60 protein-coding genes (2 of these 60 only partly in view) are annotated in these 54,992 nt (G+C 72.1%); 24 read left to right on the forward strand and 36 right to left on the reverse strand.

Translation table 11 applies throughout. The features are described 5' to 3' along the window. Positions 1–215, reverse strand: the beginning of a protein-coding gene (gene acnA, locus ACWAT2_RS01705; RefSeq protein ID WP_402371610.1) for an aconitate hydratase AcnA. Its footprint begins 2,542 nt before the window's first position; only the first 215 of its 2,757 coding nucleotides appear in the window; it begins with the start codon at positions 213–215; its stop codon lies beyond the left edge, outside the window. Positions 216–455: 240 nt separating this feature from the next. Here acnA and ACWAT2_RS01710 point away from each other — a divergent pair, with 240 nt between their 5' ends. Continuing rightward, positions 456–1,118, forward strand: a complete 663-nt coding sequence (locus ACWAT2_RS01710; RefSeq protein WP_402371609.1) for a DUF5701 family protein — start codon at positions 456–458, stop codon at positions 1,116–1,118. A gap of 9 nt (positions 1,119–1,127) precedes the next feature. Here ACWAT2_RS01710 and ACWAT2_RS01715 read toward each other — a convergent pair whose 3' ends face one another. Genes ACWAT2_RS01715 through ACWAT2_RS01725 form a run of 3 tightly spaced genes read right to left on the reverse strand, consistent with a single transcriptional unit; the run spans position 1,128 to position 4,864 of the window. Continuing rightward, a complete protein-coding gene (locus tag ACWAT2_RS01715) occupies positions 1,128–1,535 on the reverse strand; it encodes a hypothetical protein (RefSeq protein WP_402371607.1) in 408 nt (135 codons plus the stop codon). Between the two features lie 23 nt (positions 1,536–1,558). Beyond that, positions 1,559–2,848 (reverse strand): class I SAM-dependent RNA methyltransferase, encoded by a 1,290-nt coding sequence (locus tag ACWAT2_RS01720; RefSeq protein WP_402371606.1) that lies wholly within the window; start codon positions 2,846–2,848, stop codon positions 1,559–1,561. A gap of 18 nt (positions 2,849–2,866) precedes the next feature. Further along, positions 2,867–4,864, reverse strand: coding sequence for an APC family permease (locus ACWAT2_RS01725; protein WP_402371605.1), 1,998 nt, complete (start codon positions 4,862–4,864; stop codon positions 2,867–2,869). 93 nt (positions 4,865–4,957) lie between these two features. On the opposite strand from ACWAT2_RS01725, the gene ACWAT2_RS01730 reads away from it, so the two are divergent. Both ACWAT2_RS01730 and ACWAT2_RS01735 read left to right on the forward strand, forming a co-directional pair. Next, positions 4,958–5,617 (forward strand): potassium channel family protein, encoded by a 660-nt coding sequence (locus ACWAT2_RS01730; protein WP_402372080.1) that lies wholly within the window; start codon positions 4,958–4,960, stop codon positions 5,615–5,617. After that, complete coding sequence (locus ACWAT2_RS01735) at positions 5,617–6,291, forward strand: potassium channel family protein (protein WP_402371603.1); 675 nt, start codon at positions 5,617–5,619, stop codon at positions 6,289–6,291. Before ACWAT2_RS01730 ends, ACWAT2_RS01735 begins: the two co-directional genes overlap by 1 nt. Positions 6,292–6,323: 32 nt before the next feature. Here ACWAT2_RS01735 and ACWAT2_RS01740 read toward each other — a convergent pair whose 3' ends face one another. The 4 genes from ACWAT2_RS01740 to dut all read right to left on the reverse strand — a co-directional run bounded on the left by ACWAT2_RS01740 (position 6,324) and on the right by dut (position 8,801). After that, the gene (locus ACWAT2_RS01740; RefSeq protein WP_402371602.1) at positions 6,324–7,097 is read right to left on the reverse strand and encodes a DUF3159 domain-containing protein; all 774 of its coding nucleotides are present in this window, start codon (positions 7,095–7,097) and stop codon (positions 6,324–6,326) included. Continuing rightward, positions 7,094–7,462, reverse strand: coding sequence for an OB-fold nucleic acid binding domain-containing protein (locus ACWAT2_RS01745; RefSeq protein ID WP_402371601.1), 369 nt, complete (start codon positions 7,460–7,462; stop codon positions 7,094–7,096). Before ACWAT2_RS01745 ends, ACWAT2_RS01740 begins: the two co-directional genes overlap by 4 nt. A gap of 8 nt (positions 7,463–7,470) precedes the next feature. Beyond that, positions 7,471–8,223 (reverse strand): DUF3710 domain-containing protein, encoded by a 753-nt coding sequence (locus ACWAT2_RS01750; RefSeq protein ID WP_402371600.1) that lies wholly within the window; start codon positions 8,221–8,223, stop codon positions 7,471–7,473. Positions 8,224–8,315: 92 nt separating this feature from the next. Continuing rightward, positions 8,316–8,801 (reverse strand): dUTP diphosphatase, encoded by a 486-nt coding sequence (gene dut, locus ACWAT2_RS01755; RefSeq protein ID WP_402371598.1) that lies wholly within the window; start codon positions 8,799–8,801, stop codon positions 8,316–8,318. 43 nt (positions 8,802–8,844) lie between these two features. On the opposite strand from dut, the gene ACWAT2_RS01760 reads away from it, so the two are divergent. Then, positions 8,845–9,342: a DUF3093 domain-containing protein gene (locus ACWAT2_RS01760; protein WP_402371596.1), complete on the forward strand. Its 498-nt coding sequence runs from the start codon at positions 8,845–8,847 to the stop codon at positions 9,340–9,342. Between the two features lie 79 nt (positions 9,343–9,421). Here ACWAT2_RS01760 and ACWAT2_RS01765 read toward each other — a convergent pair whose 3' ends face one another. The 3 genes from ACWAT2_RS01765 to ACWAT2_RS01775 form a co-directional block, all read right to left on the reverse strand. Further along, positions 9,422–9,721 carry a DUF4193 domain-containing protein gene (locus ACWAT2_RS01765; protein ID WP_171784121.1) on the reverse strand — a complete coding sequence of 100 codons (300 nt, stop codon included), beginning with the start codon at positions 9,719–9,721 and terminating at the stop codon, positions 9,422–9,424. A gap of 379 nt (positions 9,722–10,100) precedes the next feature. Beyond that, entirely contained in the window at positions 10,101–10,946 is an 846-nt protein-coding gene (locus ACWAT2_RS01770; protein WP_402371595.1) for an inositol monophosphatase family protein, read from the reverse strand. Next, on the reverse strand, positions 10,943–11,617 hold the full coding sequence (locus ACWAT2_RS01775; protein WP_402371593.1) for a trimeric intracellular cation channel family protein: 675 nt from the start codon (positions 11,615–11,617) through the stop codon (positions 10,943–10,945). The genes ACWAT2_RS01770 and ACWAT2_RS01775 overlap by 4 nt, the downstream gene beginning before the upstream one ends. Before the next feature lie 130 nt (positions 11,618–11,747). Here ACWAT2_RS01775 and sepH point away from each other — a divergent pair, with 130 nt between their 5' ends. Beyond that, complete coding sequence (gene sepH, locus ACWAT2_RS01780) at positions 11,748–12,890, forward strand: septation protein SepH (RefSeq protein WP_402371591.1); 1,143 nt, start codon at positions 11,748–11,750, stop codon at positions 12,888–12,890. Between the two features lie 12 nt (positions 12,891–12,902). On the opposite strand, the gene ACWAT2_RS01785 is transcribed toward sepH, so the two are convergent. From ACWAT2_RS01785 to ACWAT2_RS01800, 4 genes are all read right to left on the reverse strand, one after another. Beyond that, the gene (locus ACWAT2_RS01785; protein WP_402371590.1) at positions 12,903–13,547 is read right to left on the reverse strand and encodes a thymidine kinase; all 645 of its coding nucleotides are present in this window, start codon (positions 13,545–13,547) and stop codon (positions 12,903–12,905) included. Positions 13,548–13,573: 26 nt separating this feature from the next. After that, the gene (locus tag ACWAT2_RS01790; protein WP_402371589.1) at positions 13,574–14,782 is read right to left on the reverse strand and encodes an alkaline phosphatase family protein; all 1,209 of its coding nucleotides are present in this window, start codon (positions 14,780–14,782) and stop codon (positions 13,574–13,576) included. Further along, positions 14,779–15,378: a DUF5998 family protein gene (locus ACWAT2_RS01795; RefSeq protein ID WP_402371588.1), complete on the reverse strand. Its 600-nt coding sequence runs from the start codon at positions 15,376–15,378 to the stop codon at positions 14,779–14,781. The genes ACWAT2_RS01790 and ACWAT2_RS01795 overlap by 4 nt, the downstream gene beginning before the upstream one ends. Before the next feature lie 77 nt (positions 15,379–15,455). Then, positions 15,456–18,176: a GNAT family N-acetyltransferase gene (locus tag ACWAT2_RS01800; protein ID WP_402371586.1), complete on the reverse strand. Its 2,721-nt coding sequence runs from the start codon at positions 18,174–18,176 to the stop codon at positions 15,456–15,458. Between the two features lie 59 nt (positions 18,177–18,235). Between ACWAT2_RS01800 and ACWAT2_RS01805 the strand changes: the two genes are divergently transcribed. The 3 genes from ACWAT2_RS01805 to ACWAT2_RS01815 all read left to right on the forward strand — a co-directional run bounded on the left by ACWAT2_RS01805 (position 18,236) and on the right by ACWAT2_RS01815 (position 21,811). Next, positions 18,236–18,457 carry an antitoxin gene (locus tag ACWAT2_RS01805; RefSeq protein WP_402371585.1) on the forward strand — a complete coding sequence of 74 codons (222 nt, stop codon included), beginning with the start codon at positions 18,236–18,238 and terminating at the stop codon, positions 18,455–18,457. After that, a complete protein-coding gene (locus ACWAT2_RS01810; RefSeq protein WP_402371584.1) occupies positions 18,444–18,794 on the forward strand; it encodes a type II toxin-antitoxin system PemK/MazF family toxin in 351 nt (116 codons plus the stop codon). The genes ACWAT2_RS01805 and ACWAT2_RS01810 overlap by 14 nt, the downstream gene beginning before the upstream one ends. Before the next feature lie 527 nt (positions 18,795–19,321). Beyond that, positions 19,322–21,811 carry a DNA gyrase/topoisomerase IV subunit A gene (locus ACWAT2_RS01815; RefSeq protein WP_402371582.1) on the forward strand — a complete coding sequence of 830 codons (2,490 nt, stop codon included), beginning with the start codon at positions 19,322–19,324 and terminating at the stop codon, positions 21,809–21,811. 28 nt (positions 21,812–21,839) lie between these two features. Here ACWAT2_RS01815 and ACWAT2_RS01820 read toward each other — a convergent pair whose 3' ends face one another. The 4 genes from ACWAT2_RS01820 to ACWAT2_RS01835 are packed head-to-tail and all read right to left on the reverse strand — an operon-like array spanning position 21,840 to position 24,037. After that, positions 21,840–22,244, reverse strand: a complete 405-nt coding sequence (locus tag ACWAT2_RS01820) for a type II toxin-antitoxin system VapC family toxin (protein WP_402371580.1) — start codon at positions 22,242–22,244, stop codon at positions 21,840–21,842. Beyond that, positions 22,244–22,504, reverse strand: coding sequence for a type II toxin-antitoxin system Phd/YefM family antitoxin (locus ACWAT2_RS01825; RefSeq protein WP_402371578.1), 261 nt, complete (start codon positions 22,502–22,504; stop codon positions 22,244–22,246). The genes ACWAT2_RS01820 and ACWAT2_RS01825 overlap by 1 nt, the downstream gene beginning before the upstream one ends. 51 nt (positions 22,505–22,555) lie before the next feature. Next, complete coding sequence (locus ACWAT2_RS01830; protein ID WP_402371576.1) at positions 22,556–23,260, reverse strand: alpha/beta fold hydrolase; 705 nt, start codon at positions 23,258–23,260, stop codon at positions 22,556–22,558. Between the two features lie 54 nt (positions 23,261–23,314). Beyond that, the gene (locus ACWAT2_RS01835) at positions 23,315–24,037 is read right to left on the reverse strand and encodes an alpha/beta fold hydrolase (RefSeq protein ID WP_402371574.1); all 723 of its coding nucleotides are present in this window, start codon (positions 24,035–24,037) and stop codon (positions 23,315–23,317) included. 123 nt (positions 24,038–24,160) lie between these two features. Here ACWAT2_RS01835 and ACWAT2_RS01840 point away from each other — a divergent pair, with 123 nt between their 5' ends. The 4 genes from ACWAT2_RS01840 to ACWAT2_RS01855 all read left to right on the forward strand — a co-directional run bounded on the left by ACWAT2_RS01840 (position 24,161) and on the right by ACWAT2_RS01855 (position 25,855). After that, positions 24,161–24,583 (forward strand): GNAT family N-acetyltransferase, encoded by a 423-nt coding sequence (locus ACWAT2_RS01840; protein WP_402371572.1) that lies wholly within the window; start codon positions 24,161–24,163, stop codon positions 24,581–24,583. Between the two features lie 54 nt (positions 24,584–24,637). Then, positions 24,638–25,096 (forward strand): hypothetical protein, encoded by a 459-nt coding sequence (locus ACWAT2_RS01845; RefSeq protein ID WP_402371571.1) that lies wholly within the window; start codon positions 24,638–24,640, stop codon positions 25,094–25,096. Between the two features lie 61 nt (positions 25,097–25,157). After that, positions 25,158–25,550, forward strand: coding sequence for a hypothetical protein (locus tag ACWAT2_RS01850; protein ID WP_402371569.1), 393 nt, complete (start codon positions 25,158–25,160; stop codon positions 25,548–25,550). Beyond that, positions 25,547–25,855 carry a winged helix-turn-helix domain-containing protein gene (locus ACWAT2_RS01855; RefSeq protein ID WP_402371567.1) on the forward strand — a complete coding sequence of 103 codons (309 nt, stop codon included), beginning with the start codon at positions 25,547–25,549 and terminating at the stop codon, positions 25,853–25,855. Before ACWAT2_RS01850 ends, ACWAT2_RS01855 begins: the two co-directional genes overlap by 4 nt. A gap of 13 nt (positions 25,856–25,868) precedes the next feature. Here ACWAT2_RS01855 and ACWAT2_RS01860 read toward each other — a convergent pair whose 3' ends face one another. Genes ACWAT2_RS01860 through ACWAT2_RS01870 form a run of 3 tightly spaced genes read right to left on the reverse strand, consistent with a single transcriptional unit; the run spans position 25,869 to position 28,489 of the window. Further along, positions 25,869–26,636: a formylglycine-generating enzyme family protein gene (locus ACWAT2_RS01860; RefSeq protein ID WP_402371566.1), complete on the reverse strand. Its 768-nt coding sequence runs from the start codon at positions 26,634–26,636 to the stop codon at positions 25,869–25,871. A gap of 9 nt (positions 26,637–26,645) precedes the next feature. Next, a complete protein-coding gene (locus ACWAT2_RS01865) occupies positions 26,646–27,347 on the reverse strand; it encodes a lysoplasmalogenase family protein (RefSeq protein WP_402371564.1) in 702 nt (233 codons plus the stop codon). Positions 27,348–27,364: 17 nt separating this feature from the next. Beyond that, a complete protein-coding gene (locus ACWAT2_RS01870; RefSeq protein WP_402371563.1) occupies positions 27,365–28,489 on the reverse strand; it encodes a GNAT family N-acetyltransferase in 1,125 nt (374 codons plus the stop codon). 69 nt (positions 28,490–28,558) lie between these two features. Between ACWAT2_RS01870 and metH the strand changes: the two genes are divergently transcribed. Next, positions 28,559–32,185 carry a methionine synthase gene (gene metH / locus ACWAT2_RS01875; protein ID WP_402371561.1) on the forward strand — a complete coding sequence of 1,209 codons (3,627 nt, stop codon included), beginning with the start codon at positions 28,559–28,561 and terminating at the stop codon, positions 32,183–32,185. Positions 32,186–32,224: 39 nt separating this feature from the next. On the opposite strand, the gene ACWAT2_RS01880 is transcribed toward metH, so the two are convergent. Together ACWAT2_RS01880 and ACWAT2_RS01885 are read right to left on the reverse strand one after the other, a co-directional pair. Next, complete coding sequence (locus ACWAT2_RS01880; RefSeq protein WP_402371559.1) at positions 32,225–32,608, reverse strand: hypothetical protein; 384 nt, start codon at positions 32,606–32,608, stop codon at positions 32,225–32,227. A 202-nt stretch (positions 32,609–32,810) separates the two neighbouring features. After that, complete coding sequence (locus ACWAT2_RS01885; RefSeq protein ID WP_402371558.1) at positions 32,811–33,194, reverse strand: helix-turn-helix domain-containing protein; 384 nt, start codon at positions 33,192–33,194, stop codon at positions 32,811–32,813. Positions 33,195–33,433: 239 nt separating this feature from the next. On the opposite strand from ACWAT2_RS01885, the gene phnD reads away from it, so the two are divergent. From phnD to ACWAT2_RS01910, 5 genes are read left to right on the forward strand one after another with little or no spacing between them, the layout of a single operon-like run. After that, entirely contained in the window at positions 33,434–35,017 is a 1,584-nt protein-coding gene (gene phnD / locus ACWAT2_RS01890; protein WP_402371556.1) for a phosphate/phosphite/phosphonate ABC transporter substrate-binding protein, read from the forward strand. Between the two features lie 18 nt (positions 35,018–35,035). Next, entirely contained in the window at positions 35,036–35,860 is an 825-nt protein-coding gene (phnC, locus tag ACWAT2_RS01895; protein WP_402371555.1) for a phosphonate ABC transporter ATP-binding protein, read from the forward strand. After that, entirely contained in the window at positions 35,857–36,681 is an 825-nt protein-coding gene (gene phnE / locus ACWAT2_RS01900) for a phosphonate ABC transporter, permease protein PhnE (protein ID WP_402371553.1), read from the forward strand. Before phnC ends, phnE (ACWAT2_RS01900) begins: the two co-directional genes overlap by 4 nt. Next, positions 36,678–37,505 (forward strand): phosphonate ABC transporter, permease protein PhnE, encoded by an 828-nt coding sequence (gene phnE / locus ACWAT2_RS01905; RefSeq protein WP_402371552.1) that lies wholly within the window; start codon positions 36,678–36,680, stop codon positions 37,503–37,505. Before phnE (ACWAT2_RS01900) ends, phnE (ACWAT2_RS01905) begins: the two co-directional genes overlap by 4 nt. A 1-nt stretch (position 37,506) precedes the next feature. After that, on the forward strand, positions 37,507–38,367 hold the full coding sequence (locus ACWAT2_RS01910; protein WP_402371550.1) for a MurR/RpiR family transcriptional regulator: 861 nt from the start codon (positions 37,507–37,509) through the stop codon (positions 38,365–38,367). A 57-nt stretch (positions 38,368–38,424) separates the two neighbouring features. Here ACWAT2_RS01910 and ACWAT2_RS01915 read toward each other — a convergent pair whose 3' ends face one another. Then, positions 38,425–38,826: a type II toxin-antitoxin system VapC family toxin gene (locus ACWAT2_RS01915; RefSeq protein WP_402371549.1), complete on the reverse strand. Its 402-nt coding sequence runs from the start codon at positions 38,824–38,826 to the stop codon at positions 38,425–38,427. Positions 38,827–38,830: 4 nt separating this feature from the next. Further along, positions 38,831–39,103 carry a type II toxin-antitoxin system Phd/YefM family antitoxin gene (locus tag ACWAT2_RS01920; protein WP_402371548.1) on the reverse strand — a complete coding sequence of 91 codons (273 nt, stop codon included), beginning with the start codon at positions 39,101–39,103 and terminating at the stop codon, positions 38,831–38,833. Positions 39,104–39,468: 365 nt separating this feature from the next. Here ACWAT2_RS01920 and ACWAT2_RS01925 point away from each other — a divergent pair, with 365 nt between their 5' ends. Together ACWAT2_RS01925 and arfB are read left to right on the forward strand one after the other, a co-directional pair. Further along, the gene (locus ACWAT2_RS01925) at positions 39,469–39,792 is read left to right on the forward strand and encodes an alpha/beta fold hydrolase (protein WP_402371546.1); all 324 of its coding nucleotides are present in this window, start codon (positions 39,469–39,471) and stop codon (positions 39,790–39,792) included. A 61-nt stretch (positions 39,793–39,853) separates the two neighbouring features. Beyond that, complete coding sequence (gene arfB, locus ACWAT2_RS01930) at positions 39,854–40,300, forward strand: alternative ribosome rescue aminoacyl-tRNA hydrolase ArfB (protein ID WP_402371545.1); 447 nt, start codon at positions 39,854–39,856, stop codon at positions 40,298–40,300. Between the two features lie 12 nt (positions 40,301–40,312). Here the strand turns inward: arfB and ACWAT2_RS01935 are convergent, their stop codons facing one another. Genes ACWAT2_RS01935 through ACWAT2_RS01945 form a run of 3 tightly spaced genes read right to left on the reverse strand, consistent with a single transcriptional unit; the run spans position 40,313 to position 41,438 of the window. Continuing rightward, positions 40,313–40,648, reverse strand: coding sequence for a type II toxin-antitoxin system PemK/MazF family toxin (locus ACWAT2_RS01935; RefSeq protein WP_402371543.1), 336 nt, complete (start codon positions 40,646–40,648; stop codon positions 40,313–40,315). A 6-nt stretch (positions 40,649–40,654) separates the two neighbouring features. Further along, positions 40,655–40,789 (reverse strand): hypothetical protein, encoded by a 135-nt coding sequence (locus tag ACWAT2_RS01940; protein WP_402371541.1) that lies wholly within the window; start codon positions 40,787–40,789, stop codon positions 40,655–40,657. Then, positions 40,782–41,438 (reverse strand): DsbA family oxidoreductase, encoded by a 657-nt coding sequence (locus ACWAT2_RS01945; RefSeq protein WP_402371540.1) that lies wholly within the window; start codon positions 41,436–41,438, stop codon positions 40,782–40,784. Before ACWAT2_RS01945 ends, ACWAT2_RS01940 begins: the two co-directional genes overlap by 8 nt. 84 nt (positions 41,439–41,522) lie before the next feature. On the opposite strand from ACWAT2_RS01945, the gene ACWAT2_RS01950 reads away from it, so the two are divergent. Further along, positions 41,523–42,560 carry a LacI family DNA-binding transcriptional regulator gene (locus ACWAT2_RS01950; protein WP_402371538.1) on the forward strand — a complete coding sequence of 346 codons (1,038 nt, stop codon included), beginning with the start codon at positions 41,523–41,525 and terminating at the stop codon, positions 42,558–42,560. Positions 42,561–42,633: 73 nt separating this feature from the next. Here ACWAT2_RS01950 and ACWAT2_RS01955 read toward each other — a convergent pair whose 3' ends face one another. After that, the gene (locus tag ACWAT2_RS01955; RefSeq protein ID WP_402371536.1) at positions 42,634–44,802 is read right to left on the reverse strand and encodes an alpha/beta hydrolase; all 2,169 of its coding nucleotides are present in this window, start codon (positions 44,800–44,802) and stop codon (positions 42,634–42,636) included. 292 nt (positions 44,803–45,094) lie between these two features. Beyond that, the gene (locus ACWAT2_RS01960; RefSeq protein WP_402371534.1) at positions 45,095–47,059 is read right to left on the reverse strand and encodes a right-handed parallel beta-helix repeat-containing protein; all 1,965 of its coding nucleotides are present in this window, start codon (positions 47,057–47,059) and stop codon (positions 45,095–45,097) included. Between the two features lie 202 nt (positions 47,060–47,261). On the opposite strand from ACWAT2_RS01960, the gene ACWAT2_RS01965 reads away from it, so the two are divergent. From ACWAT2_RS01965 to ACWAT2_RS01975, 3 genes are read left to right on the forward strand one after another with little or no spacing between them, the layout of a single operon-like run. After that, positions 47,262–48,977 (forward strand): IlvD/Edd family dehydratase, encoded by a 1,716-nt coding sequence (locus ACWAT2_RS01965; protein ID WP_402371533.1) that lies wholly within the window; start codon positions 47,262–47,264, stop codon positions 48,975–48,977. Then, positions 48,964–49,875: a fumarylacetoacetate hydrolase family protein gene (locus ACWAT2_RS01970; protein ID WP_402371532.1), complete on the forward strand. Its 912-nt coding sequence runs from the start codon at positions 48,964–48,966 to the stop codon at positions 49,873–49,875. Before ACWAT2_RS01965 ends, ACWAT2_RS01970 begins: the two co-directional genes overlap by 14 nt. Next, entirely contained in the window at positions 49,872–51,347 is a 1,476-nt protein-coding gene (locus ACWAT2_RS01975; protein ID WP_402371531.1) for an aldehyde dehydrogenase (NADP(+)), read from the forward strand. The genes ACWAT2_RS01970 and ACWAT2_RS01975 overlap by 4 nt, the downstream gene beginning before the upstream one ends. A gap of 14 nt (positions 51,348–51,361) precedes the next feature. Here ACWAT2_RS01975 and ACWAT2_RS01980 read toward each other — a convergent pair whose 3' ends face one another. The 5 genes from ACWAT2_RS01980 to ACWAT2_RS02000 all read right to left on the reverse strand — a co-directional run. Next, a complete protein-coding gene (locus tag ACWAT2_RS01980; protein WP_402371530.1) occupies positions 51,362–52,213 on the reverse strand; it encodes an SMP-30/gluconolactonase/LRE family protein in 852 nt (283 codons plus the stop codon). 86 nt (positions 52,214–52,299) lie between these two features. After that, positions 52,300–53,334 (reverse strand): LacI family DNA-binding transcriptional regulator, encoded by a 1,035-nt coding sequence (locus tag ACWAT2_RS01985; RefSeq protein ID WP_402371529.1) that lies wholly within the window; start codon positions 53,332–53,334, stop codon positions 52,300–52,302. A gap of 87 nt (positions 53,335–53,421) precedes the next feature. Then, complete coding sequence (locus ACWAT2_RS01990; RefSeq protein WP_402371527.1) at positions 53,422–54,030, reverse strand: DUF6580 family putative transport protein; 609 nt, start codon at positions 54,028–54,030, stop codon at positions 53,422–53,424. Beyond that, positions 54,027–54,416 carry a DUF4430 domain-containing protein gene (locus ACWAT2_RS01995; protein WP_402371526.1) on the reverse strand — a complete coding sequence of 130 codons (390 nt, stop codon included), beginning with the start codon at positions 54,414–54,416 and terminating at the stop codon, positions 54,027–54,029. The genes ACWAT2_RS01990 and ACWAT2_RS01995 overlap by 4 nt, the downstream gene beginning before the upstream one ends. 98 nt (positions 54,417–54,514) lie before the next feature. Then, positions 54,515–54,992 carry the 3' end of a DNA gyrase/topoisomerase IV subunit B gene (locus ACWAT2_RS02000; protein ID WP_402371525.1) on the reverse strand. 1,649 nt of this gene lie beyond the right edge of the window, so the window shows 478 of its 2,127 coding nt (coding positions 1,650–2,127); its start codon lies beyond the right edge, outside the window; its stop codon occupies positions 54,515–54,517.

The raw sequence follows: 54,992 nt of genomic DNA on the forward strand, positions 1-54,992 counted from the left end.
CTGGGCTGCGCGTCCGGGTCCCACCCGGCGAGCGCACGCACGTGATCGGCGGTGATGTTGGCGCCGTCCTCGGTCCGCAGGAGGTTCTCCGCGAGGATCTTCAGCGCGTACGGGAGGCGCTCGAGCCCCTCGACGGCCGACAGCCGGAAGATCTCGTACGAGTTCCCGGCGACGTCCAGGGTTCCCTTCGATCCGAATGTGTCCACGCTGCTCACTGCGGCTCCTTCTAGGGGGCTGTCCGGCGCGGGCACCGATCTGGCACGTGGCAGCGGTTCCGACGCCGATGTTTCCGACGGGCTCCGCCCAGCGTACGCAGAGGTCGCCGGGCTGCACCCAGCATAGCCCATATATCTTGACGTCAAGATACTTAGGGGTGCCTCACCGCCGCGCGCCGGACGGGAACACGAGCGCCCCGGCGGACGTTGAACGACGGCCGCCACCTGGAAGGACGTCACGTGCCCGCTCCCCTGCCCTCGCTCCCCGCCCAGGCCGACCGCCTCGCGGACCTCGGTCTCCTGCCCGCCGCCGGAACGCTCGACGCCGCCACGCTGCCGTCGACGGCGGCCCGCCTCGCCACACGGGCCCCCGACGGCGCGCTGCTCGTCGTGCACCCGCGCCACCTGCGCCCCTCGAGTCTCGCCCCGCACCTGCGCCGGGCCGTGCGCACCCGCGCCGGGACGATCGAGCGGGAGGGGTTCGTGGTGGTCGACATGCCGGACGCCGACGAGTTCGCTCCCACCGGGCTGGAGGAGCCGACCGCCGACGTCTACGCCGTCGTCGGACCCGATCGCGGTGACGACCTGGCGAGCTGGTCACCGGCCGAGGCCGCCCCCGAGCTCGAGCGACGCGGACGGACCCCGCTCACGCTGGCGGAAGGCCTGCACTGGGCGCTGCAGGCGCCCGACGTGCTGGAGCGCAACCGATGCTTCATGACGATCGGTTCCCGGCTGCGCAAGCCCGACGGCTCGTTCGACTCGCGGACCCCCGCCGTGTGGATCTCCAACGGGACCGGACGCGACGGGTCGCAGCGCCGGGGTGCGGCGAAGGTGGGCTGGTGCTGGTGGGGCAACCGGCACAGCTGGCTCGGCTTCGCCTCGGCGGCGTCGCGGCTCACCTGACCGTCCGGTTCAGCCGTCCAGGACGAGGTCGACGTCGAGCCGGGCCAGGTCGACCCCGTCCGGCACGGCCACCACGCTCGTGGTCCAGGTCAGGTCCGCGGTGCACTCGCCCGTGCCGGTGCCCAGGGTGATGGTGACGCGGTCGCCCTCCGCGACGACGTCCTGCGGCAGCCACGGGCACGACGAGCTGCCCGCGGCGTAGACGGCGATCCGGCCCGACTCCGGGGCCAGCAGCCATCCCGGCTCCGCGCCGGTTGGATCGGCGTCGACACCCGCCGGGAGGCCGCGGTAGGTGTGCAGCACCACCTCGCCCGACGAGCGCACGAGGAGGGCGACCAGCACGGCCACGCCGACCACGACCGCGACGACCGCCAGCCGCAGCGGCAGCCACCGCCGCACCGGGCCTCGTTCCTGCATGATCCGACGGTACCGAGGTCCGCTCAGCGGTCCAGCACCGCCACCGCCTCCACGTGGTGCGTGTGCGGGAAGAGGTCGAACGCCCGCAGGCCGGTCAGGGTGTACCCCCGCTCGCCGAGCAGGCCGACGTCCCGGGCGAGCGCAGCAGGGTCGCAGGCCACGTAGACGATCCGGCCCGGCTCCCGCCCCGCCATGGCGTCCACCACGGCGCGCCCGGCGCCAGCGCGAGGTGGGTCGAGGACGACGACGTCGGCCGCCGGCACGGGGTCGTCGTCGGTGCGGCGTGCGAGCACACGGTCCACCGCGCCCAACCGCAGGTCCACGTGGTGCAGCCCGTGGACGTTGCGCCGGGCGTCCTTGACCGCCTGCTCGTCGCCCTCGATCGCGACGACCCGCCCACGCTCCCCGACCGCCGCGGCGAGCGGCAGCGTGAACAGGCCCGCGCCGGAGTACAGGTCCAGGACGGTGGCGTCGGAGACGTCGCCGACGGCGTCCAGGACGGCTCCCGCCAGCATCCCGGGGGCCCCGCGGTGCACCTGCCAGAACCCGTCGGCGGCGACGCGGTACCGGTGCTCGGCGTCGCCGACCTGCACGGTCTCCGTCACCGCGCGGCGGGCGTTCGGCCGGAAGTCCGGCCGGCCGCGCCGCCACGGCGTGCCGTCCACCAGCATCAGGGCGTCCGCGCCCCCTGCCGGGGCGACGAGCTCGAGCCGCTGGCCCGGCCGCCAGCGCCGGGTGAAGACTCCCTCGGTCACCGCCAGCGTCAGCACCTCCGGCGTCGCGAGCGGCATGGCGTCCAGCGGGACGACGTCGTGCGACCGGAACCGCCGCATCCCGGCGCGACCGTCGGCGTCCGTCACGAGCTCGATCCGGGTGCGGTAGGCGAGCCCACCACGCTCGTCGTCGCCGGGAGCGGCCTCGACCGTCACGTCTGGCTCCAGCCCGGCGAGCCGCCGGAGCTGCTCGGCGAGCACCGCCGCCTTCCAGCGCCGTTGCGCGGGCAGCGCGACATGGGAGAGCTCCGCGCCACCCACGCCGCCCGGGCCGGACGCCGGCCAGGCCGGCTCCACGCGGTCGGCCGACGGCTCCAGCACCTCGACGGCGTCGGCCCGCCAGAACTTCTTGCCACCCTCGGTCACGCGGGCGCGCACCGTCTCGCCGGGCAGTGTGTGGCGCACGAAGACGACGCGACCCTCGTGGCGGGCGACGCAGTGGCCGCCGTGCGCGACGGGGCCGATCTCGAGCTCGAGCTCGAGGCCGACCTCCGGGTCGACGGGACGGGAGCGGGGGGACGAACGGCGGGGTCGGGTCACGGCCTCATTGTCCCCCGTTCAGAGCGGACCGCCGCCGTCGACCTCGTCACCCTCGAGCCCGGTGTGCCCCGCCGAGGACGACAGCTGCCAAGGGACGGACGCGACGACGACGCCCGGCGTGAACAGCAGGCGCCCCTTGAGCCGCAGCGCCGACTGGTTGTGCAGCAGATGCTCCCACCAGTGCCCGACGACGTACTCCGGGATGTAGACGACCACGAGGTCGCGCGGGGACTCGCTGCGCAGCGACCGGACGTAGTGCAGGATCGGCCGGGTGATCTCGCGGTACGGGGAGTCCAGCACGCGCAGCGGGACCGGCAGGTCGAGAGCCTCCCACTGCCGACGCAGGTCGGTGCTCTCGTCGAGGTCCACACCGACCGTCACCGCCTCGAGCAGCGACGGCCGCGAGGCGCGCGCATAGGCGAGCGCGCGCATGGTCGGCTTGTGCACCCGGGAGACGAGCACGACGGCGTGGACCCGGCTCGGCAGGGCACGCGCACCCGCGACGTCGTCGAGCGCGAGCTCGGACCGGACCCTGGTGTAGTGGCGTCGGATGCCCCGCATGATGACGAAGAGCACACCCATGGCCACCACGGTGATCCAGGCACCGTGGGTGAACTTCGTGACCAGGACGATCACCAGCACGGCCGAGGTCAGGACGAACCCGGTCCCGTTGAGCACCCGCGACCGCTTCATCCGGCTCCGGACCTTCGGTTTCGGTTCCTTGCGCAGCTCACGGGTCCAGTGCCGCAGCATGCCGAGCTGCGCGAGCGTGAACGACACGAAGACGCCCACGATGTAGAGCTGGATGAGCGCGGTCACCTCGGCGTCGAACGCGAGGACGAGCACACCCGCTGCCACGGCGAGCGTGACGATGCCGTTCGAGAACGCCATGCGGTCGCCGCGGGTGTGGAGCTGGCGTGGCAGGTAGCCGTCCTTGGCCAGCAACGACCCGAGGACGGGGAACCCGTGGAACGCCGTGTTGGCGGCGAGGAGCAGCACGAGCGCGGTGACGCCGACGACGACGGCCGCGACGACCGACAACCCGCCGAACACCGTCTCCGCAAGCTGGGCCAGGACCGGGTGCTGCTCGTGCTCGTCCCCGACGAGCACCCCGTCGCGGGTCAGCTGGGAGGCCGGGTCCTCGACGAACTTGACCCCGGTCGCCTGGGCCAGGAACAGGATCGTCATGAGCATCACGGCGGAGATCCCGCCGAGCAGCGCGAGCGTCGTGGCGGCGTTGCGTCGTTTGGGCCGCTGGAAGGCCGGCACGTCGCTGGTGATCGACTCGACCCCGGTGAGCGCGACGGCACCGGAGGCGAACGCCCGAGCGACCAGGAAGGCGCCGGCGACACCGAGCAGACCCTGCTCGAACCCGGCGGCGGGCACCAGCTCGAGGTCGGCGCTGGCCGCCTGCGGCATCTCTCCGGAGACGTACTGCACGGCGCCGACGACGGCGAGGACGCCGAGCGCCGCCATGAAGCAGTAGATCACCACCACGAACACCCAGGCCGACTCGCGCACCCCACGCAGGTTCACCACGGTCAGTGCCGCCACGAGCAGCACCGCGACGAGCGGCTCGTGCCCGCGTACCACCGGCAGGAGCACCACGAGGTACTGCGACGCGGCCGACAGCGACACCGCGACGGTGAGCACGTAGTCCAGCATCAGAGCCGACGCCACCCCGGTGCCGGCCGTGGGCCCGAGGTTGGTCGTGGCCACCTCGTAGTCGCCGCCGCCGGAGGGATACGCGCGCACGATCTGGCGATAGGAGGCGACCACCACCAGGAGCACGACCACGACGGCGGCGCCCACCCAGGGCGAGAACGCCGTGGCCGCGATGCCGGCGACCGCGAGCATCAGCAGGATCTCGTCCGGCGCGTACGCCATGGACGACAGCGCGTCCGAGGCGAAGACCGGCAGCGCCACCCGCTTGGGCAGCAGAGAGCGCTTCGAGCTCTCGCTGCGCAGGGGTCGCCCTACGAGCAGCCGCTTGGCGGCGTCTGCGATGTCCGACACGGTGACTCATGCTATGCCTGTCGGTGCGTCCAGGCGCAGGTCGGCGCACGGGTGCTCGGAGGTATAGCGTTCCGTGGTGTGCACTTCGTGATCATGGGATGCGGCCGCGTGGGCTCCTCGCTCGCGCAGTCCATCGAGGAGCGCGGCCACTCGGTGGCCGTCATCGACCAGAACCCCGAAGCCTTCCGACGGCTCGGACCCGACTTCTCCGGGCACAAGGTGACAGGTGTCGGCTTCGACCGCGACACCCTCGCCCAGGCCGGGATCGAGGACACCTACGCCTTCGCCGCGGTGTCCGACGGCGACAACTCGAACGTGCTCGCCGCCCGGGTCGCCCGGGAGACCTACGGGGTCGAGCACGTCGTCGCCCGGATCTACGACCCGCACCGCGCCGAGATCTACCAGCGCCTCGGGATCCCGACGGTCGCCACCGTCCGCTGGACCGCCGACCAGGTGATGCGCCGCATGCTCCCCCTCGGCGCGACCGACGAGTACCGCGACCCGTCGGGCGCCGTCCGGCTCGCACAGGTCGACTACCACCCCGGCTGGCTCGGGCTGTCCGTCCGGCGCATCGAGGCGACCACCGGCGCGCGGGTCGCGTTCCTCACCCGGTACGCCGAGGGTCAGCTCGTGGCGGCGGACACGCTGCTGCAGGAGAACGACGAGCTGCACGTGCTGATGCGCACCGACGACGCGCCGCGCGTCGAACGGCTGCTCACCCACGCCCCGGGGCCCGAGGAGGAGCTGGACTGATGCGGATCGTCATCGCTGGAGCGGGCTCCGTGGGCCGGTCCATCGCCTCTGAGCTCCTCGCCAACGACCACGAGGTCGTGCTCGTCGACAAGAACCCGTCGGCGATGCGGGTCGCCCAGGTCCCCGAGGCGGACTGGCTGCTCGCCGACGCGTGCGAGACGTCGTCCCTCGATGGCGCCGACGTGTCCTCCGCGGACGTCGTCGTGGGTGCGACGGGCGACGACAAAGCCAACCTCGTCTTCTCCCTGCTGTGCAAGACGGAGTTCGCGGTGCCGCGCACCGTCGCGCGCGTGAACAACCCCCGCAACGAGTGGATGTTCGACGAGTCCTGGGGCGTCGACGTCGCCGTCTCGACGCCGCGCATCATGACGGCCATGGTCGAGGAGGCCGTGTCCGTGGGCGACCTGGTGCGGATCTTCACGTTCCACCAGTCGGGCGCCGACATCTTCGAGGTCACGCTGCCCCCGGAGTCCCCGCTGGTGGGGCTGCGGGTCAGCGACGTGGGCTGGCCCCCCGACACCGTCCTGGCGTGCATCGTCCGTGGGACCCAGCCGTTCAGCCCGACGGCCGACGACGCTCTCGAGCCCGGCGACGAGCTCATGTTCGTCACCGGGCAGGAGGCAGAGCCCGCCATGCTGCAGCAGCTCGTCGTCGACGGACCGGAGCTCGGCTGAGCCCGCGCGACGCGGGCTGAGCGCCGGCCGGCTCAGGTGGCGTCGGTGCGCCCGGCTCGCTCGTGGGCACCGCGGACGACGACCCAGGTCAGCCACAGCACGAGGCCCCACAGCGGCACGCCCAGCACCAGGTGCATCGTGCCGAGCCAGCCGACGTCGCCGGTCAGGTACAGCGGGACCTTGACGGCCAGGCGGACGGCGAAGAGCCCCACCCAGAACCAGCTCGCCACGGTGTAGCGGCGTACCAGTGCCGGGTCCGACCGCCAGTCGGCCAGCGCCGCGAAAGGGCTCCGCTCGGGCTCGTCGTCCGACGTCGCCTCCTCCGTGACGGGTTCGTCCCGGCGTGCCGCGTCGGAGAACCCGGCCCGGATCGCCTCGACGAACAGTCCCACCAACGGCCACCGCACCAGGATCGACACGACGAAGGCTACGAGGTAGGCGGCGTTGGTCCACAGGCCCCAGACGTAGAAGTCCTGCGCCTCTCCGGAACGCCAGGCCCAGAAGACGCCGACGGCGATGCCGAGCACGCCACCGAGAGCCTGGGTGACCGGCGTGCGCTGCACGAGCCGCGCGACGACGGCCACCAGGGCGGCCGCGGCCGAAGCGACCAGGGACGGCGTCAGGTCCTCGGTGATCACGAAGACCACCACGAAGACGAGACCGGGGAGCACCGACTCGATGACGCCGCGCACGCCGCCGACCGCCTCGCCGAACGAGAACGAGTCGGCCGTCAGGGAGCGCATCCCGCGTGCCGGTGGGGTCTGGGGGCTGTGGTCGTCCACGTGCTCCTCGTCCGTCGAGCTCATTCGCCGGCCCGTGCACGCAGCTCGTACCGGGGGTTGTACATCGTCCGCCGGCCCTCGCGGACCGTCACCATGCCCTCGACGCGCAGGCGTCTGCCGGGCTGGATGCCCGCGATCTCCCGCCGACCGAGCCACACGAGGTGCAGCGTGCCCGTGCCGTCGTACAGCTCCGCCTCGACGGTGGGCACGTTCTCCCGCGGGCGCAGCACCACCGAGCGCAGGACGCCGGCCGCCGAGGAGCGCTCGCGCGGGTTGAGGTCGTCGAGCGGCCGACAGCCCGTCACCAGCGCCGCGGCGGTGCGCTCCTCGTCGGCGACGACGTCATCCGTCGACGCGAGAGCGGCGCGGACCATGCTGCGCAGCGACATCTCGGGCCTCAGCGGATCTCGGTGATCTCCGGCCCACGCGTCAGCGGGTCGAAGGAGGGAGTCTGCGGCGTCGCGTCCGTCGGCCCGTCGGCGCCCGTTGCGTCCGCACCGTCCTTGCGCGCCTGCTCGGGCAGGGTCAGCGTCAGCAGGTCGCGCGGCGGACGCGGGTTGGCGTCACGCACCACGACGATGTTCGCGAACACCGACTCCAGCGGCTTGGCCGCCTCCGCGTCGACGGCGGCCCGGCCGGAGAGCACACCGCGCAGGAACCAGCGCGGACCGTCGTGACCGATGAACCGCGCCGGCCGGACAGCGGGCTTGCCCTCGGGCGTCTTCGCGGGGATGCGGGCCATCAGCTCACGGCCGAAGGTGCCGGGGACGTCGTCGACCGTGCCGCCCTGCTTGGTCAGCGAGGCTCCGATCTCCTCACGCACCTCGTCCCAGATGCCGCCCGTCTTGGGTGCGGCGAACGCCTGGACCTGGAGCACCGAACCCTGCAGGGAGGCGGCCACACCCGTGACCTTCTGCGACTTCTTGTCGACCTCCATCCGCAGCTGCAGACCGGGTAGGACAGGGAGCCAGACGGCACCAAGATCGACGCGCGGCCCCATGGCCGTCACCTGCGAGGAGTCGAACGGCCCACGCTCGGACGGGGCCGTGGGCTCCGTGCCCGTGGGCGCTCCGTCCGGGGCCGGGCTCACCTCGCCCGTGGTCGCGGACTCCGTCGCCTTCGTCGACGCCTTGCGCCGGAACAGACCCACCAGGGATCTCCTTGTCTCGTCGGATCCGACGGCGCAACGCCGCCCTGTACTCCAGGTTAGACCGCCGGTGGCACCGGCCGGGAACCCGCTGGTCAGGCCTGCGAGACCCCACCGCTCGAGCCGAACCCGCCGGAGCCGCGGTGCGACCCGGGCAGACGCTCCGCCACCAGGAACCGCGCGTGCTCGACCCGCTGGATCACCAGCTGGGCGACCCGGTCCCCGCGGCGCAGCCGGACCGTCTCGTGCGGGTCGGTATTGGCCAGGACGACCTTGATCTCACCCCGGTAGCCCGCATCGACCGTGCCGGGCGCGTTGACCACCGTGATGCCGTGCCTGGCGGCCAGTCCCGAACGCGGGTGGACGAACGCGGCATAGCCCTCGGGCAGCGCGATCGCCACGCCCGTCGGCACGATCTCGCGCTGCAGCGGACCGAGCTCGACGTCCCTGGTGGTCACCAGGTCCGCCCCGGCGTCGCCCGGATGGGAGTACGCCGGTACGAGGGCGTCGTCGTCCAGCAACGTGACGAGCACGTCGAGCGTGCTGGGGTCGGTCACCGTGGGGCTCGCGTTCTCAGGCACCCGCGCAGCCTAACGGACACCCGAGGCCTGCGATGATGGTCCCATGAACGACATGCCCACCCGAGCCTCGGACACGTCGGGACCGGCCCAGGGAGCCGCGTTCCACGAGCGACTCGTCCCCGGACCGGGTGCGTGGGTCGCCGCACTCGGGCTCGGTGTCATCGTGGCCGTGGTGGTCCTTCCGCTCGCCCCGGTCGTCGCGCCGGTCGCCGGTCTCCTCGTGGCCGCGGGCGTCGGCGTGACCCTCGTCGTGACCGCCCCGGTCGTCGAGGTCGTCGGCGGTGAGCTGCGAGCCGGTGACGCGCACGTGCCCGTCGACCTGGTCGGCACCGTGACCCCCGTGTTCAGTGCCGAGGAGATGCGGGTGCAGCTCGGCCCCGAGCTCGACGCGCGCGCCTACGTGTGCCTGCGGAGCTGGGCCCGCACCGGTCTGCGGGTCGAGCTCGACGACCCGCAGGACCCGACGCCCTACTGGCTCGTCTCCACCCGCCGCCCGGACGACCTCGCTGCCGCGCTGACCGAGGCGGCCGGCACGGCCTGAGCCCGGGGACGACGAAGGCCGTCACGTCGAGGACATGACGGCCTGGGTGTCGGGGACTCCGCCCGCGGTCTGACGACCGTCAGGCGGCGCACTCCGTGCAGATCATCTGGCCCTTCTTCTCGTAGGCCAGCTGGCTGCGGTGATGCACGAGGAAGCAGCTCGAGCACGTGAACTCGTCGGCCTGGCGGGGCAGGACGCGCACCGCGAGCTCTTCACCGGACAGGTCGGCGCCCGGAAGCTCGAAGCCTTCCGCAGCCTCTGTCTCGTCCTCGTCGACGACACCCGACGACTTGTCGGACCGACGAGCCTGGAGCTCCTGGATGGAGTCCTGCTCGTTGTCCTCTTCGTTCTTGCGGGGTGCGTCGTAGTCGGTTGCCATCTGTGTTGTCACACTCCGTGGGTTTCGGTGGCGGTACGCGCTGCTAATGCTTGGCGGACGGGTTTTGTTCCCGCTCGGCCCCCGGATTCTGCACCATCCGCAGCGACCACGCGACATGTCGGACTGTCGTGCCGGTCACACCGGGCCTGACCAGCGCAAACAGTAAGCGTTCCGCCGAGCGAAAGCCACCCGGATTCCGACTCGCTCCGGGTCAGCCCTCGGTTCCAGATGGTCGGGCCGCCCCTGCACTCGCAAGCTCGCTCCGGGTCAGCCCTCGGTTCCAGATGGTCGGGCCGCCCCTGCACTCGCAAGCTCGCTCCGGGTCAGCCCTCGGTTCCAGATGGTCGGGCCGCCCCTGCACTCGCAAGCTCGCTCCGGGTCAGCCCTCGGCTGCGTCGGCGTCCGCGGACTCCAGCAGCTCCACCAGCTCGGCCTGCCGCGCCGGCGCACCGGCGACGGTCATCAGCTGCGTCGCCGGCGCTCCGCGCAGCCCGGTCAGCGCGCCACCGGCCTCCATGGCGACGAGACCGCCGGCAGCGACGTCCCACGGGTTGAGACCACGCTCGTAGTAGAGGTCGATCGCTCCCTCGGCGAGCAGGCACAGGTCGATCGCGGCCGAACCCAGCCGGCGGATGTCGCGCACCCGGGGCAGCACGTGCGTCAGGACCTGGGCCTGGTGCGCCCGGCGCTCGGCCGCGTAGCCGAACCCGGTGCCGACCAACGACGTCGCCAACGACTCCGCCTCGCGCACGTGGAGCTCGCGGCCATCCCGGTCGGCACCCAGCCCGTGCCCTGCCGTCCAGGTCGCCCCGTCCACGACCGAGTGCACGGCACCGGCCAGGACGGTCCACCGTGCCGGGTCCGGGTCGCCGACGACCACGGCGACCGACACCGCGTAGGAGGCCACGCCGTACAGGTAGTTCACGGTGCCGTCGATCGGGTCGATGACCCAGGTGAGCCCGCTGGTGCCCACGACGTCGTCGCCCTCCTCCCCGAGGATCCCGTCGTCCGGGCGCCGCGCGGCCAGGCGACGTCGGAGCAGCTCCTCCGACGCCCGGTCCATGTCGGTGACGGGGTCGACGTCGCTCGACTTGGTCGCGGCGACCTCGACGAGCGCGGGCCTGCCACCACGCACCATCGCCCCGGCCTCGAGAGCCAGTGAACGGGCGAGGGAGCGCAGGTCGGCGATCTCGGAGGCGGGCGGGAGGCCAGGAAGTGAGGTCACCCGTCCATCTTGCCCGACTCACGGCCCCACCGGCCGGTCCATCCACCACCGGCGTGCGGCACCACCCACCCGAGCGCCAGCGAGAGCAGCCGGAAGCCGAAGACGAGCGCCACCACGCACAGCGCGGACCACCACTGCCACCAGCCGGTCTCCCAGAGGACGACCACGGTGGCGGCACCGAGGATCGCCGGGACCGCGTAGAGCTGGCGGTCGGCGAAGATCAGCGGCACCTCCCCCACCAGCATGTCTCGCAGGACACCACCTCCGATGCCCGTCAGGACCCCGACCACGAGCGAGGCGAGCAGACCGGCCTCCAGGTCGAGCGCCTTCGCCGTGCCCTGGACGACGAACAAGGACAGGGCCGCAGCGTCCAGCACGATGACGGAGCGCCGGAGCCGCGTCAGGCCCGGGTGCAGCACGAACGTGGCCAGGCCCGCCGCGATCGCGGCGACCACGAGCTTCCAGCTGGAGATACCGACGGGCGGGGTGTCACCGATGAGCACGTCGCGCAGGATGCCGCCGCCGAGCCCGCAGACCCAGGCCAGGACCAGCACGCCGAACAGGTCGAACCGTTTGCGGACCGCGGCCAGGCCTCCGGCGACCGCCGAGACGAAGACCGCCACGACCTCCAGGACGTTGACGCCCGGCACCAATGTCTCCACGCCCGTCATCCTCGCAGTGTCCGCGCCACGGGCAACCGAGAATCCGCGGCACACCGACGCGCCTGCGCGGGACGGGCGCCGGTGGGTGGCACTCTCGAACGAGCAGGCCCGCCAAGCCGGGCGGGCGTGAGGAGGAACCATGGCCGAGCTCGAGCTCGTGACGCTGCACGAGGACGCCGAGCGCCTGGTCCTGCGTGGCCCGGACGGCGTCGAGCACACCTTGACGATCACCGAGGCGCTGCGGGCCGCCGTGCGCCGCGACCGGCCGCGCACCGAGGCGCTCCAGGCGGAGTCCGCGGCGACGCTGCGCCCGCGGGAGGTGCAGGCCAGGCTCCGGGCCGGTGCGACCGCTGAGGAGCTCGCCGCCGCGTCCGGACTACCGCTGGAGCACGTGCGGCGCTACGAGTGGCCCGTCCTCACCGAGCGGGACCACGTGATCACGCAGGTACGCAACCACCACGTCGACCCCGAGGGAAAGATCGAGCTCGGCGAGCTCGCCGACGCCCGGCTGGCGGCACGCGACGTCACGGTGGAGGACGCGGTGTGGACGGCCCGGCGCGAGGGGAACGCCCCCTGGCACGTGGAGGTCCGCTTCACCGCGGGCGAGCGCGAGCGCAGCGCACGCTGGTCCTTCGACCCGAAGGGGCGCGTGGTCGTCGCGCTGGACGACGAGGCGCGCTGGCTCGGCCAGCCGGACGACGCGATCTCCCCGGAGGTGCTGGGCGTTCCCGGCGTCGTCGACCGGCGCCGTCCCCCGCCGCCGTCGGACGCCGCCGCTGACGCCACCGCGCTCCTGCTCGACGACCTCGCAGGCCGCCGCGGGCAGCGCCCGCCGCAACGGCCGCGGCGGCCCGATCCGGGCCCGCAGGACCAGGAGCTCCCGCTCGACCTCGACCCGACGGCCCAGGCGGACGACGGTGCGAGCATCGTCGATCTCGGCGCTCGCCGGGACGCCCAGCGCGCCGCACACACCGAGGATCCCGAGCCCTCCGACGCCGAGGCCGCCGACGAGACCGACGAGCGGGACGGGCGCGAGACCGAGCCGGTGAGCGCATCCGAGACGTCGTCGTCCGACGGCGAGCCACGATCGCCCGCACCTCCACCGGAACCCGTCGCTCCCCCGCAGCCCGCTGCTCCCCGGACGTCGGCACCGTCGGCCGTGGTCGGCGAGGTGGCAGCACCTGCCAAGGCGAAGGTCGCACGGCGCACGCCGCGCAAGGGCCGTGCCCAGGTACCGAGCTGGGACGAGATCGTCTTCGGCGGCGCGCGCCCGTCGCCCTGACGCCGGGGTTCGTCAGCCCACGTCGAGCAGCGTGTCCTCGGACGGGGCGAGCCGGCGAGCGGTGTCGGCCGTCATGCGCCGCATGTGGTGACGCCGGCACAGCACCTCGTAGGCGACCTCGGCGTCCGCGCTGACGTCGCCCACGACGACCTGGTCGCCCTCGACCACCATGACGCCGTCCACGGTGCGCGCGTTGTGCGTGGCGCGTGCACCGCACCAGCACAGGGACTGCACCTGCAGCACCTCCATGCGGTCGGCGAGCTCGACGAGGCGTGCAGAACCGGGGAACAGCCGGGTCCGGAAGTCCGCGGTGATGCCGAACGCGAACACGTCCATCTCGATCTCGTCGACCAGGCGTGCGAGCTGCTCGACCTGCTGCGGCGAGTAGAACTGCGCCTCGTCGCACACGAGATAGTCGACCACGTTCCCACGCTGACGCTCGGAGACGATCGTCTGCCAGAAGTCGGTGTCCTCGGTGACCTCGCGGGCGTCCACCTCGAGGCCGAGGCGGGACGACAACCGCGCGGCGCCGGCCCGGTCGTTGCGCGTGAAGATGATGCCGTGCCGTCCTCGCGCGCGGTGGTTGTGGTCCGTCTGCAGGGCCAGCGTCGACTTGCCGCTGTCCATGGTCCCGGAGAAGAAGACGAGCTCGGCCATGTCCGAATCCTGTCAGAAGGCGTTGGTCAGGAGGAGACGAGCAGCGGGACGATCATCTCGACGGGCGTCAGCGACCCGTGGACGCCGGGCATCCGCCGCGCACCCTCAGGGTGCAGCCGGGAGTCGACGACGGTCGCACTGCCGCGGGCCGCGACGAGCACGTCGCCCACGGCGGGCAGCACGTGGTCCGCGACCGGCCCGAGCCAGCCGGCGTCGATCGCATCGTCCCGCAGCGCCACGAACGCGTCGTCGCCGAGGACGTCGGCCCACCGTGCGGCCACGGCGGCAGGATCCGCGCCGGGCGCGACGTAGACGTGCGTCGCGCGGGGCTCGCCGCCGAGGAGCACGACGTCCTGGTCGAGCGCCGGCTCGGCACCGACGTCGTGCTGCCGTGCCATGTCGGTCGCGACCTGGCCGTGGTCGGCGGTGACGAGCACCAGCGTGCCGGCCGGCACGCTGGCGGCGAGCCGGCGCAGCTCGGCGTCGGTCGCCTCCAGGGCGTCCCCCCACTGCCACGAATCGGGGCCGTGCTTGTGCCCGACGGTGTCGACGTCGGCCTGGTAGAGGTAGACGAGACCGTCGTCGCGCAGGGCGCGCAGCGTGGCGTCGACCCGGTCGGAGAACTTCTCGGCGACGACGTAGCGTGGACCGCGCAGCGCGGCCCGGGTCATCCCCGACCCGGCGAACTTGGCCGGTCCGGGCGCGACGACGCTCACCCCGGCGCCCAGCGCCTCGAAGACGGTGGGCTCGCGCTGCAGCTCTGCCGGGTCGGTGCGCAGCGGTGCGGAGGTCTTGGTCCCGGGCCGGTAGGGGTCGGACTGCTCGTTCCAGGACACCATGGTGGCCAGCCCGCCGGTGCCGGGGTTGCGCTGGGTGTAGCCGACGAGGCCGGTACGCCCCGGCGACGTCCCGGTCCCGAGCGTGGCGAGCGCGGCCGCCGTCGTCGACGGGAAGCTGGTGATCAGCGAGCGCGCGTCCGGCAGGAGCCGGCGGAGGAACGGCGCGTGCCCGCCACGCTCCACGAGGTTGTGCATGCCGAGGCCGTCCACGAGGACGACGACGACGCGGCGCGCTGCGGGCAGGCCGAACGCGGCCGCGCAGTCGATCGACCGCAGCCCGGTGCTGGTGGTCAGGTCGACACCGAGGGCTCCCGCGGCGGCGGGCAGGACGGCGGCCAGCGAGTCGCTGCCGTACGACGGCGCGACGAGGTCGTCAGGCAGCAGGACCGACGTCATCGGGCGGCGCGCCCGCCCACCCCGGTGGCGGCGGAGAGCTCGCGGGCGAACGCGGCGGCGCGGCGGACGGCGTCCCGGCCCTCGGCGGCGTCGGAGACGCGCACGACGATGTCGTCGGGCGTGATCTGCCCGGTGTACCCGTGGTCGGCGTCGCAGCTCGGGTCTGGGCACTGCGCGGGCTCCAGGTCGAGGCGGGACACCGCTCCCCAGCCGACCGCGAGCGTCAGCTCGGCGGCGCTGTCGCCGGGCCGATGGTCGGCGGGCTCGGCCACCACGTGGGTCAGCGCGACGGACCGGACCTCCCCGAGCGGCACGGCTTCGGTGGTGGCCGCGGCGGACGACGGGTTGGCAGCGTCGCCCTCGTGGTCGTCGACGTGCGCGGCGACCAGCCGCGTGGGCGTCAGCGCGAGCACGGTCAGGTGGCGACGCACCTGGCTGTCGAAGGTCGTCTCCGCCTGGACGAGGTGCGCGAGGACCGGCTCGTCGGCGATCGCGACGTCGATGACGTCGTTGACCAGGTCCGGGTAGTACCCGGCCCGGAACACGTGGGCGGTCAGGTCGTCACGAAGGTTCTTGCGAGTGGTCGCGGAAGGCACCCGCCCATCTTCCCACTTCCTCGCCCCCGGTGGCACCGGGCTGTGGACGGCGGTCCCCGAGCCCGGTCACGCCCCGCTCAGCCCGGCAGCGCGCGGCGCAGCGAGTCGGCCCGGCGACCCGCAGGACGCAGCCGCACGCTGGCGTGCAGGACCGACGCACCCTGCTCGGCCACCACCACGGGGTACAGCTCGAGCGACGCGAGCTCGGGCAGGTCGTCCGCCATGACCGACGCCCGCGCGAGGACGTCCTCGAGCGCGTCGACGTCGGCCGGTGGCGCTCCCCCGTACCCGTACAGCCGGGGCGCGGCCCGCACCGTGCTGACCAGCGCCGAGACGTCCACGTCCGTCAGCGGCGGGATGCCGTGCGCGACGTCGTCGAGCAGGTCGACGGCATCGCCCGCCAGCCCGAAGGACACCATCGGGCCGAACAGCGGGTCCTCGGCCGAGCGCACCACGCAGGCGACGCCCGGCGGAGCCATGGCCTGCACCTCGAGCTCCGGGGCCTCGCTCCCCAGCACGGCCTGCGCGACCGTCTGCAGGCGCGCGACGTCGGAGCGCAGGTCGTCCGGATCGCTGATGTCGAGCCGCACTCCCCCGAGGTCGTTGCGGTGCCGCAGCGCCGGCGAGGCGCTCTTGAGCGCGACCGGCCAGCCGAGCTCGTCCGCGGCCGCGACGGCCTCGTCGGCCGTGCGGACGGGCACCGAGCGCCAGAGCCGGATGCCGTAGCAGTCCAGCAGCTCGGCCGCCTCGGTCGCGTCGAGGTCACGGGCGTCGGACTCCGCGGCCCAACGCTCGACGAGCCGGCGCGCGCGGCGCGCGTCCACGCCGTCGGGCATCACGTAGTGGCCGCGCTCCTCGGCGCGCGATCCGGCGTGCTCGACGACCTTGCCGAGCGCCACGACGGCGTCCTCCGGGGTGGAGAACGCCGGGATCCGGACGATGCGGCCGTCCGGCGCCTCGGCGGCGAGCTCGTCCGGCATGCCGTGCAGCCCGAGCATGGAGGCCACCGTGGTACGGCCCGTGCGGGCGGCCGCTTCCGCCACCGCACGGGCGATCGCCCCGGTGCGAGGCTGGACCACAGGCACGTCCACGACGACGACGGCGTCGCAGGCGCCGGGCGCGTAGAGCGCGTCGACGGTCTGGGCGATCTGCTCCTCGCGGGCATGGGGACGCAGGAAGTCGCTCGAGGCGGCCACCGTCAGACCGGCCGACGCCGCGGCCTCCGCGACGAGGGCCGCGAGCGCCGCCGACGACGCGAGGATCCCGACCCGACCCCCGGCGGGCAGCGGCTGGTGGGCCAGCACCTGGGCGATGTCCATGAGCTGGTGGGTGTTGGCCGCCTGGATGACGCCGGACTGGCGCAGCAGCTCGTCGAGCAGCCGCCGGGGCGCGTGCGTGGCGCGAACCGCGTGCCCGGGCGGGACCACCTGGCCGGACCGGCCTGCCGTGGCGACCACCACCGGCTTGACGGCGGACAGCCGCCGCGCGATCCGCGAGAACTTGCGCGGGTTGCCGATGGACTCCAGGTACAGGCACACGACCTCGGTGGCGTCGTCGTCCTGCCAGAACTGCATGAGGTCGTTGCCGGAGACGTCGGCTCGGTGCCCCGCCGAGACGAGGGAGGAGACGCCGAGGCCGCGCCGTTCGAGCGTGGCCGTCAGCGTGACGGCGGCTGCGGCGGACTGGCAGAACAGGCCGACGACGCCGGGTCGGGGCGGGCGCAGCGCGAGGCTCGCCCGCAGCGCGCCGCTCGGCGTGGTGGTCAGCACCCCGTAGGAGACGGGGCCGACGACGCGCATCCCGGCGGCGTGTGCGGTGCGCAGCAGCTCGCGGCGTCGCTCCAGACCCTCGGAGCCGACCTCGGCGTAGCCGCCCGAGAGGACGACGACGCCGCGCGCGCCGGTGAGGGCGAGCCGGCGCACCGTCTCGACGGCGACGTCCGGCGTGACGGCCAGCAGCGCCAGGTCCACCGGCCCGACGGCGTCCCACCCGGTCGCGTGCTCCACGCCCTCGGGCACGTCGCCCGGCGGGTCGAGGACGACGAGCTCGGTGCCACCGGGGTCGTTCTGGTGCGCGTCCAGCACGCGCTGGGCGAGCAGCGCCTCCGGCGTGCCGTCGTCGTGCGCCTGCCCCTCCGAGCCCGGCCCGACCAGCAGGACGCGGCGCGCGGAGAGCAGCCCCGCCATGGAACGCGCCTCGGCGCGGTGCTCGCGATCCGCCATGACGGCGCGGGAGCGTTCGGTGGGGTCGAGGTCGATGCCCACCGTCACGATGCCGTCGTCCAGGTGCTGGCTGATCTCGAAGCCCGCGTCGCGGAAGACACCCAGCATCGAGGCGTTCTGCGGCAGCACCTCGGCGGTGAAGCGGCGCACGCCCCGCTCCCGGGCGGCCGCCGCCACGTGCTCCAGGAGCACCGAGGCGAGGCCCTTGCCCTGCACGGAGTCGGCGATGTTGAACGCGACCTCCGCCTCGCCGTCGGCGATGACGTCGAAGCGGGCGACGCCGAGGATGTCCTCCCGCTGCGAGCCGTCCTCGTCGTGGCCGGGACGGACCGCCACCAGCGCGGCACGGTCGTGGTGGTCGAGGGTGACCAGACGGCGCAGCTCACGATCGGTCAGGCGCGCGATCGGGGCGAAGAACCGGAAGTAGGTGGAACGCTCCGACTGGCCCGTGTGGAACCGCTGCAGCGCGTCGGCGTCCTCGGGACAGATCGGGCGCACGTGCATCGTGGTCCCGTCGCGGAGCACGACGTCGGCCTCCCACTCGACCGGGTAGGAGGCTGGGCGCTGATCGTCCATCCGAGCAGGCTATCCGGTAGACCCCGCGAGGGGGTAGCATCGCGGGTATGAAGGTGAGTGTGAGCATCAGGGAGCAGGATCTCCGCTACCTGGACACCTACGCCGAGCGCGAAGGGCTCCCGTCACGCTCGGCCACCATCCACGCCGCGATCAAGGCGCTGCAGGTCCACGACCTGGAGGCCGAGTACGCGGAAGCGATCGAGGAATGGGCGGACTCCGACGACGCGGACGCGTGGGACGGGACCGTCGGCGACGGACTGGACGGCGATGCGACGCGGTGAGATCTGGTTCGCCGACCTCGACCCGTCGCGAGGCTCCGAGTCCAACAAGATCCGGCCCGTCGCCATCGTGTCCAACGACGCGCACAACAGGGTGGCGCAACGCCTCGGCCGCGGCGTCCTCACGGTCGTTCCGTTGACCAGCAGCCCTCGCCGAGTGCTGACGTTCCAGGTGTTGGTCGACCAGGAGTCGTCCGGGTTGCCGCGGGAGTCCAAGGCGCAGGCCGAGCAAGTCCGCGCGCTGGACGTGTCCCGACTGGTCGAGCGGGCGGGTCGCCTCACCCGCGAGCAGCTCGCGGCTGTCGATGACGCGCTGAGACTGCACCTCGACCTGAGTTGAAGCGGCCGACACCCCGCCGATCCTGGAACGCCACCGCGTCACGCCGAAGGCCATCATCAGCACCATCGCGCCCTCGCGGGCCGACTCCGTCACCCCGCGACCCATCGCCGCCCTCTGGTCGACGTCGATCATCTCCCGCGAGATCCGCTGCCAGTCCGCGTAGTCCACGGTCTCGATCGGGTGATGGCGGCGTGTGCTGGGCGCGATCGTCGCGTTGTCGACGAGGACGTCGACTCCCCCGAGCGCCTCGGTCGCCGCCGTGACGATGCTCTCGGCGCCCTCCGGCCGCTACCTTCCGCAGTTTCGCCACGATGCTCCTCGGGCAAGTGAACCATCTTGGGAACGGCACCCACTTCGAGCGGGTCGACCCCGGGGCGTTGCCGTTCGCAGGCATCGAGGGCGGCTCCGGCCCGCCTGCACCGCCCTCCCGCGCGGTGGCGCTACGCTTCCCTCGAACGTCCGTACGGGGCCGTGCGCCGCCGTCGGGCACCACGCCGCAGCGAGAACGACCCAGGGAGCCGCACCGCATGGCGCGCAAGAAGGCCGCAGCCGTCGCCGACGAGCCGTTCGACGAGAAGATCGTCGACATCGACGTCGCCGCAGAGATGGAGACGTCGTTCCTCGAGTACGCGTACTCCGTCATCTACTCGCGTGCGCTCCCGGACGCGCGGGACGGGCTCAAGCCCGTGCACCGCCGCATCCTGTACATGATGTCCGACATGGGGCTGCGCCCCGACCGGGCGTACGTGAAGTCGTCCCGCGTGGTCGGCGAGGTGATGGGTAAGCTCCACCCGCACGGCGACGCCGCGATCTACGACGCGCTCGTGCGTCTCGCCCAGGACTTCTCCATGCGCCTTCCCCTGGTGGACGGTCACGGAAACTTCGGCTCGCTCGACGACGGCCCTGCCGCCCCTCGTTACACCGAGGCCCGCCTCGCTCCTCCGTCGATGGCGATGACGGCCGGGCTGGACGAAGACGTCGTCGACTTCGTCCCGAACTACGACAACAAGCTCACCCAGCCCGAGGTGCTGCCCTCGGCCGTGCCGAACCTCCTCGTCAACGGGGCGTCCGGCATCGCGGTGGGCATGGCCACGAACATGCCGCCGCACAACCTCGTCGAGGTCGTCGCCGCCGGTCAGCACCTGCTGGCCAACCCGGAGGCGACCCTCGAGGACGTCATGCGCTACATCCCGGGGCCGGACCTGCCCACGGGCGGCAAGATCGTCGGGCTCGACGGCGTCCGGGACGCCTACCGCACCGGCCGCGGCTCGTTCCGCACCCGCTCGACGGCGCGCATCGAGAACGTCACGCCACGCCGCAAGGGCATCGTCGTCACCGAGCTGCCGTACACGGTGGGTCCGGAGAAGGTGATCGAGAAGATCGCCGACGGCGTCAAGAACAAGAAGATCCAGGGCGTCACCAACGTCCAGGACCTCACCGACCGCTCCCACGGCATGCGGCTGGTCATCGAGGTCAAGACCGGGTTCGACCCGGAGGCCGTGCTCGAACAGCTCTACCGGACGACGCCGCTCGAGGACTCGTTCGGGATCAACAACGTCTCGCTCGTGGACGGGCAGCCACGCACCCTCGGGCTGCTCGACCTGCTCCGGGTGTGGGTCGACCACCGCGTCGACGTGGTGCGGCGTCGCTCCACGTTCCGGCTGGGCAAGCGCAAGGACCGCCTGCACCTCGTGGAAGGCCTGCTGGTCGCGATCCTCGACATCGACGAGGTCATCCAGGTCATCCGCACCTCGGACGACGCCGCCACGGCCCGCGAGCGCCTGCAGTCCGTGTTCGACCTGTCCGAGCCGCAGGCCTCCTACATCCTCGACCTGCAGCTGCGCCGTCTGACCAAGTTCTCCCGCATCGAGCTCGAGACCGAGAAGTCCGAGCTCGAGAAGGAGATCGCCGCGCTGGAGGAGATCCTCGGCGACGAGGCGAAGCTCCACGCCGTCGTCTCGGACGAGATGGGCGACGTCGCCGCCACCTACGGCACGCCCCGCCGGACGGTGCTGCTCGACTCCGCCGGTGGCACGGCGTCGTCGGCTGCCGGCACACCGGCCGCACGTGGGCGCAAGGCTCCCGCGATCGACCTGGAGATCAAGGACGCGCCCACCCGCGTGCTGCTGTCCGCGACGGGCCTGCTGGCACGCACCTCGGGTGAGGGCGCGGAGGCCCCGGTCGAGCGTGCCGGACGGCGGCACGCGCACGACGCGCTGCTCGGTGACGTCGCCGCCACGACCCGTTCCGAGGTCGGGCTGGTGACCACCGCCGGACGGCTGCACAAGGTCTCGGTGATGGAGCTGCCGTCGCTGCCCGCCACCGACGGTCCGCCGTCACTGTCCGGCGGGGTCCCCGTGCGCGAGATGGTCACGCTGGACCCGGGCGAGGAGGCGCTGGCCGTGGTCTCCCTGGCCGAGGACGCCCCGACGCTGGCCGTGGGGACCCGCCAGGGTGTGGTCAAGCGGATCGCGCCAGGCGACAAGCCCCGCAACGGTGACGTCTGGGACGTGATCTCGCTCAAGGACGGCGACGCCGTGGTCGGTGCCGCACCCGCGGCGGACGATGACGAGGTGGTGTTCGTCTCCTCGGACGCGAGCCTGCTGCACTTCGACGCCTCGGCCGTCCGGCCGCAGGGACGGTCCGCGGCCGGCATGGCGGGCATCCGGCTGGCGGCCGGGCAGCGGGTCGTGTTCTTCGGGGTCGCCCGGGCCGCCACGCGCGACCTGCACGCCGTGGTGACCATCGCCGGTGCCGCCGACGCGCTGTCGGGCACCGGTGCCGCCTCCGCCAAGGTCACCCCGTACGAGCTCTACCCCGGCAAGGGCCGCGCTACCGGCGGGGTGCGTGCGCACCGGTTCCTGAAGGGCGAGGACTCCCTCGTGCTGGCGTGGGTCGGCGAAGGGCCGGCACGGGCGGTCGGCTCCGGCGGTCAGCCCGCCGAGCTGCCCGAGGAGAGCCCGCGCCGCGACGGCTCGGGGACGCCCCTGGCCAGCCCTGTCGCAGCGATCGGCTGATCACCCCCCCCACCCGCCGTGGCGAGGATCAGACGGAGACGACGGCGAGCGTGTCGAGCTCGGTCAGCGGCGCGAAGTCGTCGTCCTGCGCGACAACGGGCAGCTCGTTCGCGAGCGCGATGGAGGCTATCCAGAGGTCGTTGACGTTGATCCTGCGTCCGGCCTCGGCGAGCCGGACACGGAGACGAGCCCAGTGCGACGCAGCAGTCGCGTCCACAGGGAGGAGCTCGAGGTGGGCGATCGAGTCCAGTGTCGCGAGCCGCCGGGCGCGGGTCTCGGAGTCCTTGGCTGCCAGCACGCCGGCCTGAAGTTCTGCACGAGTGATGACCGAGACGAACGACTCGTCGGGGAGCGCCGCGCTGTCGAGCGTCCTGCCGGACTCGGACGCGATGAAGACACTCGTGTCGAGCAGACCCCGAGGACTTGGTGCCATCACCGGATGGGCCCGAGCTCGTCGCCGGTGCTGTCCGCGAGCGCAGCCAGATCCTCGCGCAGGCCCGCATCTGCTTGGACGGCGCCCAAGATCTTCTGGAGCTCAGCACGTCGAAGCGAGCGGGCGCGTGTCGACGTGACGGGACCGATCTCCGCGACCGGCGCTCCGTGCTGGGTCACCGTGACGTGGTCGCCTGCGGCGACGCGCCGCAGCACCTCGGCTGTGTGGTTCCGTAGGTCGCGACTGGCGATGGTCGACATGTGCGCAAGTGTAGCGGCCAGCGCACACCCGCGTACTGGACCGCCCGGCCGTCAGCGAGAGACTGCCGCGGCGATGGTCTCGCCGAGCTCGCTCGGTCGGGTGAACATCGGCCAGTGACCGGTCGGCAGGTCGACGATCTCGTAGTCCTTCAGTGTCTTGAGCTCGCGCACGAACGGGTGGTCGCGCGCCATCAGGTCGCGCAGAACCTCCCCCGGGAGCAGGCACGCGATCACCGTGGCCGGGACCGCACGCCGGACCTCTGCATCACCGATCAGGTGGTGCGGTTCACGCGCGGTAGCCGCGGGTTGTGGGACGGACCTCTGCCGGAACCTGGCCAGCTGGTCGTCGGTCAGCCCGGTGGGCTCCCCGTCCTCGAACTCGTCCCACGCCGGCAGTGGCTGGTCGACGACTTCGTCCGGCAGCTCCGAGTTCACCGCTTGACCGTCCGCGAACGGACCGCTGTCGACGTAGACGACGCGCTCCACGCGGTCGGGGCGCTGGTCAGCCGCGGCATAGACCAGGCCGCCGCCGGCGGAGTGCCCCACCAGCACGACCGGACCATCTGCGGCGTCGATCGCCCCGACCACCGCGTCGACGTGGTCACTCAGTGTGACACCCGACCGGTCCGCATCGACCGACTCGAGACCGGGAAGCGTCACCGGGCGTGGCGCGTGGCCCGCGCGGGTGAGTACCGGCGCCACCTCGTCCCACGCAGCGCCGTCGAGCCAGAACCCGGGAACGAGGATGATGTCCATGCCCGGAAACTAGAACGTGGCACCGACACCCCGGGGCTCGATGCCCCGTCCGGCTCAGCCTGAGACGGCCGCCGTGATCGCCTCACCCAGCTCGCCGGGTCGGGTGAACATCGGCCAGTGACCGGTCGACAGGTCGACGATCTCGTAGTCCTGCAACGCCGCCAGCTCTGCGGTGTACGGGGATCCCGCGCCGATGAAGTGGCGATACATGGAGCTCGGGCTGTCGAACCCCTCGAACGCCTCGCAGGCGATGACCGTCGTCGGCACCTCGTAGCGCCGATCGTCGCTCAAGGTCACCGGATCGGACGCCACCCGGACCGGTGTCGGGATCGCGACGGCCCGGAACCGCGCCCGCAGGTCCTCGTCGAGGTCCACCAGGTCGGGTTCGTCGAAGACCGACCAGTCGGGCAAGGGGATCTCGTGGCCCACCACGGGCAGCGCGTCGTTGATGACGCTGCCGTGCCCCATCGGCACGGAGTCGACGTAGACGTTGCGGGCGATGCGTCCCGGACGGCGGTCAGCGGCCGCATGGATGACCGCTCCCCCGCCGGAGTGCCCCACCAGGACCACCTGGGCGTCGTCGTCCAGGGCGTCGACCGCCGCGACGACGGCGTCGACATGGTCCTCCAGGCCGATGCCGGACCGGTCGTCGTCCACCGAGCCCATACCGGGCAGCGTGAGCGGGTGGACGGTGTGCCCCGCGGCCACGAGCGGCGGGGTGACGGCGTCCCAGGCGGACGCGTTCAACCAGAATCCGGGTACCAGGATGATGTCCATGCCGCCGAGCATAGGAGTGACCTCTGACACAGGGACCGGAGGCCCGCTCGACCCGTCGGCGAACCAGGGACCACGTCGCGGAACGGTCGTCGCCACGGACCACGCGGATGCTTGGATCGACCCGTGTCCGACGACGAGTTCTCCGCCGACCCCGCCCGCCTCGACCACGCCCGCGTGCACCGGCTGCTGAGCGAGCACGCCTACTGGGCAGCCGGCCGGAGCCGGGCCGCGCAGGACGCCGCGATCGCGGCGTCTCGCAACTACGGGATCTATACCGCCACGGGCGAGCAGATCGCCTACGCGCGCGCAGTGACCGACGGCGTCACCTTCGCCTGGTTGGCGGACGTGATCGTCGACCCCGCGCACCGTGGTCGCGGACTCGGCACACGGCTCGTCGACGGCGCCCTGGCCGACCTCGACACGCTCGGTCTCAAGCGGGTCCTGCTCAAGGCCGCACCCGAGGCCCGCGCGGTGTACCTCCGGGCCGGGTTCACCGGTCTGGACGAGCCAGAGACGTGGCTCCAGCGTCGCGCTCAGGTCCGCTGAAGGCACCGGCGCGAGCTGCTTGCCGATACGGAAAGTAGTTTCTAAGCTGACAGCGTGACCCGATCCACACCCGAGTCCGACGACGCCGGTCGGCTGCTTGCCGAGGCTGGACGCGTCACGCTCGACGCCCGAGACGACCGTCTCCGGCACAGCGCGGTCCTGTGGGCGGCGGGTCTTGGCATGGCCGCCATCGCACTCGTCGGGCCTCTCACTGGTGACCGATCGTGGTTCCTCGTCGCGCTCGCCGGCGCCTTCGCCCTCACCCTCGTGCTGATCGGACTGACCGCTTACCTCTCCACCACCCGGTCGACGACGATCCCTCGCGGGACGAGAACGATCACCCGCAACACGGTGGTCTTCGGCGTGCCCGTGGTCGTCCTCGGGAACCACCTGGTGGACGCCGCCGGCGGGGACACCCTGGCGCATGTGCTCCTGGTGTGCGCCGTCCTGGCGCCGTACGCCACGGGTGCCCTGCTGATCGCGTTCCGCCCAACGTCGAGGAACGACATATGACCGCACTGCGCCCCTCCCCGGACGAGGTCGCCGCATCGCTGGAACGAGCCACCCGCGCCCGTTGAGCAGGGCCCGCGACCACCGTGTCCACGGCTGGACGGTGGCGGTGCTCGCGCTGACGGTGGGAGCCCTGACGGGTGTGGTCCTCGGCACCTGGGGCACCACCTGGCAGTGGCGAGGAGCCGCGAACATCGGGGCGCAGGGCGCCTTCCTCGCCTTGCTGGTGACGACGGTGGTCTGGCGCGACCGAGCATCCCGAGCCCGGCCCCGACGCACCTCCAGGACAGCGATGGTCGGGACGGTCACCACGGGTCTGCTCGCCCTCGGCGTGACCACACCGGTCTACCTTGCCGACCTGCCGTCCCCCGCACCGTGGGTGACGATGGCGGTCGCCGTCGTCGTCGCGGCGCCAGGCCTCGTGGCCGGCGCGCTGATCGTTCGAGGAGCACGGTGAAGCACCCGCGGCACCAGCTCGAGGAGTCCTTGAACTCGCCGGTCCGGTTCAGCATCGTCGCCGCGCTCAACACCGTGGACGAGGCGGAGTTCGCGGTGGTCCGTGACGCCGTCGAGGTCTCCGACTCCGTGCTGTCCAAACACGTCGCCACCCTGGAGCGCGCCCGGCTCGTGGCGGTCCGCAAGGGATACGTCGGCAAGAGGCCGCGCACCTGGCTGCGGCTGACCAAGGACGGCCGTCGAACGTTCGCCTCGCACGTCGCCGCGCTGCGCGCGATCGCCGACGGCGCAGCCGGACCCACCTGAGCACGGCACCGCACTACGGCCGCAACGGAGTCCATCCGAACGGCACCGGTCCGCTGACCGCGGCGCGGTCGAGGTCGGCCTGGTGGGACCAGCCCTGGCCCGCCCGTTCGCCAGGACGCCCGGCGGGCCCGCGGGCCACCCGGAACCCCAGGTCGTCGAGTCGCGCTCCGGGCACGCTGCCGCGTCGGACCGAGGCGCGCACGCTCCAGTGCCGGTCTGCCCAGCCGCCGCCCCGCAGGCTCCGATAGTCGGCGTACCGGGCGGTGTCGGCGTAGTCCCAGCACCACTCCCAGACGTTGCCGAGCATGTCGGCGAGGCCGAAGTCGTTGGGCTGCTTGAGCCCGACCGGCTGCGCCCCGTCGACGTGATCCGCATCGGTCCACGCGACGTCCGCCAGCGGGCCATAGGTCGGGCCGTCGGTGCCGGCCCGGCACGCCCACTCCCACTCGGCCTCGGTCGGCAGACGGAAGCCGTCGGCAGCCACGTCCCAGACGACGGACGACTCCCCGATCGCGTACGGCTCCGTCAGCCCTTCCTGGCGCGAGGCTTCGTTGCACCATGCGACGGCGTCGCGCCACGACACCGAGTGCACCGGCGCGTCACCCCGGGCGCCCTCCGGCACCATCGTTCCGCGCACCTGCGCGTACTGCGCCCATGTCACCGGGGTGCGAGCGAGCGCGAACTCGGTGAGCTCGACGTCGCGGGTCGTGCCGGTCCGTGCATCACGCAACGTGATCGTGCCGGCGGGCACGCGCACCACCTGCGACCGGAGGTCAACCATGCCCGCCCCCTACGCCAGGGCCCGTACGGTCGGCTGCCGCGCCACGACACCCGCGACAATCAGCACCTGCCCCAGCACATAGGTGGCCATGATCCAGAAGCCGGACATCGGCGGCACGACGTCGGCGAACGCGCCGAGCGCGATCATCGCGTCCGAGAAGAGGAACAGCAGTCCACCGAGCCAGGCCAACCGGTGCACGCCCGTGGCCAGCACGGCCATCATGGTCAGGAGCACCGCGTAGACGACGACGGCGGCCGCCAGCACGCCGGGCGCCCCCGGCAGGCACAGGGCCACCAGCACGACGGCGAGCGCCACGTAGATGGCGAGCATCGGCGGGCGGCGCAGCACCGACTCTCGCCAGGACGGCCAGAACGCCACCACGTAGACGACCTGGGCGCACAGGAACCCGCCGACCATCGCCAGGAACGCGGTGTCCCCGGTGAAGAGGTCGGGCAGGGTGTCACCGACCCAGGAGAAGCCGAGCGCCACCAAAACCAGGCGTACGAGCCGCGACCGGGGTGCCGCCGTCGTGCACCAGAGGGTGGCCGCGAGCGCCGGCATCAGCAGCCACTGCGTCGGGTCCGCGACCTCCTCCACGCCGGCCAGCTGAGCGATCAGGTGCACGACGGCGAGGGCGGCGAGGACGGTAGCCGCGACGCGGGCGCGGCGGGAGGTCAGCAGCGAGGGCTCCCCGGGAACGACATCGGTCACGCGGCGCAGCGTAGCGGTCAGAGCTCGATGGTCAGCAACCGTGAGCCGTGCGTGAACTCGTAGCCGAGGCTCGCGTACATCCCGTGCGCCCCCGAGGGGTTGGCCGTGTCGACGCCCAGGGACGCGTACTCCATGCCGTCGGCCGCCATGGCGCGCAGGGCGGCCGCGAGCGCCGCCAGGGCGGCCTTGCGTCCCCGGTAGGCGCGCCGCGTACCGAGCAGGGAGGTGTACCCGAAGGAGTAGCCGCGCACGGCGAAGTCCTCGTCGAACCGGTCGGCCATCTGGTAGCCGACGACGAGCGGCTCTCCGGCGCGCAGGGCGGCGGCGGTCTCGGCGTCGGTGTCAGGGTCGGCGAGCAGTGCGTCGACATCCGGGGCCTCGTCGAGCACGAGGAAGGACCATCCGGGCATGAACGCCGTCCGGTAGGAGGTCCACTGCTCGGCCGTCCGCGGCTCGCTGCCCCAGTGGTCACGGAACGCGTCGTTGTGCGCGAGGCGTGCGGCGTCGTCGAGCTCCGGCGCGAACGGGACCAGGCGCAACGACCCGTCGAGCGTGACGTCCGGCACCGGCGCGGCGTCGAGGTCGCGCAGGTCGCGGCGCAGGTCGGAGTAGAAGCGGCGCGGGGTGAACCCGAACCGCTCGTAGAGGCGCACGCGCGAGGGTGGGCTGTCGTCCTCGGCCATCGTGGCCAGGCGCGCGGGCAGCTCCTTGCCCGACGCCGCGAGCACCTGCCGACCGCGAGCCACCTGCCAGGCGAAGAGCTCGCGTCCGATCCCCTGCCCCCGCACCTGCGGGTGCACCCCGCCGAAGAGGAACGCCCGCACGGTCCGGGTGTCACCGGGCATCGACTCGACCATGGCGTAGGCGCGCAGTCGTCCCTCGCCGTCGACGCCGACGAGCGAGTCGGTGTCGAACCGCCGCCAGGGCGCCTGGAACAGCTCGGTCAGCTCCTCGATGGTCTCGCGGTAGGGCTCGGCGTCCGCCTCGGCGATGGTGTTGCGCAGCTCGAGGAGCGCTGCGGCGTCGCCCGGCGCGGCCGGCCGCCAGGTGAGGCCGCCGGCGGTGAGAGTGGGCAGGGACGCCGGCGCGTCGGCCCGGTCCGCGATGGGTGCGAGGTCGTTGCTCGTGTCGGCGGTGGTCATGGACCGAGGGTAGGTCTCACCAGGCGTCGGCTGCATCGTCTTTCGTGCCGTCACGGCTACGCTGAGCCGGTGACCTCGACGCTCGACCTCTCCGCTGCCGACGCCCGCGCCACCGCCCTGCGGGAGGCCTTGCGCACCCGTGTGGTGGTGGCCGACGGCGCCATGGGCACCATGATCCAGGCGGCAGACCCGTCGATGGACGACTACGAGCAGCACGAGGGCTGCAACGAGATCCTCAACGTGACACGGCCAGACCTCATCGGGAGCCTGCACGACGAGTTCCTGGCCGTCGGGGTGGACGCGATCGAGAGCAACACCTTCGGCGCGAACTGGTCCAACCTGTCGGACTACGGCATCGACGACCGCATCCGCGAGCTGGCCCGAGCGGGCGCTTCGATCGCCCGCGAGCGCGCCGACGCCTTCGCGACGCCGGACTACCCGCGCTGGGTGCTGGGTTCCATGGGTCCGGGCACCAAGCTGCCGTCGCTAGGGCACACCACGTACGACCACCTGCGCACCACGTTCGCCGAGCAGGCCGCCGGGCTGCTGGAGGGCGGCGCGGACGCCCTGCTGGTCGAGACCAGCCAGGACCTGCTGCAGACCAAGGCCGCGGTGACGGCGTGCCACGACGCGATCAGCGCCGTCGGACGCTCGGTCCCGGTGATCGCCTCGGTCACCGTGGAGACCACGGGCACGATGCTCATGGGATCGGAGATCGGCGCGGCGCTGACGGCGCTGCAGGCCGTCGGCGTCGACGCGATCGGGCTGAACTGCGCCACCGGGCCGGACCAGATGAGCGAACACCTGCGCCACCTCGCCCGGCACGCCGAGGTGCCCGTGACGTGCATGCCGAACGCCGGGCTGCCGGAGCTCGGCCCGGACGGCGCCGTCTACCCGCTCTCGCCCGAGGAGCTGGCCGCCGCGCACACGCAGTTCGTCGACGAGTTCTCCCTCGGCCTGGTGGGCGGCTGCTGCGGCACGACGCCGGAGCACCTGCGCCAGGTCGTCGAGGCGGTGCGCGGGCGCGCGCTGCGGCCGCGCGAGGTGGAGCGGGAGAACGGCGTCGCGTCCCTCTACTCGCACACCGACCTGTCGCAGGACGCGTCGTACCTGGCGATCGGCGAGCGGACCAACGCCAACGGGTCCAAGGCGTTCCGCGAGGCGATGCTGGAGTCCCGCTGGGACGACGTCGTCGACATCGCCCGCGCCCAGACGCGCGACGGCGCGCACCTGCTGGACGTGTGCGTCGACTACGTGGGGCGCGACGGCGTCGCGGACGTCCGGGAGGTCGTCTCGCGGCTCGCCTCGGCCTCCACGCTGCCGCTGGTGATCGACTCCACCGAGCCGGAGGTGGTCCGGGCCGGGCTGGAGCTCGTGGGCGGGCGCGCCGTCGTGAACTCGGTGAACTTCGAGGACGGCGAGGGGCCCGGCTCGCGGTTCCGGCGAGTGATGCCGGCCGTCGTCGAGCACGGCGCCGCGGTCATCGCGCTGACCATCGACGAGGAAGGCCAGGCGCGCACCGCGGAGAAGAAGGTCGCGATCGCCTCGCGCCTCATCGACACGCTCGTGGCCGACTGGGGCATGCGGGTGGACGACATCATCGTCGACACCCTCACGTTCCCCATCGCGACCGGCCAGGAGGAGACGCGCCGCGACGCCATCGAGACGATCGAGGCGATCCGTGAGCTCACGCGTCGCTACCCCGGCGTGCACACCACGCTGGGCGTCTCCAACGTGTCGTTCGGGCTCAACCCGGCCGCCCGCACGGTGCTCAACTCGGTGTTCCTGCACGAGGCCGTGCAGGCCGGTCTGGACTCCGCCATCGTGCACGCGGCGAAGATCCTGCCGCGCACCGCGATCCCGGACGAGCAGTGGGAGGCCGCGGAGAACCTCGTGTGGGACCGGCGCGTGTACGACGACGAGGGCAACCTCACGCACGACCCGCTGTCCCACCTGCTGGAGACGTTCTCCGGCGTGGACTCCGCGGCCCTGCGCGACCAGCGGGCGGCCGAGCTCGAGGCGCTGCCCGTCGGTGAGCGGCTCGAGCGGCGCATCATCGACGGCGCGCTGAAGGGTCTCGAGGGCGACCTCGACACGGCCCTGGCCGACGGGATGAAGGCGCTCGACATCGTCAACACCCACCTGCTGGGCGGGATGAAGGTGGTCGGTGAGCTGTTCGGCTCCGGGCAGATGCAGCTGCCGTTCGTGCTGCAGTCGGCCGAGGTGATGAAGTCCGCCGTCGCGCTGCTCGAGCCGCACATGGAGAAGGTCGAGGGCGCTGACGAGCAGACCAAGGGCACGATCGTGCTCGCCACCGTGCGCGGCGACGTGCACGACATCGGCAAGAACCTCGTCGACATCATCCTGACCAACAACGGCTACTCCGTGATCAACATCGGCATCAAGCAGCCGATCTCCGCGATGATCGAGGCCGCCGAGGAGCACGACGCCGACGTCATCGGCATGTCCGGGCTGCTCGTGAAGTCGACCGTGGTGATGAAGGAGAACCTCGCGGAGCTGGAGTCGCGGGGGCTCGCCAAGAAGTGGCCGATCCTGCTCGGCGGCGCGGCCCTGACACGGACCTTCGTCGAGGACGACCTCGCCTCGCAGTTCCCCGGCGTCGTGCGGTACGCCCGCGACGCGTTCGAAGGGCTGCGGCTCATGGAGCCGCTGGTCGCCGTCGCGCGCGGGGCGTCGGTCGACGACGTCGGCCTGCCCGCGCTGCGCAAGCGCCGGCACAACGTCGTCACCGTGACCGAGACGGCACCCGAGGACCTGCCGGCGCGCTCCGACGTCGCCGACGACAACCCCGTCCCCGCTCCCCCGTTCTGGGGCACGCGCGTGGTCAAGGGCATCCAGCTCGCGGACTACGCCGCGTACCTCGACGAGCGCGCGACGTTCATGGGCCAGTGGGGCCTCAAGCCGGGGCGCGGCGAGGACGGCGCCTCGTACGAGGAGCTCGTCGAGACCGAGGGCCGGCCGCGCCTGACCGAGTGGCTGTCGACCATCCGCCGGGACCAGGTCATGGACCCCACCGTGGTGTACGGATACTTCCCCGTGTGGTCCGAGGGGGACGACATCGTGGTCGCGCACCACGGGCCCGGCATGACCGCGCCGTCCGGACAGATCGGGGCGCACAGTGAGATCGGAGCGCCCGATGGCGGCTCTGGCGGTCAGCCGGGGACCGAGCGATTGCGCTTCACCTTCCCCCGCCAGAAGCGCGACCGGCACCTGTGCCTGGCGGACTTCGTGCGGCCGAAGTCGTTCGTCGAGGAGACGGGTCGTTTCGACGTACTGCCGATCCAGCTCGCGACGGTGGGTGAGCCGGTGTCCGCGTACACGGCCAAGCTGTTCGAGGCCAACAAGTACCGCGAGTACATGGAGCTGCACGGACTGTCCGTCCAGCTCACCGAAGCGCTGGCGGAGTTCTGGCACTCGCGGGTGCGCTCCGAGCTGGGGTTCGCCGACGAGGACCCGGAGAACGTCGAGGGCATGTTCAACCTGGAGTACCGGGGGTCCAGGATGTCGCTCGGGTACCCGGCGTGCCCCGACATGGAGGACCGGCGCAAGGTCGTCGAACTTCTGCGGCCCGAGCGGGTGGGGGTCACGCTGAGCGACGAGCTGCAGCTGCACCCGGAGCAGTCGACGGACGCGTTCGTGCTGCATCATCCCGAGGCCAAGTACTTCAGCGTGTGAGGCGGTCGTGAGGCGGCGCCGCGACGTTGGACGGCCGTGTCAGACCTGATCGGCGTCCAGCAGGGCGACCATCGCGTCTGCGGCCTGGGGCGCACCGGCCCGGCGGAGCGCTGCCACAGTCGATGAGTCGGTCGCTCCTGGGAGCCTCGTCACCGAGACACGATGCACGGCGAGCATCTCCGTAGGGCACGACCGGATGAGCCCGACAAGCAGTTCGTCGGGGTGCTGGACCACGAATCCGTACTGGTCCACGATCGTCTCCGGAAAATCCTTGAGGTTGCTCGTGCACAGGACATCCGCTCCGGACTCGACGGCCGCAGCCAGCACGTGGCGATCGCCCTCGTCCGGAAGTTCTGCCCCAGCGACTCGCTCGAGGGTCTCGTCGACGACCTGTGTGAGCGCATAGGGGAAGTGGGTGTTCATGAGCCTGACAAGCAGCGCGCCCGAGTCAGGAGTGAACCCGTCGATGTTCGCCTGGAGATCTCGGTCATCTCGTCGAGAATCGACTGGCTCCAGGCGATGGAGATGAGTTGCCGGGTGGCGGCGTAGAGCAGATAGTCCCGCAGAACCCGCGAGTAGAGGACGTTCGCGTCACTGAGGACGACCCGCGCCGGGACGGGGTCCTTCACTCGGTCAGACCCAGCTCGTTCTGGAGGTCGGCAAGCTCGGCCATCCCCTGCTCCATCCGAGCACGCTCGGCGGCCCGGAACCGGTGAATCGCGGAGAGTGGGATCCGGTGGTGCGAACCGACCTTTCGGTACGGCAGCACGCCATCGTCCATGAGCCGACGCACCCGCGGGCGAGACATCCCGAGCAGATCGGCAGCACGGGCCGGGGCGATCTCCTCATCAGGTTCGTCGGTGGCCGTCTTGTCGATGTGCATCCGCGCGTCGATCACGCCGGCGAGGTATTGGATCGTCGACAGGTGAAGGCGAACCTCCTGCTCGGGGGCGCCCCGCTGGATCGCGTCGTGCAGCGCAGCCGAATCACGGGCGAGGGTGTCGCTCATCTCCAACCTCCATCATCTGCAGCAAGTGATTCAACTGTACGACGCCACGTCGAGTCACGCGAGGACCCGTCGTCGACTTCCTCTGCGCTACCGAGCGCACGGTTCCTGCACTACCGATCTCGCATTCGGAGACAACAACGGCTTCGCGCGGCCGACATCCACCGTTCACCTCCTCATGACCGTGCCGTTCACACAGTCTTTCTACTGTGAACGCATCGTCCACAGCATGAGGAGCCCGCGTGACCCCGACCATCCTGTTCGACTTCGACGGCACCCTCGCTGTCGGTGACGGCCCCGTGCTCGCGTTCGCCCGGCAGGTCGCCGAGCATGCCGGGCCCGGGTACTTCGAGCGGGTCATGGCCACGTTGCGCGACCACGACGCCGGAACGGCCACACAGTTCCGCGATGGCTACGACGTCGTCGGCACCCTGGCCCGCCAGGACGGCGTCGACCCCGCCGCGCTGCAGCGGGCCTACCTGGCCAGCCGCCGCCTCCTCGGCACCCCCGAGGCACCCGTCGACGCAGCCCCCGGACTGGCGCAACTGCTGGAAGCACTCCCCCGCACCACCCTCGTCGTCCTCGCCACCAACGCCCCCGGCGTCGGCGTCGAACTCCTCCTGACCACGTGGGGCGTCCGCGAGCGCTTCACCGACCTGCACTACGAGGTCGGCAAGCCGGTCGGCCTGACGCCCATCGTCCAAGCCGCACTCGCAGACGGCCCGGTGCTCGCCGTCGGAGACATCGTCGAGAACGACCTGGCACCCGCCGCGGCGCTCGGTGCGGCGACAGCGCTGGTCGGCCCTGCGGCCGCCACACCGCCCACCGCCGTGACGATGCATGCGCGGACGCTCGACGCCCTCGCGCCCGCCGGTTGCGCCGGTACCGATGCCGCCGGCAGCGCCGACGACGGCGGCACCGAATGGCCCGAGTCCATCACCATGTCGCTGGTGCCATCCGTCGAGGGTGAGAACCTCGCCGAGGCGCTCGACCCGCTGACCGCCTACCTCTCCGAGGGTCTCGGCATCGAGGTGGAGGGTGTCGTCGCGAACGACTACACCGCCACGGTCGAGGCGCTCGGCGCCGACCAGTCGCAGGTGATCATCACCGACGCCGGGTCGCTGTACCAGGCGACCGAGCGCTACGGCGCCGAGCTGATCCTGCGCGACGTCCGCGTCGGCGCCACGTCCTACGCCGCCGTCGCCTACACGAACGACCCGGACACCTACTGCGAGGACGAGCCGATGCTCGCCACCTACGAGGCGAGCGGCATCGAACTGTCCTACTGCAACGGCCTGGAGGAGGCCGGCGCCGTGGCGACCGGTCAGGGTCCGGCGGCCGCCGAGACCTTCGGCGACCTGGCCGGCGCGAAGGTCGCGCTGCAGGCCGCCACCTCCCCCGCGGGCTACCAGTACCCGGTGGTCCTCATGCGCGAGGCCGGCCTCGACACCGACGCCGACATCACGCAGATCCCCGTCGAGGGCAACAACAACGCCGTGCTCGCCGTCGCGAACGGTGACGCCGAGGTCGGCTTCGCCTACTGGGACGCCCGCACCACCGTGGTCGAAGAGGTCCCCGACATCGCCGACAAGGCCGTGGCCTTCGCCTACACCGAGATGATCCCCAACGGGGGCGTCGCCGTCACCGACAGCCTGCCCGACGACCTCGTCGCCGAGCTCACCACGCTGATGGACGACTACGCAGAATCCTCCCCCGAGGCCGCCGACATCATGTTCGAGCTCGTCGGCCTGTCCGACTGGACGGCCGAGACCGCCGACGACGAGATCGCCCGCTACGGCGAGGTCCTCGAGCAGTTCGCCGGCTGACCAGGAGCACCCCCACCCATGACTCTCGACACCCGAGCGGAGGCCGGGCCCACCCCGGCCTCCGCCGCGTGGCCGATCCGCCTCGACGGCGTCTCGGTCACCTACCCCAACGGCACGGCCGCCCTGCGCGACATCTCCCTGACCATCGAGGCCGGTGAGATGGTCTCGGTGGTCGGTCTGCCCGGCTCCGGCAAGTCGACGCTGATCCGCACGCTCAACGGGCTCGTGCCCGTCACGAGCGGCACCGTGACCGTCGGCCCGCACACCGTCACCGGCCTGTCCGGCCGCCGTCTGCGGCAGGTGCGCGGGCACGTCGGTATGATCTTCCAGGGCTTCAACCTCGCCACGCGCGTCGACGTCTACCGCAACACGCTGGTCGGCCGCTTCGCGCAGGCGGGCGCCCTGCGCGGGTTCCTCGGCGTCCCGACCGCGCACGACCGCGACGTCACCCTCGCGGCCCTGGACATGGTCGGCATGCTCGACAAGGTCTGGACGCGCGCCGGGTCCCTGTCCGGCGGGCAGCAGCAGCGCGTCGCCATCGCGCGGGCGCTGTCCCAGGAGCCGAGCATCATGCTCGCCGACGAGCCCGTCGCCAGCCTCGACCCGCCCACCGCGCACGCCGTGATGGGAGAGCTGGAGCGTATCAACGCCGACCACCACCTCACGGTGCTGGTCAACCTGCACCTCATGGACCTCGCCCGGCAGTACACGCGCCGCATGATCGGCCTGCGCGGCGGCGAGGTCGTCTACGACGGCCCCGCCGCCGAGGCCACCGAGGCCGACTTCGAGCAGATCTACGGCCGTCGCATCCGTCCGCAGGACCGCCTCGGGGGCCGCACATGACCCCGGGCACGACGGCGGAGCCCGCCACCCGCTCCGAGCTCCCGCCCCGGCCGCGCACCTGGCCGCGCCGCACGCTCATCGTCTCGGCGCTGGCGGCGTTCACCGTGGCGACCTGCCTGCCCGCGATCGGCGGCGTCGAGATCGACCTGGGCGCCATCGCGCAGAACTGGCGCCACGGCGCGGCCAACCTGTCCGCGCTGCTGCAGCCGAACTGGGCCTTCGTCCCGCGCACCGTCCAGCCGATGCTGGAGACGCTGCAGATGGCGTTCGTCGGCGCGGCGATCGCCGCCGCGCTGTCTATCCCGCTCACTCTCTGGGCCGCGCGCCCCACCAACCTGAACACCGTCACCCGCACCGCGGTGCGCGCCGTGATCAACGTGGTCCGCGCCGTCCCGGACCTCGTCTGGGCGACCATCCTGGTGGCGATGGTGGGCGTCGGCGCGCTGCCCGGCCTGCTTACCCTCGTGCTGTTCGACGTCGGGATCGTCGTCAAGCTCGTCTCCGAGGCCATCGACTCGAACGACCACCCCGACCTCGAGGCGGCCCGCGCCGGCGGGGCACGGCAGCACCAGATGAACCGTGGCCTCGCGCTCCCCCAGAACCTCCCGCTCTTCGCCAACCAGTGGCTCTACGCGCTCGAGCTGAACGTCCGCATCTCGGCGATCCTCGGCATCGTCGGCGCGGGCGGCATCGGCCGCCTCCTCGACGAGCGGTTCGGGTTCTTCGCCTACGGCGACGTCTCGGTCATCATCCTCGAGATCCTCGTCGTGGTGCTGATCATCGAGGCCGCCTCCCACCTGCTGCGCCGGAGGCTTGCATGAGCACCATGCTGCAAAGCACCACCGCCACGGCGAGCCCCGCCGTCGCCCTGCCGCCGCGCCCGTCACACCTCACCCAGACGGCCGCGACCGCCGTCGTCGGCCTCGTGCTCCTGGTCGCCACCGCCACCCTGGACGTCGAGTGGGCTGACCTGCGCGCGCTGCCCGCCGCCGTGGCCGAGTACGGCGTGCTGATGTTCGCCGACCCCGACTGGTCGCGCCTGCCACGCGCCCTGTTCGAGATGTGGCGCTCGATCTCCATGGCATGGCTCGGCGCGATGCTCTGCGTGGTCGTGTCGATCCCGCTCGGCATGCTCGCCGCCGACGGCGTCGGACCGGCCTGGCTGCGCCTCGCCCTGCGCGGACTCTTCGCCGTCATCCGCGCCGTGCCCGAGGTGATCATCGCCCTCGTGCTGCTCACCGTCACCGGGCTCACGCCGTTCACCGGCGCGCTCGCCCTCGGCATCGCCGGGATCGGCACGCAGGGAAAGTGGACCTACGAGACCGTCGAGACGCTGCGCGACGGCGCCGCGGACGCCGTGCGCGCGGCCGGCGGCGGACGGGCCGCCGTCGTCCGCTGGGCGCTGTGGCCGGCCGCCCTTCCGGCGCTGCTGTCGTTCGCGCTCTACCGGTTCGAGATCAACATCCGCATGTCCGCCGTGCTCGGCATCGTCGGCGCGGGCGGCATCGGGAGCATGCTCGCGAACTACACGAACTATCGTGCGTGGGACACCGTCGGCATGCTGCTGATCGTCGTGGTCGTCACCACGATGGCCGTCGACGCCGTCTCGGGCGCGCTGCGCCGCCGCATCATGGAAGGGCCCTGACGTGACCTGGACCGGATCCACCGATGCTCCCCCGACGGCACGCATCAGCGCCCTGTTGCCCTCGATGCACCCCGGCGAGCGCCGCGTCGCCGAGGCCGTCGCCGCCGACCTCGGTGCCGCCGTCGAACGCTCCGCCCAGCAGGTGGCCGACGACGTCGGCGTGGGCCGTGCGACCGTCGTCCGCGCCGCGCAGACCCTCGGGTACGAGGGCTACCCGCAGCTACGTGTCGCGGCAGCCCGCGAGCTCGCACTGCGCACGACGGCGGATGCCCCGGCCGACGGCACCATGCTCGGTGTGCTGCGCGAGTCCGTCGCCCGGTTCGCCGCCCGCCTCGGCCACACCGTCTCGGGCCTCACCGAGGAGGTGCTGCAGGACTTCGTCGCCGCGCTCGACGACGCCGGGCGCGTGCTCGTCGTCGCCAACGGCCTCTCCTCGCCGCTCGGCCTCGACCTCGTGCTGCGCCTGACGTCGGCGGGCCGGCCCGCGGAGCTGCTGCAGGACGCGCTTGCGCAACGGATTGCAGCACGCCAGCTCGGCCCCGATGCCGTCTGCCTCGTCGTCTCCGGGTCCGGCACCAACGACGCCACGCTCGCCGTCATGCGCGCGGCGCACGACGGCGGCACCCCGGTCCTGGCGATCACCTCGTTCGCGCAGTCCCCCGTCGCCCAGCTCGCCGACACGGTGCTCGTCGTCCCGCCGGTCAACGACTCGTTCCGCGACGAGCTGATGCACACGTCCCGAGCCGCGCTGATGCTGGTGACCGAGGCGCTCGTCGAGGCACTCGTCATCCGGCGCGGCGACCGCGGCCGCGACGCCCGAGCCGCCGCGCTGGGCGAGCTCGGCTCGACGATCCAGGAGTAGTCGGCGGGGTCCGCAAGGTGGCTGCAGGACGTGGGTGGATCGAGCGTCGGCGCTCTGCTACTCGGCGGGATCGACGACGATCAGCCCCAGGCCGACGGCGACCTCCTTCATGCGGAGGTCGTGCGTCACCACGGTGATGCCGTCGGAGGCGAGCAACGTGGCCGTCCCCAGATGAATGGCGTCCAGCGAGCGAAGATGCTGCCCGGTGCTGATCGTCGAGGCGGCGCGCACGACGTCGTCGTCGATGTCGATCAACCACAGCGCCGACAGCACCGACACGCTCAGTGCCAGCGAGAACCGTTCGCGTTGGAGGACGCGAGACATCTCCACCTGCAGGAGCTTGGACGAGTAGATCTCCTCGCCCGCGTTCCGTGCGGCCGTCCACCAGGCGCGCACGGCCGCGCTACCCGGGTCATCCAGGATCATGCGGAGCGCGATCGACGAGTCGATGTACGCCACCACGTCAGTGGTCGCCCTTCGACTCGTCGATGAGCTGGTCCAGCGAGAGGCCGGACCTGGCCGCGACGAGGTCAGGAAGCGGCGTATCAGGCGCCGACGGCGGCGTGATCCGCCCCTCGGCCTTCTTGCGCTCCAGCCACGTCGCCTGATCCGTGGCGGGCACGAGGCGTGCCACCACACGCCCGTGCATCGAGATCTCCAGCTGCTCACCCTCCTGCACCTCACGGAGCACCCGGGAGGTCTGCTGGTTGAGCTCCGTGATGCTGATCACTCGCATGAGTCCAGCGTCCCACAAAGTAGAAGATCCTTCTACTAGTCGTTCCACGCTACCGATCGCACGGTTCCTGCGCTACCGATCTCCCCCCAGTCTGACGCCGTGACCTGCACCGGATCCACCGAAGCGCCCCCGACGGCGCATCAGCCCGCGGCCGCGAGGCCCGGGCCGTCGCGCTGGGCGAGCTCGGCTCCACGATCCAGGAATGACGAGCTGCCTGGAAGCTGCCGATCAGCCGTCTTCTCCAGGCACGAGCCCGAGGTAGCGCGACACGGCTTCCTCGATCTCGGCGATGCTCGCGGGGTCGAGATAGTCGACAGGGTCGCCCCGCCCTGCCCGAGGCACTGCTCGCGCCGTCGTTGGCGTCGTTGCTCGAACGGTCCGGGCTGCCCGCGCCCGCCGCCGCCCGCTACGCCGAGCACATGCGCCAGGAGGGCGCCCTACGGGCCGCACTGAACTGGTACCGCGCGCTGCCCCTGGGCGGCAGGCCCGTCGGCAGGTCCCGTGTTCCCCCCACGTACGTGGGGGGCAACCGCGATGTCGCCCTGGGTCGTCGCGCCGCCGAGGACACCGAGCAGTACGTCCGCGCGCCGTACCGGTTCGTCGAGCTCGATGCGGAGCACTGGCTGCCGGAGCTCGCACCCGACGACGTGGCGGACGCGTTGGTCGACCGCGCAGCGACGACAGGCTGACCGGCAGGACGGACCCGCCAAACGTCGTGACGGCGGGCGACGTCCGAGGCACCATGGAGCCATGCCCCCGCCGACTCGTGACGGAATCGTCGTCAGCCCTGCCCTGACCATCCCCCGGGGCGAGCTGACCGAGCGGTTCTCGCGCTCCTCCGGTCCCGGCGGGCAGGGCGTGAACACGACCGACTCCCGCGTCGAGCTGTCCTGGGACGTCAGCCGCTCGGCGGTGCTGAGCGACGTCCAGCGCGAGCGGCTCGTCGCGCGGACGGGTCATCGTCTGGTCGACGGCGTCCTCACGGTAGCGGCGTCCGAGCACCGCGAGCAACGGCGGAACCGGGACGCGGCGGCACACCGTCTGGCGGCGCTCGTCGCCGACGCCGTCGCCCCGCCTGGCCCGCAGCGTCGCGCCACCCGGCGCACCCCCGGGTCCCAGGAGCGGCGACTGACCACCAAGAAGCAGCGCTCCACGACGAAGCGGCTCCGCTCGTCCCGGCCGTCGCGCGACGACTGACCGAATCAGCGCCTACAGATCCACGACGCGACGCAGCCCGGTATCGACGGCACGGAGTAGGTTGTCAGGAAGCACCGCACCCGTCGGGTCGACAACGCTCCGGTCGACCGTCGTCGGCTGCGAGACATTCACCACGGAGTCCTTCGGCAGCCCCGCGGCGGCTGCCGGCACGAATACGTTGCCAGGATGGCGCGCCAACGCCGTGTTCGATGTCATGGGGAGTACGACAACCGTCGCGATCAGCGACGCGTTGTACTGGTCGGACTGAACGACAACGGCGGGCCTCCTCTTGGCCGGAGCCCTTCCCCGCGGCGATACCCCAGCGCCATCAACGCCGGCTTGGTGCACAGACCGTCAGCGAGCGCCGTCGTCGTCCTCAGGCGCGGGCTGACCGGAAGACGGGATCTCGCAGACGCCGGTCACCGGGTCGCACGCCACGGCGTCGTCGGCCCCGACGAACGCCAGCGGCTGCACGTCGGACTCAGGCATCGACGTGCTCCCATGCCTGGACGATCGCCTGACCGTAGGCCTCGGTCGGCACGGCCCCGGGGATGCCGATCCGGCGTCCGAGCACGGTGAAGGGCACGCCGCGAGCGCCCAGCGCGATCGCCTCCTCGTGCTCGGCACGCACCGCGTCGGCGTACCGGTCGGTGGCGAGGACGTCGCGGATCTCGGACTCGGGGATGCCGATCCCGGTGCCGAGCCGGACCAGGGTGTCATGGGCGAACGCCCCGTCCTCACCACCGAAGAGCGCGGCCTGCATCGCCGTCATGTACTGCCAGCCGACCCCGTGCTCGTTGCCGAGGTGTACCAGACGCAGCAGGTCCAGGGTGTTCTGGACGGGGTGGTTCGGTGCGTAGGCGAGCCCCTCGGCCCGCGCGAGCTCGGCGACCTGCGCCTCCATCTGCTCGGCCTGCTCGACGGGCAACCCCTTCTTGGCCGAGAGATAGTCGACGACGGGCGTCGGCGTCGCCGGGAAGTCGGGGTCGAGCTGGAAGGTGCGGATCCGCACGTCGATGCGGTCGGCGTGCGGCGAGTCCTTGATCGCGGCCTCGAGCCGCGCGTCGCCGATGTAGCACCAGGGGCACAGGACGTCGGACCAGACCTCGATCTCGAGGCGGGTGTCAGGAGAAGTCACGGCCAGTACAACTCCCGTGCGCGCGGATCATTCCGGGTGACGCCTGTGACGCTAGAGTACGCAGACCGAAGAGGGAGGCCAGCCGTGGGTTCGACGATCCGTGACGTCGCGAGCGCCGCAGGCGTCTCGCTCAAGACGGTCTCGAACGTGCTGCACGACCACCCGCACGTGCGCCCCTCGACGCGCGAGCGGGTGCTCCAGGCGATCGACGACGTCGGGTACCGGCCGAACCTCTCGGCGCGCGGGCTCCGCTCCGGCCGTACCGGAGTCATCGGTCTGGCCGTGCCGGCGCTGCGCGAGAACTACTTCGCGGAGCTGGCCGACGCGGTGATCCGCTCCGCGGCGCAGCGCGGCGTCAGCGTCCTGGTGGAGCAGACGGGCGGCGACCGCGAGGCGGAGCTCCTCGCCGTCGCGGGCACGTCCAGGCCGCACTTCATCGACGGGCTGCTGTTCAACCCGATCAGCCTCGGTCAGTCGGACGCGAGCACGCTCGACACGAACATCCCCGTGGTGCTGCTCGGCGAGCGGATCTTCGACGGGCCGACGGACCATGTCACGATGCACAACGTCAGCTCGGCGCGCGCGGCGGTGGAGCACCTCATCGGCATCGGCCGCCGCCGTATCGCCGTCGTCGGGGCAGATCCCGACGCCGAACGCGCCGGGGACCTCAGCTCCGCGACCCTGCGCACCCGCGGGTACCGCCAGGCGCTGGAGAACGCCGGCCTGTCGGTCGACCCGCGACTGGTCCGGCCCGCCGAGCACTGGAGCCGGGCGGCCGGCGCGGCCGCGACCAGGGCGCTGCTCGACGAGCGCATCGCCTTCGACGCCGTCTTCGCCCTGAACGACACGCTCGGCCTCGGGGCCATCCGCACGCTCAGCGCGTCCGGTGTGTCGATACCGCAGGACGTCGCCGTGATCGGCTTCGACAACATCGAGGAGTCGCAGTACTCCACGCCGTCGATGACGACGGTCGACGCGGGGCGGGAGCAGATCGCGGACCAGGCCGTCGCCCTCCTGCTCGACCGCATCGGTCCGAGCCGGAGCACCGCGCCACCGCAGACGGTCAAGCCCGAGTTCCGGATCGTGCAGCGGGAGTCGACCGGGTTCTCGGCCCCCGACTGACGCTCCGGCCCACGCGCGGTGCGGCCGGTGGGACGAACCCTCCGACCGCACCGCGCGTGCGAGCCCGTTGCGCTCAGTCGCCGCTGACCGTGAACAGTCGCGGCAGGAAGTCGATGACCGACTTCTGCCAGACGTCCCAGCTGTGCGGCCCCGGGATGATCGGCGCGAACTCATGGTTCACGCCGCGGCCCTCCATGGCGGACACCAGTTGCAGGGTCGCGCCGTAGGTGAAGTCCTGGACGTCGCCCGAGTACACCCGCAGCAGCCGGGTGCCCTCGTTGATGGCCTCGACGTCCGCGTCGGCCGGCGGGCCACCGAACGCCGACATGGCGCCGATGTAGCCGAACTCGCCGGGGTGCGCCCACAGGGTGCTGAGCGTGTGGCCCGAGCCCATGGACAGGCCCGCGAGCGCCCGCTGGTCGCTCTCGGAGCTGACGTGGTACTGCTCCTCGGCGGCCGGCGCGATACGCGTGGTCATCTCCGTGGGGAAGTCCACCCCGTTCCCGTCGGCCATGACGACCACCATCGGCACGATGGTGCCCTGGAGGTAGTGGTTGTCGAGGATCCGGTCGATGTAGCCCACCTCGAGCCAGTCGGTCCAGGTCTGCCCGCCGCCGTGCTGCAGGTAGAACACGGGGTAGGCCTCGGCGCGGTCCGGGTCGTAGTCCGGCGGCGTCCACACGTACGCGGAGCGCTCCTGCCCGCCGCCGGCGGTGCTGGCGTAGCTCATCACGCTGACCTCGCCGCGCTCCTCGGCCGGCACCTCGGCCGTGTACCGGCCACGCAGGTTGTCGCCCCCGACGGCGAAGGTGCTCCACGTCGGCTCGGAGAACACGCTCGTGGGGTTCACCTCGTCCTTGTGGTCGACGCCGTCGACGACGAACTTGTAGTAGTAGGAGCCGCCGTCGACGGCGAGCGACAGGCGCCACGACCCGTCGTCCTGCTGCACCATGGGGGTACGCGGCCAGCTGCCGGACGGCCCGAAGTTGCCCCAGACGGTGACGTTGTTCGCGTCGGCGAACTCGGGGCCCATCTCGAAGGTGACGACGCCGTTGTCGTCGATCCACGGCGTCGGGGTCGTCCCCGGGGCCGGCAGCTCGTGCTCGACGAACGGCAGGTGGCCCTCGCTCGGGCCCTCGTCCTCGACGTCCTGGAAGAGCCGCTGCGCGAAGTCGTGCAGGTTCTTCTGGTACGTGTCCCACGTGCCACCGGTCTCGGGATCGGACCCGTCGGACTGGAAGTCGACGCCCGCGCCGGTCAGGGTCTCGGCCAGCGCCACCGTGTCGTCGTACCCGGGGTCGGTGACGTTGCCCGCGTAGAGACGGATCATCTCGGTCGACCTGTTGATCTGCTTGACCTTGCCGCGGTGCAGCCGCTTGTCCAGGCCGCCCGAGAACGAGCCCACGTAGGCGAAGTCGCGCGGCTTGTGGACGAGCGCCTGCAGCGCCTGCTCCGCGCCGCGGCCGATCCCGGCGATCGCGCGCTCCGAGCCGTCCTTCGACACGTTGAGCTCACGCTCGGCCGTGCGGAAGAGGTCCCGGGGCACGCCGTGATGCCCGACGGCGTCACCGTCTCCCATGACGACGACCATCGGCTCGGCATCGCCGTCGAGCGTCAGGTTGTCCATGATCTGGCCCAGGCGGCCGAGCTCCGCCCACTCGCGGTGGCTCTGCCCTTCGTCCTGCACCAGGTACAGCACCGGGTAGGGCTCCGCACGGTCCTCGTCGTAGCCGGGCGGCGTCCACACGAGCGCCTCGCCGTCGCGCTTCGGCCCCTTGCCGTCGAGCGGTGCGAGCTCACCGCCGTCGTCCACGTCGGCGAGCCACTCCGCCCCCGGACCGGGGACGAACAGCGTGCTGTACGTGGGCTGCGACGTCACCTCCTGCGGGGCGTCGGGGTTGCGGAACGCGACCGCGTCCTGGTCGGCCGCGGGACGCACGGCGTACTGGTAGTAGTACAGGCCGGGCTCGAGAGGTCCGTGCGTCGCGGTGAGGTCCGACCCGCTGGCCCCCATGTTGAGATCGGTCCATGCCTTGCCGGGGCCGAAGTTTCCTTGCACGGCGACGAGACCGTCCTCGATGCCGGTCGCCTCGGCCACGGCCTCCGAGGGCACCGTGAACTGGTAGACGTCCGAGATCGGGTTGTCCGGCACCTCGCTGACCCAGGGGTCCTCGCTCACGGCGTCCGCCGCGGCGGGCTGGGCGGCCATCATCGCGGACGCCCCCATGCCGGCCGCGGCCACGATCGCGAGTGCTCTTCGCCCTCGCCGGTTCGGCAGGGCAGCGGCCCTCGCGTGAGATTCCATCACCATCGACTTGCCTCTCGTTAGCAGCTCGATTCCGTCGGACACGAGGACCGGCAGCAGTGCCGTGCCCCGCCAGAGGGATCCACGACGGGGAGGAAAGCTGGTTACAACGTCGTAATCCCGCTACGCACAGAATGAGGGCACGTCACAGGCGTGTCAAGAGATGGCGGACGCCCCCCGGCCTGTGCCGGGGGGCGTCCGGTTCGAAGATACGTCGAGGACTACCGGATCACCAGACGCGGGTCCGACCGGCTCCGGCGGGCAGCGTCGCCAGCGGACCGGCCGGGTAGGTCTGCCCAGCCTCCCGCGGGGCGCCGAGGAGGTCGGTGCCGATGACGACCGGCGACCCGTCGGGCTCCTCGAAGTCCGCGTCGGCGACCCTCGCCCGCGGCAGGTCGGCGCCCGTCACAGGACCGCTCCACCCGGTGGTCACCAGCTCGGGTAGGTCCGTCTCGAGGTAGACCTCGTCACCCTCGTCGACGACGGCGAACCGCACCGGGGCGTCGAGCACGACGGCGTCCCGCTCGGCCTCGTAGGAGCGGGCACCGTTGGCATAGACGTTGTGCTGGATGTACGCGGCCTGGCGCACGCCGAGGAACCGCGAGTGGTCCCCCACGGTCTCGTTGACCGCGACCAGGTACCCCTCGAAGTCGGGCGGGCAGCCGTCGTACCCCGCCGTGCCGTAGGAGCTCACGCCGTAGCCGTCGCTCCCGGGACGGTACGCCGCACCCAGGTCTCCACCGAGGAACACGTTGCCGATGTAGCGGTCGTCTCCCCCGTCGATGATGGCGAACCCGGCCACCTGGGTGCTGTGCGGGCGGTGGTACGGCGTGGCACGGTCGAGCACCGCCTCCAGCCGCACGGCGCCGGCGACGAGGTTGTTCACGATCGCGCCGCCCTGGCTGAAGACCTCCAGCGCGACCTCCGAGGCGAGGACGTTGTTGTCCACCACGTACGGACCGTGACTGACCTCGACGAACAGGTCACGGGTGTTCGCGTAGAAAACGTTGCGGGACACGCGCGTCCCCTGGGTCTGCCAGTCGAGCCAGGTGCCCAGGGTGCAGTCGTGGATGCGGTTGTGCACGATCTGCACGTCGATCGCGGCATGCAGCTTGATGCCGCCGATCTCGTACCCGTAGAACTCCCGCTTGGTCCCGATGTGGTGGATGTGGTTGTCCTCGATCCGCGAGAACACCGCACCGAGGTGCCCGACGACGCCGTTCTGCCCGCAGTCGAAGATCGTGTTGCGGCGCACCAGGTGGGAGCCGACGTGCTCGCGGTCCCACCCGATCTGCCGGGCGGAGAACACGGACTCGAGCTGGTACTGGTAGCCGGGCTTGTCGCCACGGTGGAACGAGAAGTTGTGACCGGTCGAGGCCTCCTTGCCGAGCGAGATCGCCGAGCACTTCGCATCGTGGATGACGTTGTCCTCGATGATCCAGCCCTTGGCCCAGCCGGGACCGACCAGACCCGGCTGGTCGGCCGTCGGCGGCGCCCACGGCGTCGCCGCCTGAGCGAGCTCGAACCCACGCACGGTGATGTAGTCGAGGTGATGGTCGGTCGGGTAGAACACCGACCGGCGCACGTTGACCTCCACGAGGTGGGCGTGGGGGTCGGCGCCCTGGAAGTTGGCCCACACGGTGGTCACGTCCGGGCCGACCTCGGCGTACCAGACGTAGCGCGTCTGCTCGGGGTCGTCGATGACCTGGGCCGTCCCCGTCCAGCCGTCGATGTTCTCGGTGCGCCGGGGCGGGTCCGCGACCGCGGCGCGATCCTGCACCTCGTAGAAGCTGCGCCCGTCGAGGTACACGTCCCCGAGGTGCGTGGTGCCGCCTCCGGCCGGCGGCACCAGCCAGTCGCCCTCCATGACCTCGGCGAACGGGTTGAAGTCGCCGAACACGGCGTTCGGCACCTCGGCCCGCCAGACGGTGCCGTGCTCCTGGGTCCAGCTCGTCACCGGCTCCGACCCCTTGATCACCACATGTTCGCCCGGGGCGGCCTCGTAGGTGATGCGACGGGCGTCGCTGAGGCCGCCACGAGCGGGCTTGACCCATTCACGGTACTCACCGGCGTGCACGCGGACGGTGTCGCCCGGTCCGGCCAAGGCTGCGGCGCGGTTGATCGTGCGCAGCGGAGCGGTCTCGCTCCCCGCCGCTTCGTCCGATCCGGTGGTGGCGACGTGGTAGATGGTCATGAGGCTTCCCTTCGGGCGACGATGCCTGAGGTCGGGCGGTCTGAGCGAAACCTTTTCGCTCAACCTTTCGGCGCACGTCAGGCTAGACATCCGGCGCGCGCCCCGGCAACCCTTGACACTCCCGGCCGCGATTCCTACGCTGACGCGGGAAAACGTTCGCCAACGGCGCAGAAACGTTTCGTCGACAAGGGAGTCCGAGAAATTGACCACGCTTCGCAGCAGCGAGTGGTACGGGGGCGACGACCGCAACGCCTACCTGCACCGCGCATGGATGCGCCGCGGCGTCCCCTCCGCCGCCTTCGACGGTCGGCCGCAGATCGCCGTCGCCAACACCGCATCGGACCTCACGCCCTGCAACGCGCACCTCGACGAGGTCGCGCAGTCGGTGAAGAACGGCGTCTACGAGGCGGGCGGGATCCCGCTGAACCTTCCCGTCATGTCGCTCGGTGAGACCCTCGTCCGGCCCACGGCCATGCTCTGGCGCAACATGGCCGCCATGGCCATGGAGGAGATGTTCCGCGCCAACCCCGTCGACGGCCTGGTGCTGCTCGGCGGGTGCGACAAGACCATCCCCGCGCTGCTCATGGCCGCGGCCTCGGTGGACCTTCCCGCCGTCGTCGTCCCGGGCGGACCGATGCTCAACGGCACCTTCCGCGGCGAGCTGCTCGGGTGCGGGACCGGCGTGTGGAAGCTGAGCGAGGAGGTCCGGGCGGGTCGCCTCGACCAGGAGACGTTCCTGCGCTCCGAGTCCTCGATGATCCGCAGCCGCGGGCACTGCAACACGATGGGGACGGCCTCCACCATGGCTGTCATGGCCGAGGCGCTCGGCATGACGATCCCCGGGCTGGCCGGCACCCCCGCCGCGGACAGCCGCCTGCTGGAGTCGGCGCACGCCTCCGGCCGGCTCGCCGTCGAGCAGGTGTCGGCGGGACGCACGATCAGCCAGGTCATCACGCGCGGCTCGTTCCTCAACGCGATCGTGGCCCTCGCCGCCGTCGGCGGCTCGACCAACGCCGTCGTGCACCTCCTGGCGATCGCCGGACGGCTCGGCATCGGCCTCACGCTCGACGACTTCGACCGCGTCGGCGCCGACGTGCCGCTCCTGGTGAACCTGCAGCCCGCGGGCACCCACCTCATGGAGGACCTGTTCCGCGCCGGTGGTCTGCTCGCGGTCCTGGACCAGGTGGCCGACCTGCTCGACGACGAGCCGATCACCGTGACCGGCCGCCCGCTCGCCGGCTACCTCGGCAGCAACGACGTGTGGGACGCCGACGTCATCGCTCCGCGCTCCGAGCCCCTCGCACCCGACGCCGGCATCGCCGTCCTGCGCGGCAACCTGGCCACGGACGGCGCCATCATCAAGCCGGCCGCAGCCACCCCGGACCTCCTGGTGCACCAGGGCCGCGCCGTCGTCTTCGACTCGATCGAGGACTTCCACGCGCGCATCGACGACCCCGACCTCGACGTCGACCCGACGTCCGTCCTGGTGCTGCGCGGCTGCGGACCGAAGGGCTACCCGGGCATGCCCGAGGTGGCCAACCTGCCGCTGCCGCCGAAGATCCTCGCCCAGGGCGTGCGCGACATGGTGCGCATCTGCGACGGGCGGATGAGCGGCACCGCGTACGGCACCGTCGTGCTGCACGTCGCCCCGGAGGCGGCGGCCGGCGGCAACCTCGCACTCGTCCAGGACGGTGACGAGATCCTCCTCGACGTGCCGGCGCGCCGGCTCGAGCTCCTCGTCCCCGACGACGAGCTCCGCTCACGTCGTGTCCCGGCGGCCACGGCCGACGGGTTCGCCGCGCCCGACCGCGGCTGGGAAAGGCTGTACGTGGACCACGTGCAGCAGGCAGACACCGGCGCGGACCTCGACTTCCTCGTCGGCTCGAGCGGTGCGGAGGTAGCACGTGAGTCCCACTGACACTCCCCCGGCGCAGGACGCCGGGACGCCAGGAGCCATCGTCCGGGTCGCGGGGGCCGACCGGCCACGATGGGCCGTCCGGGCCGACGACGGCGGGCTGCGCGGTCTGGGCACCTCGCTCGCCGCGCTGCTCGGCCTGCCGCTCGACGAGGCCCGGCACGTGGTGGCCGCGGCCCTCGCCGACGGCCCTGTGGTCGACGCCGGTGGCGACCTGCTGCCACCGGTCGACGAGCAGGAGGTCTGGGCTGCCGGGGTCACCTACCGGCGCAGCCGGGACGGGCGCACCGAGGAGTCGACCGACCCCTCGATCTACGACCGCGTGTACACCGCGGAGCGACCCGAGCTGTTCTTCAAGTCGACGGCCGCACGCGTGGTGACCGACGGCGACGACGTCGGCATCCGCGCGGACTCCGGCTGGGACGTGCCGGAACCGGAGCTGGGGCTGGTCGTGAACCGGTCCGGGGCCGTGTTCGGGTACGTGGTCGGCAACGACATGAGCAGCCGCTCGATCGAGGGCGACAACCCGCTGTACCTCCCCCAGGCCAAGGTCTACAGCCGCTCGTGCGCGCTCGGGGCCGAGATCGTCCCCGTCTGGACCGCTCCGGCCGGCCCCTGGCCTGTCCGGGTCACCATCGAGCGCGACGGCGGCACGGCGTTCTCCGGGACCACGTCGACGAGCGAGCTCGCCCGTGATCTCGACGACCTCGCGGAGTGGCTCGTGCTCGCCCTGGACCTCCCGGCCGGCGCCGTCCTGCTCACCGGCACCGGCATCGTCCCCGGCGCCGACTTCACCCTCGCTGCGGGCGACGTCGTCCGGATCGAGATCGACGGGATCGGAACCCTGACCAACAGCGTCGTCGTGGTAGGACGCCGCCTGCACGCCGAGGAGTCGCGATGAACCAACCGAACGCACCCGCACCCACGTCGGACGCCGACTACGAGCAGGTCGTGTCCGCCGCCGCGGCAGCAGCGGCGCCCGTCGCCGCCGCGACCCCCGGAGACCGGGCCGGGTGGCTCGAGGCCGTCGCCGCCGCGCTCGCCAACGCGGCTGACGAGCTCGTCGAGATCGCCCAGGACGAGACCCGGCTCCCCGAGCCGCGGCTGCGGGGCGAGCTGGTGCGCACGACGTTCCAGCTCGGTCTCTTCGCCGACGTCCTGCGCGAGGGGTCCTACCTCGGCGTGCGCGTCGACCACGCCGACCCCGAGTGGGGCACGGGCCCCCGGCCCGACCTGCGCCGCATGCAGCGCCCGCTCGGCCCGGTCGCGGTCTGGGCCGCCAGCAACTTCCCGTTCGCGTTCTCCGTGGCGGGCGGTGACACCGCCTCGGCGCTGGCCGCCGGGTGCCCTGTCGTCGTCAAGGCGCACCCGGGACACCTGCGCCTCTCGCAGCGCACGGCACAGGTCGTGACGAACGCCCTGCACGAGGTGGGCGCCCCCGACGGGACCTTCGCGCTCGTCGTCGGCACCGACAACGGGCGGCTGCTCGTCACCGACCCGCGGATCAAGGCCGGCTCCTTCACCGGGTCGCTGGCCGGCGGCCGGGCCCTGTTCGACCTCGCGGCCGCCCGACCCGAGCCCATCCCGTTCTTCGGAGAGCTCGGCAGCGTGAACCCGGTCTTCGTGACACCCGGCGCCGCCGCCGAGCGGTCGCAGGACGTCGCCGAAGGGTTCCTCGGGTCCGTGACGCTCGGTGTGGGCCAGTTCTGCACCAAGCCGGGACTCGTCTTCGTCCCGTCCGGTTCCGGACTGGTGGACCGCCTCGCCGAGGGCGCCGCCGGGCTGCCGGGCGCCCCCATGCTGAACGACCGCATCCGGGAGGGGTTCGCCACGGCGGTGGGTGAGCTCGCCGCACGACCCGAGGTCACGGTGCTCGCGGGCAGCGCCGAGGTGGCGGAGGAGCCCTCGCTGGCGCTCTTCACCACCACCTACGACCAGCACGCCCGGGCCCGCGAACAGCTCGAGGTCGAGTGCTTCGGCCCGGCCGCCCTCATCGTCTCCTACGACGACCCGGCACAGCTCCTCGAGGCCGCGGCCGCGATCGAGGGCCAGCTCACCGCCACGGTCCAGGGCACCGAGGCGGAGGCGGGTGTCGTCGGCCCGCTGCTGGACGTCCTCGCCGACCGAGCGGGGCGCGTGCTGTGGAACGGCTGGCCCACCGGGGTGTCGGTGACCCACGCGATGGAGCACGGCGGCCCCTACCCGGCGACCATGGCCGCGTCGACGACGTCGGTCGGGACGGCCGCCGTCGAGCGGTTCCTGCGGCCGGTGAGCTACCAGTCGGTGCCCGACGACCTGCTGCCGCCGCCGTTGCAGGAGGCGAACCCGTGGGGCGTGCCGCGGCGCGTCGACGGCGTCCTGCAGATCCCCTGACCGGAGGCCGGCGCTCAGCCGGCGTACGCGTGCTGCACCGCTCCCGCCACGCCGGCGTCGATCGCGAAGACGGCGCCGGCCAGCGGTTCCGCGGCCTCGGTGACACCGATCCGGGACGAGGTGACGAACAGCGTCCGGCCGTCCGGCCCACCGAAGGTGCACGCCGTCGTCCGGCTCACGGGGAGCTCGACGACCTCGGTGAGCGCGCCGTCCGCGTCGTACCGGTGCACCCGCCCGCCCTCCCACAGGGCGATCCAGATGCCGCCCTCGGCGTCGACGGCCATGCCGTCCGGCTTCCCGGCGTCGTCCGGCACGACGGCGAACGGGCGGCGGCCGGAGAACGCGCCCGTGCCGGGGTCGACGTCGAACACGTCGACCCGACCGGTCGGTGTGTCGTTGTAGTACGCCAGGGAGCCGTCAACGCTCCACTGCAGCCCGTTCGAGATCGTCACGCCGTCCAGGACGGTGGTCACCGTCCGGTCGGTGTCCAGGCGGTACAGGCTCCCCGCACCGGGAGCCACGTCGTACGCCATGGTGCCGCAGTAGAACCGCCCCTGGGGGTCGCAGCCGCCGTCGTTCATGCGCGCCGACGCATCGCCGAGCACGGTGATCTGGTCCGTCACCGACAGGTCCTCGTCGGCGAGCGCGAACCCGCGCTCGAGCGCGAGGACGTATCCGCCCTCCGCACGTGCCCGGACGACGGCCGCCACGTCCCCGACGTGGGAGCGGACGGGGGCGCCCGTCCCGTCGAGCCGGACGACGTCGCCCGCGAGCATGTCGACCACGAGCAGGCTCCTGCGGACGTCGTCCCAGAACGGCCCTTCGCCGTGGAAGGTGCACGGCGCACCGATCGGTTCTGCCCGCATCGCATCCACCCTTCGTCGACGACCTCGGCAACGTAGCGAGGATCGATAGATGTCGTCAAGGTTTCAGCGACGAAGGCGAAATGTTTCTACGACGGGACCTGCTGCGCCGGCGGACCGGCGGTGCTCGACCGCACGATCAGGCGCGTCGCCAGCTCGATCCGCTCGGGCGTGGTCTCCCGGCGCATCCGCAGCACGAGACGCGTGGCCGCGTCCGCCATCTCCGTGAGCTGTGCCCGCACCGTGGTCAGCGGCGGGCCCGCCCACGCGGCGGGCCGGATGTCGTCGAACCCGACCACGGACAGCTCCTCCGGGATCGCGACACCCCGCTCCCGGGCCGCCTCGTAGACGCCGAACGCCTGCAGGTCGCTCCCCGCGAAGATCGCCGTGGGACGCCGCTCCCCGCCGAGCAGCTCACGCCCCCGCTCCAGGCCGTCCTCGTGATGGAAGTCGCCAGAGACGACGAACCCGTCAGGGACGCTCAGCCCTGCCGCGTCCATCGCGGCCCGGAAGCCGGACAGCCGCGCGGTCGAGCACAACATGTCGTCAGGACCCGTGATGATCGCGATGTCGGTGTGCCCGAGCTCGACGAGGTGGCGGGTGGCCATGAACCCGCCCGACCAGTTCGCGGTGCCGACCGACGCCACGTCGGCCGCCGGGTCGCCCGCCGGGTCGATGACGACGAACGGGATGTCTCGCGTGCCCAGCATCCGACGGTCCTCCCGGGACAGGTCGGAGAACATGAGGATCACCCCCGCCGGCTGGCGCGCCAGCACGCCCGACACCCACTCCGGCCCGGGTGAGTGCCGGTCGCCGGTCTCCGTGAGCAGGACGCTCATGCCGACCTCGCGGGCCACCCGCTCCGCGCCGATGATCATCTCCAGCGCCCAGCTGCTGTCGATGCGGCTGAAGACGAGCTCGATGAACTGGGCCGACGGCTGCACCTGGTTGCGGCGGCTGTACCCGTGCGCCTGGAGCGCGCTCTCGACACGCTCACGAGTCGCCGGCGACACGCCGGCACGGCCGTTGAGAACCTTCGAGACCGTCGAGATCGACACGGCGGTCTCGGCTGCCACGCGGGAGAGCGTCGGACGTGCGGCGCCGTCAGCGGAGGAGGTCGGCATGACCCCAGGGTAGCCAGTCGGAGCGCAACGTTTCGCGGTGCCGTGCCGGGCGGCCGTCACAGCCCGGCGGCTGCGCCGTGGCGGGGCCTACGCTCGGCCGAGGGAACCCGGTGCGCCGGCGACGGCGCGAGCGGACTCCAGCCGCTCCACGAGCGCCACGACGCCGGCGGCCACGGGCAGCAGCACCAGGTTGCCCAGCAGCATCGGGCGCAGGAACGGCAGACCCGCCACGTAGCTCGCCAGCAAGCCGTCCAGACCCGCCGGGTAGAACGTGCCGCGGCCCTGCAGCCAGACGCCGAGGTTCGTCCAGAGGTAGAAGCCGACCGAGCTGCCCGCCCCGAACATCACGGCGTCGAGCACCCGGCGGGTGCCCGACGACCGGCGCGTCCACCAGGCCGCCACACCGATGGCGGCCCACGCCGACCAGGTGAACAGCAGGATCGCCGAGTTGCTCAGGACCACGTCGCTGACGGCCACGACCACCAACGGTGCGAGCATCGCGAGCCGGTGCCGCAGCAGACCTGCCGCCGCGAAGGCGGCCAGCGTCGACAGCTCCAGGTTCGCCGGTGCGCCGAGGTCGTCCTTGACGAGCCGCCACACGACCGCTGCGACGACGAGGAAGACGGCGACGGCGGGGCGCCACCAGCGCTCGCCGAGGTCGCGCAGGGTCAGGTCCGGTGTCGGTGCGTTGCTCACTCGATCTCCTCCAGCTTCCACTCGAGCTGCTGGCCGTCCTCGGTCTCGAACGTGCCGGCGCCGACCTGAGCCATCTCGCCGTCGACGTACAGCGCCCAGAACTCCTCGCCGTCCTCGGCCGCGTGCCCCTGGACGGCCGTGACGTAGGCCATCTCGCCCTCGCCGCTCACCTCGGCCTCGGCGTCCTGGGCGAGCAGCAGGTCGAGCGCTGTCTCGCCGTCCGCGCCCTCGTAGGAGAACGTGGTGATCTCCTCGGTCGCGGCCGGGCTCGCACCCGGAGCCGCCTCGTCGTCGCCGGAGCAGCCGGCCAGGAGGCCCGCGGAGAGCACGCCGGCCACGGTCGCGGCGAGCAGGCGGGTCGGCGTCTTGCGCGTCAGGATCTTCACACCTGGGAGCCTATCCGGCCGTCGGCGTGCGGACGGACCCGTGCCGCGATCCGGACGGTCGAGCGGCCTGCGCGGGCCGCGCCGTCGCACCGGCCCGCTCAGGCGTCGATCTGCGAGCGGTCCAAGGCGTGCGCACCGGCCACGATGAACTCCTTGCGCGGTGCGACGTCGGAACCCATGAGGAGCTCGAAGACGCGCTCGGCGGCCTCGGCGTGCTCCACCGTGACGCGGCGCAGCGTGCGGTGACGAGGGTCCATCGTCGTCTCCGCCAGCTGGTCGGCGTCCATCTCCCCCAGGCCCTTGTACCGCTGGATGTCGTCCTTGTAGCGACGGCCGGCCCGGTCGAGCTTCTTGAGCGTGGCGTTGAGCTCCGCCTCGGAGTACGTGTACAGGTACTCGTTCTTGCGGCGCCCCGATCCGAGCACCTCGATCCGGTGCAGCGGCGGCACGGCGGCGAAGACCCGCCCGTCGGCCAGCAGGGGCCGCATGTACCGGTAGAAGAGGGTGAGCAGCAGCGTGCGGATGTGGGCGCCGTCGACGTCGGCGTCCGTCATGAGCACGATCTTGCCGTAGCGG

This window comes from Isoptericola sp. GX10416 (assembly GCF_056590155.1).

Excerpts from the sequence above, each read along its gene's own strand:
- ACWAT2_RS01715 (WP_402371607.1), bottom strand. The coding sequence starts at position 1,535 with ATGCAGGAACGAGGCCCGGTGCGGCGGTGGCTGCCGCTGCGGCTGGCG.
- ACWAT2_RS01730 (WP_402372080.1), top strand. The coding sequence starts at position 4,958 with ATGGGATGCGGCCGCGTGGGCTCCTCGCTCGCGCAGTCCATCGAGGAG.
- ACWAT2_RS01735 (WP_402371603.1), top strand. The coding sequence starts at position 5,617 with ATGCGGATCGTCATCGCTGGAGCGGGCTCCGTGGGCCGGTCCATCGCC.
- ACWAT2_RS01740 (WP_402371602.1), bottom strand. The coding sequence starts at position 7,097 with ATGAGCTCGACGGACGAGGAGCACGTGGACGACCACAGCCCCCAGACC.
- ACWAT2_RS01745 (WP_402371601.1), bottom strand. The coding sequence starts at position 7,462 with ATGTCGCTGCGCAGCATGGTCCGCGCCGCTCTCGCGTCGACGGATGAC.
- ACWAT2_RS01760 (WP_402371596.1), top strand. The coding sequence starts at position 8,845 with ATGAACGACATGCCCACCCGAGCCTCGGACACGTCGGGACCGGCCCAG.
- ACWAT2_RS01765 (WP_171784121.1), bottom strand. The coding sequence starts at position 9,721 with ATGGCAACCGACTACGACGCACCCCGCAAGAACGAAGAGGACAACGAG.
- ACWAT2_RS01775 (WP_402371593.1), bottom strand. The coding sequence starts at position 11,617 with ATGACGGGCGTGGAGACATTGGTGCCGGGCGTCAACGTCCTGGAGGTC.
- sepH (WP_402371591.1), top strand. The coding sequence starts at position 11,748 with ATGGCCGAGCTCGAGCTCGTGACGCTGCACGAGGACGCCGAGCGCCTG.
- ACWAT2_RS01785 (WP_402371590.1), bottom strand. The coding sequence starts at position 13,547 with ATGGCCGAGCTCGTCTTCTTCTCCGGGACCATGGACAGCGGCAAGTCG.
- ACWAT2_RS01790 (WP_402371589.1), bottom strand. The coding sequence starts at position 14,782 with ATGACGTCGGTCCTGCTGCCTGACGACCTCGTCGCGCCGTCGTACGGC.
- ACWAT2_RS01800 (WP_402371586.1), bottom strand. The coding sequence starts at position 18,176 with ATGGACGATCAGCGCCCAGCCTCCTACCCGGTCGAGTGGGAGGCCGAC.
- ACWAT2_RS01810 (WP_402371584.1), top strand. The coding sequence starts at position 18,444 with ATGCGACGCGGTGAGATCTGGTTCGCCGACCTCGACCCGTCGCGAGGC.
- ACWAT2_RS01815 (WP_402371582.1), top strand. The coding sequence starts at position 19,322 with ATGGCGCGCAAGAAGGCCGCAGCCGTCGCCGACGAGCCGTTCGACGAG.
- ACWAT2_RS01820 (WP_402371580.1), bottom strand. The coding sequence starts at position 22,244 with ATGGCACCAAGTCCTCGGGGTCTGCTCGACACGAGTGTCTTCATCGCG.
- ACWAT2_RS01825 (WP_402371578.1), bottom strand. The coding sequence starts at position 22,504 with ATGTCGACCATCGCCAGTCGCGACCTACGGAACCACACAGCCGAGGTG.
- ACWAT2_RS01830 (WP_402371576.1), bottom strand. The coding sequence starts at position 23,260 with ATGGACATCATCCTCGTTCCCGGGTTCTGGCTCGACGGCGCTGCGTGG.
- ACWAT2_RS01835 (WP_402371574.1), bottom strand. The coding sequence starts at position 24,037 with ATGGACATCATCCTGGTACCCGGATTCTGGTTGAACGCGTCCGCCTGG.
- ACWAT2_RS01860 (WP_402371566.1), bottom strand. The coding sequence starts at position 26,636 with ATGGTTGACCTCCGGTCGCAGGTGGTGCGCGTGCCCGCCGGCACGATC.
- ACWAT2_RS01870 (WP_402371563.1), bottom strand. The coding sequence starts at position 28,489 with ATGACCACCGCCGACACGAGCAACGACCTCGCACCCATCGCGGACCGG.
- ACWAT2_RS01880 (WP_402371559.1), bottom strand. The coding sequence starts at position 32,608 with ATGAACACCCACTTCCCCTATGCGCTCACACAGGTCGTCGACGAGACC.
- ACWAT2_RS01885 (WP_402371558.1), bottom strand. The coding sequence starts at position 33,194 with ATGAGCGACACCCTCGCCCGTGATTCGGCTGCGCTGCACGACGCGATC.
- phnC (WP_402371555.1), top strand. The coding sequence starts at position 35,036 with ATGACTCTCGACACCCGAGCGGAGGCCGGGCCCACCCCGGCCTCCGCC.
- phnE (WP_402371553.1), top strand. The coding sequence starts at position 35,857 with ATGACCCCGGGCACGACGGCGGAGCCCGCCACCCGCTCCGAGCTCCCG.
- phnE (WP_402371552.1), top strand. The coding sequence starts at position 36,678 with ATGAGCACCATGCTGCAAAGCACCACCGCCACGGCGAGCCCCGCCGTC.
- ACWAT2_RS01920 (WP_402371548.1), bottom strand. The coding sequence starts at position 39,103 with ATGCGAGTGATCAGCATCACGGAGCTCAACCAGCAGACCTCCCGGGTG.
- arfB (WP_402371545.1), top strand. The coding sequence starts at position 39,854 with ATGCCCCCGCCGACTCGTGACGGAATCGTCGTCAGCCCTGCCCTGACC.
- ACWAT2_RS01940 (WP_402371541.1), bottom strand. The coding sequence starts at position 40,789 with ATGCCTGAGTCCGACGTGCAGCCGCTGGCGTTCGTCGGGGCCGACGAC.
- ACWAT2_RS01960 (WP_402371534.1), bottom strand. The coding sequence starts at position 47,059 with ATGACCATCTACCACGTCGCCACCACCGGATCGGACGAAGCGGCGGGG.
- ACWAT2_RS01975 (WP_402371531.1), top strand. The coding sequence starts at position 49,872 with ATGAACCAACCGAACGCACCCGCACCCACGTCGGACGCCGACTACGAG.
- ACWAT2_RS01980 (WP_402371530.1), bottom strand. The coding sequence starts at position 52,213 with ATGCGGGCAGAACCGATCGGTGCGCCGTGCACCTTCCACGGCGAAGGG.
- ACWAT2_RS01985 (WP_402371529.1), bottom strand. The coding sequence starts at position 53,334 with ATGCCGACCTCCTCCGCTGACGGCGCCGCACGTCCGACGCTCTCCCGC.